This is a genomic window from Gemmatimonadota bacterium, assembly GCA_026706345.1.
Classification (GTDB): domain Bacteria; phylum JAAXHH01; class JAAXHH01; order JAAXHH01; family JAAXHH01; genus JAAXHH01.
In genome coordinates, this window is sequence record JAPOYX010000237.1 from 1 (window position 1) to 57,671 (window position 57,671).

Genomic DNA, 57,671 nt, shown 5'->3' on the forward strand with positions numbered 1-57,671 from the left:
TAAAAGGTCCATGTGAGAAAGACTCCATACCTAACAGTGGGTCATCCAAGTTTATAAGCCTCTCCCTTACCATAAGAAATATCCCATGGCTTCTGCCTAAACCGCTGGATTTTGAAATATCAACTAGTGAATCCTCATAAAGCTCGAAATACCCGTGAACCCCTTTCAAATTTGGGAAATCAACATAACATCTGCCATCTACTTCACGGCTAGTAGCTTCGTCCAAGTGATCTTCTGCAGTCTCATCATCTTGTCCAATGATCCATTTCTTCTTAATTGGTCGATCAATCTTGGACGATTCTAATTCAGAGCCGTTGTAATAAAGTTGAAATCCTGGATTGAGAGGTAGGGCTGTTCGAAGCACCCATTTTAGCCTACCCTCCTTTATTTCCATTGCTTTGGGTTTTAGTTCGGTCATTATGGAAAACGTCCAGGTGTCAGGGGCTTGATCCCCCCACAAATCAAACCTCATCATATCAATTTGATTTCGCTCGAGAAATGGAGCGATTACCGTATAAGCTTCATCTTCTGTTAATTCGCGTTCATCAAGCGAGAATGGATTATCATCCTCCGGGATCTTTGAATAATCCATTGTGACGGCAAGGTATCGGCTAGAGTGTTTGCAAACATAAGTTAGTTTGTTTGCTAGTACATAGGTCGAGAGTTTACCAATACCGAACCTGCCAATCTGCAATCGCCTTTTGTCCCTTTCCAAATCGCTTCGTTTGAAAGACTCACCAATACGCCACAGATCTTTAAGCCCGGCCTGATCCATACTTTCTCCATCATCACATACCCAGATATGAGAATCCTGTGTTGTTAAGTCGGACGGCACATGGACGCACACCATTTGGGCAAAGGCATCATATGAATTACAGATCAGTTCCTCGAAAGCTTTGTTGGGACTGGAGTATAAGCCGGCTGAGAAAAGCTCAATAATCTTGTAACTTATCCTGACATCGATTGTGTCAATAACTGTCCCAGTAGATTCTAATGTCATTTATCGTCTCCCGATTACTATAAACTCTTCTGAATAAACCTTTCTGCCAGAGCTATCGCATGTGAAACGACCTCTTTCATCACGGTATGGCGTTAAGGTTTTCTTACTGATTTTACGTTTGGTGATACGAAGATCCTCAAAGCCAGAATCAATGAGTGATTCAACCAAATGGTGGGTATTATCTATCCGAATTCCTTTGTACTCGGTATTCCCAATCACAAATAGTGCCATGCAACCTTCTTTAAGCATTGATTTGCACTTATTCACAACTTTCTGCATATCAAGGTAGTATTTCGCTACTGAACGGGCTTTCGAGCCGTCTTTCGCAAGTAGGCGAAGTACAGTCTCTTTTCCTGAATTGTTCAGTTTCTCTAACCCACCTTCATAGTCGTATTTGTGATAAAGGCTGCCTATCGATCCTTTACGTAGTTCCCTGTAGTCTTTCGTGAATTTCAACCAAAGTGACGACAATTGGTGAAGATCCGCATACTCATACGATGTGACGTATGGTGGGCTGGTTATGATCATGTCAACATTGGGACAGGTTTTTCCAGATGACAGGAAGTCTCCTGTAACGATTTCGGTCGTTAAAACACCACTGAAGTCAATTTCGTTGTTAGCAGTTTTCATAAAGTCGTACTGATTCAAGAACGCACTCCATACTTCAGTTGGACGCTTGTGCGGGTCGATTTGTGGTTTGATCGATTTTGTCAGCCACCGAGAAGTTGTTTTAAGAATGTTTGAAAATGCACACAGAAAGAAAAGTCGGTATGGGCTTTGTTTAGGTGTACATGTTTCTATCGCGTCTCTAAGACGGACTAGGTCGCAATACTGTCTCTCTGTGTACCAGTATTTAAGACGCTCTGGTGCATTTACATATCGTGGAGGTGGTTTTCTACCTGATTGAAACAATGACTCTATTTCAGTATAGTATTTGCTTAAACGCGCATCTTGATACTTGTGACTTTTTACTTTTGCGATAAGTGTAGCGACTGGATTGAGATCACATCCCCAAAATCCTATGTAATTTCGCTTAGCTTCAAGTGCGACAGTGCCACAACCACAGAACACATCAGCTATTCGGTTTACGGTCAATCCTTGTTGAGCAGCATATGAAAGGGCCTTTGTAGTTATAAACGCTGGGAACTTAGCGGGATAGCCATGAATCCTGTGCATTTTCAACTCTCTTTCCTCACCCGTGTTCCAAAATGAATCTACAGGTATTTCCGAAGAGTTGAATGTAACAAAATCCTCGACGAGTTTCATGTCATTACCTCAAACAATAAGGACTGAATGTACAGTTACAAATACAGGACATTTAACGTGCTTTAGGTTTCATGGTGGGAATACGTCGAACGATGTTCATGTGCCATTTTTGTTAGTTCGCTGACCCCTGATACACTCACCATCACCCTTAAGCCACATGAGATAACTGTGTTGTTTGTTAATGTAAATCTCGCGCTTGATTTGTAGACTGATACAAAAAGGGCGGGAAACTCCTTCTCCCGCCCTTCGCGTCTTCACTTCAGAAACGCTTCCCAGTTCCGCCTCTACCCGAGCCTACCCGCCGTTTTCCGCCAGGGCCTGCTGGACCCGGGGCGGGGACATGGGCAGGTCCCGCAGCCTCACGCCCGTGGCGTCGTAGATGGCGTTGGCAAGGGCGGCCGGCGGCGGTACGATCGGCACTTCGCCGACGCCCCGAACGCCGTAGGGATGGGATTCGTTGGGCACTTCCACGATAATGGTCTCGATCATGGGCAGGTCGAGGGTCGTGGGCATGCGGTAATCCAGGAAACTCGCATTGGTCATGGAACCGGCGTCGTTGTAAATGTACTCCTCGTTGAGTCCCCAGCCGATCCCCTGGACCACGCCGCCCTGCATCTGGCCTTCCACGTAGCTCGGGTGAATGGCCGTGCCGGCGTCCTGGACCGCGGTGTACCGGAGTATATCCACCTTGCCGGTTTCCCTGTCGACCTCTACGTCGACGACGTGGGTGGCGAAGGCGCCGCCCCCGCTGCCGTCGGGATTCGTGCTCACCTGAGCGACCACGGGACCGCCGGCATCGCCGGCCTGGCTGGCCAGTTCCTTGAAGGTGCCCCGTTTCTCCGCGTCATCCCGGTAGGAGAACACCCCGTCGGCGAAGTCGATGGCGTCGGCGGGCACGTCCCAGAGCTTGGACGCCCGTTCCTTCATCTCCCGGATGAGGGCCTGGCCCGTGGCGTGGGCGGCATAACCCGTTCCGAAAGTCGTTCGGCTGCCGCCGGTCACGTCGGTATAGCCGATCGAGTCCGTGTCCACCACGTAGGGCTTGATGTCTGTGGCCTCGAGGCCAATCGTCTCGGCCAGCTGCATGGCGATGGAAGCCCGCGACCCGCCGATATCCGTGGACCCTTCGAGCATGTTGATGGTGCCGTCGGGATTGATGCTGACGGATATGGCCGACCGGCCGCCGTTGAAGTTGAACCAGTAACCGGAAGCAACGCCCCGGCCGCGGACCTTGCCGTTCGCCGATTTTTCGAGGGACGACCGGTAGTGTTCGCTGTCGAGCGCGGCTTCCGTGGTCTCGATACAGCCGATGACCGGATGCACGGGACCGTCGGCCCGGCGGGTGCCTTCCTTCGCTCCGTTCTTGATCCGGAACTCGAGTGGATCAACGCCGAGCTTCTCGCAGATTTCGTCCACGACGGTTTCGGTGGCGTAGGCCGCGTTGGTGGCGCCCGGCGCCCGGTAGGCGTTCGTCTTGGGCTTGTTCACGCACACGTCGTACCCGTCGATCTGGACGTTGGGTATGTCGTAGGGCGTGAAGATGCAGCCCGCGCCCGCGCCGACCGGCGAGCCGGGGTAGGCACCGGCCTCGTACGCCATGTAGGCCGTGGCGGCCGTGAGCCGGCCGTCGCTGGTGGCGCCCATCTTGACCTTGAGGTAGGAACCCGGCGTGGGGCCCGTTCCCTCGAAGACCTCGTCGCGCGTCATCGTCATCTTCACGGGATGCCCGGTCTTCTTCGACAACAGTGCGGCGACCGGGTCCAGGTAGACGGAAATCTTGCCGCCGAATCCGCCGCCGATCTCCAGGGGCACGATCTTGACCTTCGAGATAGGCATCTGGAGGATTTCGGCCATCTGGTCCCGCACCGAGAAGGCGCCCTGCGTGCTCGTCCAGATGGTGAGCTGGCCTTCTTCGTTCCAGAGGGCCGTGGCGTTATGGGTCTCGATGTAGCCCTGGTGGACGGTCTGGGTCGTGAACTCCCGCTCGATCACCACGTCGGCTTCCGCGAAACCGCCGTCCGGTTCGCCCATCTTGTGCTGGAAGTGGTTGGCGATATTGCTGACCTTGTCCGTCTCCTCGCCCATGGACGTGGTTTTCATGTCCTCGTGCAGGATCGGGGCGCCGTCCTCCATGGCCTCCAGCACGCCCGTCACGTGGGGCAGCACTTCGTATTCCACGTCGATCAGCTCCACCGCTTCCTGGGCCACGTGAAGATTTACCGCGGCCACGCCGGCAACGGCATGGCCCTTATAAAGCACCTTGCCATAGGCCAGCACGTTGTTGCTGGCGTCGCGCAGGTTGACGATCGCCTCGCCCAGGTCGGCGAGCTTGTCCGCGATCTGCGGCAGGTCCTGGGCGGTGACGACCGCACGCACGCCCGGATGGGCCTCCGCTCTGCTCGTATCGATACTCTTGATGCGCGCGTGGGGATGGGGACTGCGCTTGATCGCGCCGTAGAGCAGTCCCGTAAGCTGGATATCGGCGCCGTAGATCGCCCGGCCGGTGACCTTGTCCACCCCGTCGTGGCGAATCGGACGGGTTCCGATGACCTTATGTCCGTTTTGTGACACGTCTCTTACCTCCGTTAAGTCATTTCCTTCTGATCATTTCAGATCGTGATCATTTCAAGTCGCGCAAGATCGTTTCTTGTCGCGTTCCGGCATCCTGTTCAAGAACCGCCCGGTCAGGCACCGTTCCTGGCGTCAAGGACCGCGCGGACGATCTTGTCGTATCCCGTGCAGCGGCACAGGTTGCCGGCCAGCCAGTAGCGCACCTCGTCTTCCGTGGGGTTCGGGTTCTCGTCCAGCAGCGCCTTGGCGGAAACGATGAATCCGGGCGTGCAGATTCCGCACTGCAGGGCCGCGTGTTCAAGGAACTTCTGCTGCAGCGGATGCAGGTTGGCGGCGGCCCCGATGCCTTCGATGGTCGTGATCTCGCATCCGTCGGCTTCGACGCCCAGCACGCAGCAGGAGTTGACTAGCCTGCCGTCCATGATCACGTTGCACGCCCCGCAGTTGCCGTTGTTGCACCCTTCCTTGGCGCCGGTGAGATCCAGGTCGTCGCGGAGCACTTCGAGCAGGCTGTTGCGCGGTTCACAGAGGAAATCGACTGCTTCTCCGTTTATGGTGGTCTGTACATGTACTTTTTTCGACATCGACGGCTACTCCTTGGCTCGTTGAACTGCGCCTTCCACAACCCGGCGCGTCAATACGCTGGTCAGATGCTTACGATACTCGGCGGTGCCCCGCATGTCGCTGATGGGCCGGGCCGCGTCGCGGGCGATGTCGGCCGCCCGCCGGATCGCTTCGTCGGACACGGGCTGTCCGGCCAAGGCCTCGCCGGCCTCCCGCACGAAGAGCGGCGTAGGGGCCACGGCGCCGACGGCGATGCGCGCCGACACGAATGAGGACTGGTCCCCGCTGAGCACGACGGACGCACCGACGCCGACCACGGCGATGTCCATCTCGTTGCGGGGGATGAACCGCCGGTAGAAGGCACCTGAGTTCGGTACCGGCGCGGGGAAATGGAGCGACACCAGGAACTCGCCGTCCTCAAGCACGGTGCGGCCGGGCGCCGTGCAGAAGTCTTCCACGGCCACTTTCCGCGTTCCGTTGGGACCGGCGATCTCCGCCTCGCCGCCCAGGACGATCATGGGGGGGATCGTATCGCCTGCCGGGGATGCGTTGCATAGGTTCCCGCCCAGGCTGGCCCTGCCCTGGATCCCCGTGCCGCCCACCAGTCTGGCCGCGTCCATGAGTCCCGGGTAGGCCGCGTCGATTTCCGCGTCTCCGTAGATCCGGTAGCAGGGCACGGCCGCCCCGATCGTGAGGCCCGTCGCGGCGTCGTAGGACAATGCGTTCAGTTCCGCGATCTTCTTGACGTCCACCACGAGGTCGGTACGCCTGCGGTTCTCCCGGAGCTGCACGATCAGGTCCGTGCCGCCCGCGAGCACACAGGCGTTTTTCCCGTGATCGCTGAGCATCACCACCGCATCGGCCACACTTTCAGGCGTGGCGTAGTCGAATGCGTGCAAGACACACTCCTTTGCTGTTAACCTTGAAATGTTGACTGCGAAATAGAAATAGCCGTAAAACCGGACACCCGGATAAACGCGGGCTCAGCCGGCGAAAATCCAAAACACGATCTACATACATTAGGTCGTGCAAAATAACGTGTCAAGCGGGAAAGAAACACGGTTCCCAAAATATCGCGGCGGGTGCGAATCTATGCCATTTCGCCCGGATTGAGCCTACCCTGAATCTAGGACAATTCGCCCAGTTTGAGGCGTCCCTCGAGATCGTCCACGAACTGCCGCGCCACCCTGCCGGAACGCCCGCTGGCGCGCTGAAGCCACCGGAGGGATTCCCGTCTCAGCAATTCCGCGTCCATGTCGAGGCCGCGCTGATCGACGAGATGGCGGACGATCCGGAAATAGGTGTCCTGGGTAATCCGGTAGAAACCGATGGACAGGCCGAAACGGTCGCTCAGCGACACCTTCTCCTCCACGGTTTCCTGGGGATGGATTTCATCGTCGTCCGGGCTGAACCGCAACGTGTTGTCGGCAAGCTTTTCAGGCATCAGGTGCCTGCGGTTCGACGTGGCGTAGACGAGCACGTTGTCGGGCCGGGCGGAAAGGCTGCCTTCGAGGAGCGCCTTGAGCTCGAGATAGACGGATTCGTCTTCCATAAAAGACAGATCGTCGCAGAACAGGACGAAACGCTCGGGGCGGTCCCACAGGAGTTCGACGATTTCAGGCAGATCCGTCAGATCCTGCCTGCGGACCTCGATCATGCGCAGGCCCTCGCCGGCGAACCGGGCCAGCAGGCCTTTGACCACCGAAGACTTGCCGGTTCCGCGCTCGCCCCAGATCAGCGCGTTGTTCGCGGGCATCCCCCGGACGAACTGACGGGTATTCCGGTCCAGGACCCCGATTTCGCGTTCCAGGCCGAAGAGATCGCCCAGGTCCGCCAGGTCGGGATGTACGATCGGTTCCAGATAACCCCTACCGCCTTTTTTACGCCATCGGAACGCGATGGACTCGGAGTATACGTCGCCGGACGCATGCTCTCGCTGTCCCGTATAGGCGGAAAGAAACGCTTCGAAGCGGTCCATCAGCCTTTCGAGGCGGGGCAGCAGATCGGACAGGGTTCTTACGGTATGATTGGGCATGATGACGTTTTCGTTATGGTGTTATGCGTGCGGGTTCCAAACTTAGGAATCCAGGGTATAGGGCGCCAGTCCCAACTAGGGATCCAAGGTATAGGGCGCCAGTCCCAGCGGCAGGGGAGCCGGTCTGGTACAGGAACTTGCCAGCGTGACGTGCTCGCCCGACTCCGACGATTCCTCGATGGACAGCATCACGTCCAGCACGTGGCAGGTGAGTTCGCCGCTAGCCCGGTGCGGACGGCCCGAGCGCAAAGCGCTGACCATATCCGCCACGCCCACCCCGCGGCTTTGCTCCTCGTATCCGTGGCTCAGGGGCATCTCGGTCCAGGATTCCGCGCCGGCGCGGCGCAGCTTTACGGGTCCGCCGAATGAATTGGGATCGGGCACGCTCAGGGACCCCTCCGAGCCGTATATCTCGATGCGGGGCAATTCGTGATGCCATACGTCGAAACTGGTCACGATCGTCCCGATGGGGCCGGTCTCGAACTCGAGCAGACCGGCCAGGTGCGTCGGCACCTCGACCTCGATTTTCTCACCGTACAGGGGCTCGCTCGTTATGGTGCGTTCAGGATGGGTGATTCGCGTAGCGCCGGTGAGCCGGGCGACCGGCCCGAGCAGATTGACCAGCGCCGTGACGTAGTACGGACCCATATCCAGCATGGGCCCTGCGCCGGGCCGGTAGAAGAAGCCGGGATCGGGATGCCACCGCTCGTGTCCCGGGCTCAACATGAAGGCCGTCGCCGCCACGGGCTCGCCGATCCAGCCGTCGTCGATGAGCTTCCGGCAGGTCTGGATACCCGCCCCCATGAAGGTGTCCGGCGCCCCGCCCACCAGTTTTCCCTTTTCCCCGGCCAGGTCGAGCAACGCGCGGCCATCCTCCTTCCGGATCGCCATGGGCTTTTCCGAGTACACCGATTTGCCGTGTTCCAGGGCGGCCCGGGCGATCTCCGCGTGGGCGCCGGGTATCGTGAGGTTGATGACGATCTCTATCGCGGGATCGTCCAGCAGGGCTTCCACCGTCCGCGCTTCCACGCCTTCGTATTCGGCGGCCTTGGCCTGTGCACGCTCCGGGATCATGTCGGCGCAGGCGGCCACGTCGAATGCCGCGAACTTCCGGCCCGCCTCGAAGTATACTCCGCTGATGTTGCCGCATCCTATGATGCCTGCCTTGAGCGCCGACATGGGGCTGTTGCCTCTCCCGTCCTGGTGCCTTGCGAGGGTCGGATTTCGGAAACCGGTCACTGAATACGAACCGCGTCTTTTTGTCTGAAACGAGAGCCGGCCGCCGCGAAACCGGTACCGCGCGGCAGTGCGAATCCCACCGGTCAAAATCCCATCACTTCTAATCTGCCGGGCGCCAAACGTCAAGCGAAATATACCCTTTGGCAGACCCGTAATCGCTTGACGTCCATAAGGGGCTTGCCTATAATCTCAAGCGTTCCCGGCCCTGCGTACCCGGTCGCTCGGAATCGGTCCGGATCGCCGCCGGAACGCATCGTGCATTGCGCGACGCCGCGGTCAACCGCCGGAGAAAGCCTTGATCAAGCAGATCCTAACTTACGGTGTGCTCTTCAGCGCGTTGATGGCGGGATGCAGCGAGGATATTGTCGGGCCAGGCCATATCGCCCGGCCTCTCGTCGGGAACTACGATCTCGAAAGCCGTACGATCCATACCACGACACAGACGGATACCGGCAGCGTGGAGGAACGGCTCATGCTGGTTCCCCCACAGGTGGGTGGACTCCTCCGCCTCAGCGCCGACGGCCGGTACGGACAGGTGGATACGACTGTCATATCGGATTCCACGACCGTCCGTGTCCAAAACGGACGCTGGAACGTTCTGGACAACGTGTTTTTCTTCGTAACCGACAACGACCGGCAATTCGAGGATCGTTTCACTTTCGACGGTTCGAGGCTGGTTCGCACCTCCGAGAACTTCCGCCACTCCTCCGGGCGGTTGATCAGTTTCACGGACGTCTGGTTCAAGCGGCAAGCCGGCACGTCCTCCGCGGATGAGTAACCCCACCCCAAGAGCCAGGGCATGACCCTCGTCAAGGACGACCTGCCAGCCTCCGCCTTTTCCGGCCATCCCCAGGTCTACGAGGAAGGGTTCAACGTAAAGACGGTCATCGGCATCGTCTTCCTCGGGCTGTTCATGATCCCGGGTTCGATCTACCTGAACCTGATCGCCGGCCAGAGCCTGGGCCCCGCGGCGGAATGGACCACGATCATCCTGTTCATCGAAGTCGCGCGCCGGTCCTTTACCACGCTCAGCCGCCAGGAAATCTACATGCTGTACTACGTGGCGGCCAGCCTCACCGCCGGCGTGGGACTGGCGCTTTCCGGCGGCCCCTTCGCCCAGCTGATCTGGTACCAGTACTTCGTCCAGTCTCCCGGCGCCAGGGCATTCGGCATCGACGACCAGATCCCCTCCTGGATCTCTCCCGGCGCGGATTCCGAAGCCATCGTACTGCGCACGCTGCTGCACGGGGAGTGGCTGGTGCCGATCCTGCTCATCGCCGTGCTCCACATCTTCAACCGGGCGAGCGCCTTCACGCTGGGTTACGGACTCTTCCGCGTGACGGCCGACGTGGAACGGCTTCCGTTTCCCCTGGCCCCGATCCAGGCGGAGGGGGCCACGGCCCTGGCGGAGAGTTCCGCGGGACAGGAATCGTGGCGCTGGCGCGCCTTCAGCATCGGGGCTATGCTGGGCCTCGTTTTCGGCGCATTCTACATCGGCATACCGGCGGTCACGGGCGCACTGCTTGCAGAGCCGATCACGCTGATTCCCATTCCCTTCGCGGACCTGACGCGCAACACGGAGAACATCCTGCCGGCCGCGGCCATGGCGGTCGAGCTGGGCCTGGGCCCCGTGCTGACCGGGTTCGTGCTGCCCTTCTGGATCGTGGTCGGTTCCGCCGTCGGCGCCCTGCTGACCGTAGTCCTCAACCCGCTGCTCTACGATCTGAACATCCTGCGTACCTGGTCGCCGGGCATGGACGCCATCCAGACCACGCTCGTCAACGATATCGATTTCTGGATGAGCGTCCGCATCGGCACGGGCCTCGCCGTCGCGCTCATCGGCGGATGGAGCATTCTGTCGGGGCTCAGGAAGCGGACGGGCGGCGCAAGGCGCGGCGGACCGGACGGCGCCTCGCCTGCCGGAAACACCACGCCTCCCGGCAGAGGGGACTTTCCGTTGTCCGTGATTTTCGGCGCCTTCCTGCTCCTGACGGTGGGCTACGTCGTCCTGAGCTGGCGCCTCGTGCCCGGATTTCCCATCCTCTTCTTCGTCTTCTACGGGTTCATCTATACCCCGCTGAGTTCGTACGCGAGCGCCCGCCTGCGCGCCATCACGGGCGCCGACCTGCAATTCCCCCTCATCAAGGAGGCCACGTTCATCCTGAGCGGCTACAAGGGAGTGGACATCTGGTTCGCGCCCATACCGATTTTCAACTACGGAGGACAGGCCCAGGCCTTTCGCGAAGTCGAACTGACCGGCACCCGGTTCACGAGCGTGCTCAAGGCCGAACTGGTCATGATTCCCGTGCTGCTCGTCTGCAGCCTGCTTTTCTGGCATTTCGTATGGGGACTCGCGCCCATACCGTCGCAGGCTTATCCCTATGCGCAGAAATTCTGGCAGCAGCAGGCCACGATGCAGGCGCTGTGGTACTCCAGCACGGCAGGATCGGGATTCGAGTCAAGCTACCTGATCGAGGCGCTGAAGGTCCCGTACATGGTAGGCGGCGCGGCCTTCGGCGTGTTGGCCTACGCCGTCCTGGCGGCCTTCAACCTTCCCGTCATGCTGATCTTCGGCGTGATCGCCAGCGTGGGCACGGTGCCCCACGCCTTCATTCCCCAGTTTCTGGGCGCGTTGCTGGGAAGGTTTTACATGGAAAGGAAATTCGGCAGGCGAAAATGGATGCGGTACACGCCGGTCCTGGCCGCCGGATACGCCTGCGGCACGGGGCTGGTGGGCATGGCCACGGTAGCCGTGGCGCTGATCTCGAAGACTGTGGCGCCCCTGGTCTACTGATCGCCGTCTTTTCGGGTATACCGCTTCAATTCCTCAATGACGTCCGGCATGATGTCCAGCAATTTGCCCATGGGACTGCTGGGGGAATCCATGTGCAGCAGCTGCGCACGGTCCTGCTGGATGACCAGAAACGCAACCGGTTCGACCGATACGCCGCCCCCGGCCCCCTTCTTCTGATCTGCCTCGCCGCCGAATCCGCCGGCGCCGAATCCCAGCGACAGCCTGGAAACCGGAACCACCCAGGAATCACCGATTTGCATCGGTTTGCCCACGTGCACCTCGGTATCGGCGATCTGGCGCAGTTCCTCCAGCATGGTCTGGATCATTTCATTGACGGGCATGGCGATCTCCTGTTTCCCTGGCCGCGAACGCTCGATTCAATATAAACCGGCCGCCGGTCCATGCATATGTATTTTTGACGCCGCCCCGGGGGAATGAGTCGTGCCCGAACTTGAGGGGAGCCCGAAACGTGTGGAAGTTTTTTCTTGACGACTAACCGTATGTTGTGTACATTCTCCGGTATTCGGTCATATTCCATTAGAAAGAAAATGGTAAAACCTCTGCTTGAAGCTCCGTGAGCTCAGGGAGTTCAACCTTATGAAGGCGTTAACGGCCAAGCAGCAGAACGTATACGAGTACATACGCAAGAAAGTCGGCCGGATAGGGTATCCGCCCAGTGTCAGAGAGATCGCGCAACAGTTCGGAATCAGTACCCGCGCGGCCTACGATCACCTGCGGGCGATCGAGAAGAAAGGCCATATCCGCCGCGATCCCATGAAGCCCCGCGCAATAGAAATCATGGGTTCAAGAAATATCTCCGCGCCGGGTACCGGCGATGTCGTTCAGGTCCCTGTCCTCGGCCGCGTAGCCGCCGGGCTGCCGATTCTCGCCGAAGAGAACATCGAGGAGTACATGACTTTTCCGGTGAGCATGGTGAAGCAGGGCGGGAATATCTTCGCCCTCGAGGTACACGGGGACAGCATGGTCGAAGACGGCATCATGGACGGTGATTACGTCCTGGTCCGCGAGCAGCCCGGGGCCGAGCCGGGCGAGACGGTGGTCGCGATGCTCGACGACGAAGCTACGGTCAAGAAGTTCTATCGCCGCAACAACCGGTTCGAGCTCGTGCCCGCCCATCCGACCATGAAACCGATCATCGCCGACGAGGTATCCATCGTGGGCAAGGTGGTCGGGGTTTTCCGCAGAATGGGTTGAACCGGGGCATTTCGGTCGAATCCGTCTACGATACGGTGATCAGGGAATGCCCCAGTTCCCCGGATTCAGCAGGTAGGTATCGTCGAGCGCCATATCCTCCAGCTTGACGAGGATTTCCTCGCTTAACCCTTCGCCATCCGACGTGGAGACCGCTTCCTCCAGGTAGGCTATTCGGTCCGCGCCCACGATGATCGTGGAGATATCCGGTATCGACAACACGAAGCGCAGGGCCATTTCCGGCAGGCTGTAACGGGTCGCGGACTGTATATCGACCAGACGCTCGACGTGATCTATGAGGGGCTTCAGCCTTTCGGGCATGAGTCTGTTCTTATCGGTAAGCGCCCCTTTCAGCAAGGCGGAACGGACGATAATGCCGACTCCGCGCTTGCGCGCCTCGGGGATGACGCGCTTCAGGTAACGGCGGTCCAGGATGTTGCAGGCAATCTGCAGCGTGTCCCACCGGCCATCCTCGATCGCCGCCAGGGCGGCATCTTCGCTGTAGGACGAATAACCTGTAAACCGGATCTTGCCCGCCTTCCGGGCTTTTTCAAGCTCCTCCATCACTGCGCCGTCCCGGATCATCCGCTCCTCCAGCTCGAGCATGTCCCTGCCGTGCACCTGGAGCAGGTCGATGTAATCCGTCCGGAGTCTCGAAAGACTCTGGTCGATCGATTCGGATATGCTCCGTCGCGACGCCGCGTAATCGAGTCCTTCATCCAGCCGGTGCATGCACTTGGTGGCGAGCACGTATTCGGACCGGCGGTCTTCGAGCGCCCGGCCGATAATCTCCTCGCTGTTGCCGTACTGCGCCGCGGTATCAATGAAGTTCACGCCCGAATCGATGGCCCGGTTCAGCAGGTTCCTGGCGTCGGTCTCCGCCGGAACACGGGATTCGTTTTCTTCCTTCAGCCCGTACTCCATGCCCAGTTCAACCGTACCCAGGGATACCTCGGAAACGCTTAAGCCGGTCCGGGCCAGCACTCTGTACCGCACAGCTCGATCTCCCAAATGCTTTCGCTGGTTTTCATCACGAGACCATCATGCCCACGTGCTCCACAACGCAGCGCCCCAGCGCCTCCAGGTCATAGCCGCCTTCGAGCATGGATACCACGCGGCCGCCGCAGGCGTCATCCACGAAGTCCAGCAGGATCCGCGACATGGTCCGGAATCCCGTGTCGGTGACCAGGGTGCCGGAAAGCGGATCGTCCATGTGGGCGTCGAAGCCAGCCGACAGGATGAAGAGGTCCGGCCGGTAATCCTTCATGACCGGAATGATCCGGCTTTTCAGTACGTCGATGTAGACTTCGTCGCCTGAACCCGCGGAAACGGGGACGTTCAGCGTGAACCCCGCACCTTTTCCCGTTCCCTTTTCCCGTTCCGCACCGGTAAAGGGATACAGGGGCGCCTGGTGGACGCTGACATAGTACACCGACGGGTCGTCCTCGAAGATCTCCTGGGTCCCATTGCCGTGGTGGACGTCCCAGTCCAGGATGGCCACCCGTTCCACTCCGAAACGCGACTGGGCATGCCTCGCCGCGACGCCCGCGTTGTTGTAGATGCAAAAGCCCATCCCCCGATTGGATTCCGCGTGGTGGCCGGGAGGGCGGGAGGCGCAAAAGACCCTGTCCGCTTCCTTCGTCAACACGGCGTCCACGGCCCTTACGCCCGCGCCGGCGGCCAATCGGGCGACGGCCTCGGACTCCGGGCAGACGGTCGTGTCGCCCGTGGGCAGACTCCGGTATCCCCGCTCGCACCAGCCCGCGACGGCCTCGACGTACGCCGCATCGTGTACGGCCGTGATCGAGGCGTCATCGGCGGCCGGCGGGGACAGGCACCGCAGCCCATCCGGCGCCGCGGCAGCGGGATCGTCCCCATCCAGGCCGAGCCCGGAAAGGATGGATGTTATGCGTTCGGGCCTTTCGGGATGGAAGGGCCCGGTATCGTGCAGAAGGAAATCGGGATGGGTGATCAACGCGGTGGGCATGTTTTCAAAACGCGGGCGACACCGCGGCCCCGGGGAAAGGGGCCTTGGGCCGCAGCCTTTCAGTTGCGGTCCCTGTTTTTGGAGAGCTGCTCGAAATAATCGTTCACCAGGTCCCGGTATCCCGGCGGCACTTCCTCCTCCCGCGCCAGGTACAGGCGCTCCCCGCGTCGCATGTCCCTGACCTCGGCGCGCAATCCTTCGTAGTAGTCCCGCAGGCTCCGAGCCAGATTGTTATGGAGCTCGTTCCATTTCCCTCGGTCGATCTTCCAGGGCTCGTTGCCCAGGGCGAGCGCCCGGTCCAGGTCATCCTGCAGCTGCCCGGTCTCCCGGGACATCTGGGGCATCTGCCCTGAAAGATCCCGCAGGCGTTGGAGCTGTCGCTGGTAATCCCGGGAAATTTCGTCGAGGGACTGGGGATCGGGTATCCCGCGGTTCAGCCGGTACAACCGCCGCTGAAGGTTCTGCCATTCGGCCATGGCGTCTCGTGTGCTTTCCTGCGCCCTTGCCAGGTGGTCCATGTCCCGGGTGATCAGCCTGTCCCGGGCGGTACGGACCTGGTCCGCCAGTCTGCCCAGCGCGGCGGAGATTTCTTCCTCCGTACGGACCGACTGATCCAGGGTATCCCGTCTCAAGAGGCGCTTTGAACGTTCGATCCGCTCATTCAGCCCGTTTTCATCGATCATGTCGAGGGCCTCGGTCGCCGCTTCCGCCGTCTCGGGCTGCTCCCGGGAGGAATTCCTGACGAGGTAATCCAGATCCTGTCCGAGGCGTTCGAGATCCGTCCGAATCTCTTCCTTTGCTACTTCCACCCTCCGCAACCGTTCGCGTACGAACCGGTCCAGACGCTGCTCCCTCACCGCTTCATCCAGGCCGCCGCGCCGGGTTTCGATCGCATCCAGCCGGTTCCTTATCCCCTCGAACCCGCCATCCTTCTCGACCTTCAATTCGCCGACGTTCCGCGCGAGCTGTTCCTGTTGGGCAGCCAGTTGGTCCGCCAGGCGCACGGCTTCCCGCGCCAAGCGCTCGAGCGACGCGCCCTGCGCCCGCTGCAGCTGCCGGGATGCGTCGGTCAACCCCCGGGCGGCCTGGGAACCGTCCTCCGCGGCCTGCTGGAGGCGGTCGCGCCGCAGCTGCTCGATTGTTTCGCCCATGGCCTCGGAACTCTCACGCAACTCCCTTTCCGCCTGGTCCAGCATGGGGTCGGCCGAGCCCGGACGCGAGCCCCGTGTGCGTGGATCGTTCTCGGACCCCGAGAGCGTTCGGGCGATCTCTTCCGTCTCCTCCCTGAGCTCCCGCTGCGACCTGGTGAGCCGGTCCAGTTCCCTGCGGCGCCCGGCTTCCTGCCGTTCTTCCGCTTCCGCCTCCGCCAGCTGCCGCATGCGGTCGTTCAACTGCTGCTGGCGCCTGGCCAAGTCGCGGATGCGTTGATGGTTCTCGTCGATACGCCGCTCCCGCTGGCGGTCCATGGCCGGCTGATCGGGACGTTCGTACCTGTTCTTTTCGTCCTCCAGCTCGAGTTCCGAGGTGTCGGACATATCCAGCGGGGCCCTGCCCGCCATCCCGCGGCCCCGGTTCACCGTGTAATCCCGCATCTGGGCATCGAGCCTCGTCAGGTACATGAGCGCTTCTCGCTCGTGTACCAGGGCATCGTCGATCGAACCGGAGCGGAGCGCGTCGGAAGCGGCTCCCATCGGTCCGAGAGCCATTTCCAGCGTTTCGGCCATTTTCATGGCTTCCCTGGAGAATCCGACCAGGAACCGCATGAAGGCGAGCGCTTCGTCCGCCTGGCCGCGCAGATCGTCCTGTACCGCGGCAATCGCCTTGAGGTCTTCTTCCATCCGGATCCCGGGATTTCCGGCGAGGGTTCTCTTGACCCGCCACGTGGCCGAGATGATTTCCTTCTGCTTGCGGGAGAGCTGCCTCGTCTGCATCACATCGTTCCCGCCTCCTCCTCCGCCGCTTCCGCTCTCGCCCTGCCGGTAGGTTTCGTCAAACGGCTTCACTTCGATAAAGTACATGTCTGTCGCGGTCGTTCCCGCTTCTCCTCTGCGATCGCCCGCCGCCGCGTAGTAGGCGACGAAATCGCCCGGCTGGACCGACAGGTTTTCGAGGTAGACCACGTGTTCGCCTTCCCAGACCGTGCGGCCGGATCCGTCCTGCTGCGCGCCCAGGTCCACTATCTGTTCCTCTCCGCCATTCACCGCGTAATTGAGGGAGAAGGACGAAAGGCCGAAATCGTCCACGGCCTCGGCGCGGATCATGACTTCGTCAACGGGGGAAGCCCGTGTGTCTCTCTTCGGCTCCAGGATGGTCACCTGGGGCGCCCGGTCCGGCAGCGCCCGGACGTAGTATTCCACCGGATCGTCGTTTTCGGCGTCGTTCGAGTCCACCAGGTGGACGACATAGGACAGGTCCTCCCGCACCACGAAGGATCCCTCCTGGTTCCTCCCCGCCGCTTCGAGCTGCACCGACCGGCCGTTGCTGAAGCGCAACTCGGCCGATTCGACCATCTTGCTGGCGGTAACAGTCAGGGTAACCCGCGTGGCTACGGGCGCCGTGATGTCCCCGCGGTCTTCCTCTGTCTTCGCGGCCAGCCCCGTATACGCGGGGAAGTCGTACCTGACGTCTATGCGCTCGACATAGGGAGGATCGAAGGCGGTAATGCGAAACTCCCGCGACCGGGTCTCGGCCACGGCGACGTAGTAACGCGCGTCCTCGCTGATTCCGGGGATGCTTGCGGTGAAGGTACGCTCGTCATCCGTCGCATACAGCTCCAGCATCGACCAGTCTGCGTCCTGCCCGAACCGAACGAACAGGCTCGGGTCCGCAGTCAGGCCGCTGCCCAGCCGGGCGGTTACGGCCTGACTTTCACCGCGCCTGACCCGCGCGTCGCCGGGGTCCACCGCGATCTCGCCCGGCCCCCCGGGTACCACGACGGACCAGGAAACCAGGCGCAGGGCGGAACGGCCGAAATAGCCGGGGTCCAGGAAGACCATGACGAGGAGCAGGAGCGCGGCGAAGCCCGCGGCCGCATGCAGGCGAAGGTGCCGTCTGCGATCCACGATCCTTTTGAAGTCGATCTGTTCGGAGTATTCGGCGACATGCTCCAGGAGTTGGTCCAGGAGGGCCCGCTGCGGACCCCTGAGCCGGGCGTCGCCGTATTCCACGGCGCTGACGAAGGCATCGTTGAGTTCCGGATGCCGTTCTTCGATGTATCGCGCGACCTGCAGGTCCGAAGGTGTCCGGCGAAGCGGAACCGCGAGATACCTGAAGGCGAGATATCCGAGGGTGGCCAGGGCAACGGCCGGGAGCAGGACACTGAACGATCTGCCCGGATCGAAGACCTGAACCGCCGATACGCAAAGGAGGAGAAGGACTACCCCGGCGATGGCAAGCACGGACAGGCCCCGGAGGATCAGCATGAGACGCCAGCGATTGAGGACCCTGCGCAGGTAAGCGTGCATCGTGGATCTTCCGGATACCATGGGTCACCTGTGCGTCCGGTTCGCCAGGAAGGTTTCCCCGAGAACCAGGGCGATGAGCGTGAATCCCAGAAACCACCAGAGCCGTTGGCGGCGTTCCACTTCGGCGTCACGGGCATGCATGGCCAGCGATTCCGTTTCCCGTGATTCGGGGCTCTTCGTCACGGGATTGACCACGGCCGACGCGAAGGCCTCCGGATCCAGCCCGGCGAAGTCGGACTCCCTGGTATCGAGGTTGACCGCGAAGGTCTGCGGGCTTCCTTCCGTCTGAACCCGGTACAACCCGGGCCGCCGCGTTCGCGTGAACAGCTTCGTTCCCGTCCGGGACGCTTCTACCGGGACTTGCTCACCGGAGGGGAGCATTACCTGGCGGGCCTGGACAGGTAGCCGGACCGCCTCCCCGGTCAAGTGGTATGCGCGCGCCGCCCGCTCGTACATCGAACCGCGGGAAGCCAGGTAGTCGATACACTCGTAAAGAAACGGAACGAATACCTCTCGAATGGCGAAATCGTTCCACGAAAGATCGAAGGTGGACAGAAACAGGAGCGTCCGACCGTTTCCCAGGGGCTTTTCCGCCAAAGCCGCGCCGCCGTCATCGAACCGGCCCGGGACCGAGGCCGACGAATCGGGCTCGAGTCGGGCCGTCCCGTAGAACCGCACCGTGCCGAAATCCCCGTGGCGGGGACCGGAAAAGGGTTGAAAAACCGGGTGCTGGTAGTTCACGTCGGTCAGCAGCCGGTACCGGTCCCTCGGTGTGTCCGGGAATGAAACCGACTCGATGCGTCCGGGCAGCAGTTCGCCGAAGGACGAATTAAATATATCGGAAGAAACGGCTGGATTCAAGCCGATAATGAGGCTGCCGCCCGATCGCACGTAGCCGGTCAGCCTGTTCTTCGCGGACCGCGGCAAGGCGGACAGATTGGCTGAAACGACCACATCGTACCCCGCGGGATCGACCGCGGACAACGCGCTTGCCGATCGCACTTCCACGGTGACGGGCGGGTCCTGGCGCAGCGACAGCGCCTCGGACAGGTAGTAGGCGGCATCGGATGGGCGGTCCGGCCGGATGCGTTCCTCCACGCACAGCACGCGCACGGGAGAAGGCGCGTTCACGGTGAAGTAGAATCGATTGTCCACCGGAAGCCCGTCTTCCCCGAAAGTCACGACACCCGTGTTCATGTCTGCTTCAAAGGATTGCCTGAAGATCTCCACGTGACCGGTCCGCGGGGGAATATCGACGCGACGCGTCGCGGTCGCGCTGCCGTTGACCTGGAGCGTGAGATCGTCCTGAAAGGGTGTCTGGCCATAGTTGCGAATCCGTACGGCCACGTCGCGGTTCCGATCGTCCCCGGAAAGCGCGGCGGGTATTTCCACGCCGGTAACGGCGACGTTGTCATCCTGTTCGTCCCGGACATCGATCATCCTGAGCTGGATGCCCGGACTGAGTTTCCAGCCGGCCGACCGGGGATTCCAGCCGGACTGCTGAAAATCGGAAATGAGGTAGAGGGTGCGCCGGTCGAAGTCGGCCCCGTTCAGCTGATCGTCGGCCGCGCGGAGCGCTTCCAGGTAATTCGTTCCGTCGAAGGTCGCGTCGATCCGGGTCTCGAGCATACCGGGCAGAACGGAGAGGTCGGGGCCGAGTTCCCGCACCACCGCGGCCTGGGCGGCGAAGGTCAGCAGGGCGACCTGGTCGCCAGTCTGAAGCCCGTCCAGGACTTCGGCGGCCCGGCGCCTGGCCAGGGCGAGGCGGTTCCCATACCCCATGCTGTAGGAGGTGTCGACCAATATCGCCACGGCTTCCGGCTGCGTGCCCGTGAAGATACTTTCTCCTTCGTCGCGGACGAAGGGCCGTGCGAAAATCACGGCCAGAAGCGCGCAGGCCGCCATGCGCAGCAGCAGGAGCAGGAGGCGCCGGAGTCTCTGCTGACGGACGACGGCCCGCTGGGAGGAGGCGAGAAACCGGACCATGCTGAAAACGTGGATCCCGGCCCGCTGTCTTCTGACCAGGTGCAGGATCAGCGGGATCGCCGCGCCCAGGGCGCCGAAGAGAAACGTGACGTTCAGGAAGGCCAGGTCCATGATTTAACCCATTGTGCCGGCGGGCCTTATCGTTTCACCATGCGCCTGCTCAGATAGGAGAACAGCGCGAAATCCAGCGGCCTTTCGGTTTCCATGCGCTCATAGTCGACCTGGATCTTCGCGCATCCCGTCCTGATCGATTCCATGAAGTCCCCGACGGCTTCCAGGTATTCGTCGCGAATAGCCGAAGGCGTAACCGTGATCCGCTCACCGGTCTCGGGATCGTCGAACCTGGCCGTCTCGGTAAAGGGAAAGGTGAGTTCCTCCCGGTCGACAATGTGAAACACCAGCACTTCGTGCCCCTTGAAGCGGAAGTGCATCAGGGCGTTCATTATCTGTTCGACGTCGTCGATCAGGTCGGAGATCAGGATGACCAGCCCCCGCCTGGGGGCCGATTCGGCGAGATCATGCAGCGGTTTGCCGATATCGGTTCCTTCGGCGGCGCTCAGATCTTCAAGCATGGAGTGTATGGCGTGCAGATGGGTATTCTTCGAACTGGGCGGGAGATAGTCGTGGACGACCCGGTCGAAGGTGACGAGTCCCACCCCGTCTCCCTGACGCATGATCAGGTATGCCAGGGAAGCCGCCAGATACGAGCCGTATTCGAGCTTGTCCAATCCGCTGGTCGGCCTGGTCGGACCGGCCGGCGTGGACGGCCTGTCGCGCCCGGAACGCCTGCCGCGCCCGGAACGCCTGGACCGCCCAGTAGGCCGGGCGCCGTATCCCATGGACGCGCTGCGGTCGAGCAGCAACACGCATTGCAGGTTGGTTTCGTCCTCGTATTCCTTGACGTAGTACCGGTCCGAGCGGCCCACGGCCTTCCAGTCCACGTGCCGGATGTCGTCGCCCGGCGTATACTGCCGGTACTCCACGAATTCCACGCCGAAGCCTCTGTACGGACTCTTGTGGAGACCGGAAACGAATCCCTCGACCACGATGCGCGCGCGCATTTCCATGGAGGAGAGACTGGAAAGGGTCTTCGGATCCAGGAACCGCGGGATTTCTGCCATGCTGGCGCCTTTGTGCCGGTGTGCGGATTACATGCCCGACTGCGGCGCCGGAACGGCCTCGAGCAGCCGGTCGACGATGTCTTCGGACGTGACCTTCTCCGCCTCGGCGTAGAAATTGGTCAGGATGCGGTGGCGCAGGACCGGATGGGCGAGGACGCGAATGTCGTCGCAGGAAACGTGTCCGCGGCCGTTGAGCAGCGCCCTGGCCTTGGCGCCCAGGATAAGGTACTGGGAGGCGCGCAGTCCCGCCCCCCAGGAAACCCAGTTCTTGACGAACTCCGGCGCTTCCGCGCTGGAGGGCCTGCTCATGGATGCCAGGCGCACGGCGTAGCGGGCAACCTGTTCGGAGACGAGGACTTCCCGGACAAGCCGCTGGTATTCCCGGACGACTTCGCCCGACAGGACCGTATCGACCGAGACCGTTTCCGCGGAGGTGGTCGTCCGGGCCACCGCCACTTCGTCGTCTTCCTCGAGATAATCAATGTGGATGTTGAACATGAACCGGTCGAGCTGGGCTTCGGGCAGGGGGTAGGTCCCCTCCAGTTCAATGGGATTCTGGGTCGCGAGGACGAAGAAGGGTTCATCCAGCTGAAAGGTCGTGCGCCCGGCGGTCACCCGGTGTTCCTGCATGGCCTCGAGCAGGGCGGCCTGTGTCTTGGGCGGCGTCCGGTTGATTTCGTCGGCAAGCACGATGTTGCCGAAGATCGGGCCCTTGATGAAGGTCAGCGAGCGTTGCCCCGTGGCCTTGTCCTCTTCCAGGATTTCCGTTCCGGTGATGTCGGCCGGCATGAGGTCCGGCGTGAACTGGATGCGACGGAATTCCAGGTCCAGCACCTGGGCGAAGGTCTTGATGAGCAGGGTCTTGGCGAGTCCGGGCACCCCCGTGACGAGACAGTGGCCTCCCGCGAACAGGGCGATCAGCACCTGTTCGAGGACCTCTTCCTGGCCGGTGATTACCTTGCGAACCTCCGCCAGGATCTTCTCTCGCCCCTCCTGGAATGCTTCGATGCGAACCTGCTGGGGTCCGTCTTCCGTACCGCGCTGCGCGGCGTCGGTCGTCGTCATCGGCCGGGTCCTTTCCGTGTGCCGCCGGGCTCAACTTTCCTCGCCGTGAGATTTGAAGTACGCGATGGTCTTCCTCATGCCCTCTTCGAGGGAGACCCTGGCTTCCCAGTCCAGTATTTCGCGCGCTCTCGTGGTGTCAGGGCGCCGAAGCTGGGGATCGTCCTGGGGAAGTGGCCTGAAGACGACCTCGCTATCGGAGCCGCACAACCGGATGATGGTGCGGGCGAGCTCGAGGACGGTGATCTCGTTTTCGTTGCCGATGTTCACCGGTTCGTGCTCGCCGGAATGCATGAGCCGCACGATGCCTTCGATGAGGTCTTCGCAGTAGCAGAAACTGCGGGTCTGTATTCCCTCGCCGAAGATCGTCAGCGGTTCGCCTCTGAGCGCCTTGGTGATGAAGGAAGGCGCGACGCGGCCGTCCGCGGGTCTCATCCGGGGTCCGTAGGTGTTGAAAATCCGTACGATACGCGTGTCGATCCCGTGTTTTCGGTGGTAGGCCATGGTCAGGGCTTCCGCGAAGCGCTTCGCCTCGTCGTAGACGCCCCTGACGCCGATGGGATTGACGTTTCCCCAGTAGCTCTCCGGCTGCGGGTTGACCGCCGGGTCGCCATAGACCTCCGACGTGGACGCGAGGAAGAACCCGGCCCCCTTGGCTTTGGCCAGGCCGAGCGCGTTGTGGGTGCCCAGGGCGCCCACTTTCAGGATCTGGATCGGCACGCGCTCGAAGTCGACGGGACTCGCTGGACTGGCGAAGTGCATGATGAAGTCCACGTCGCCATCGATATCCAGGTATTCCGACACGTCCTGCTGGAGGTAGGTGAATCCTTCCCGGTCCAGGTTGTGGGCGATGTTTACAGTCCGGCCGGTGATCAGGTTGTCGACGGCGACGACCTGGTGTCCATCGGCCAGCAGCCGGTCGCAAAGATGGGATCCCAGGAAACCCGCACCGCCGGTTACGACAACGCGCACAGACTTTTCCTTTCGAGGTCCGCGGAGGTCGTGGAAATCAACGGGATAAAGGGGGAAAATACGCGGCTTTCGCTCAGGGTGTCAAGCGCTCTTTTGACCGGGATATACCTGTTGACAGTCCCCGGATACCCACCTATAATTTCAGCAGGAACCTACCATTTCGGATCTCTGATCATCCAATCGAAAAGCGGGTAATCTCAGGAGACGGCTATGTTCGCAGACCTGCGGGATCAGGCAACGGTGCGCAGTGGCGATGACCTCGTGCGTCATCTCAGGAACTTTCCTCTCGAACTGAAGATCTCCGCCGGCGTCTGGTTCTTCTCGCCGTCCCAGATCCGGTTTCACGAAGCCTACATGGAGCCCTATTCCATCGAGGAGCGTCTGGCCATCGCCGGCGAACTGGCGGAATACGGCCTGTGCGGCATCGAGGCCCACTATCCGAACGAGATCAACGAGGACAACGCCCATCTCTACCAGCAACTGGAGCGGGACACGGGCGTGCGGCTGATCACGGTGATCCCCAACCTCTTCTGGGATGCCCAGTTCGAATTCGGGTCCCTGTCGTCCCCCGTGCCCGAAGCGCGCCGCGCCGCCATCGACCGGGTGATCGAGACGCTGCGGATGAACCGGGAACTGGACACGGACTTCATGGTCGTTTGGCCCGGCGGCGATGGCTATGAACTGAACTTCGGAACCGATTTCTACGCCATGTGGGACCTCTTCGAGTCGGGCCTGGCCGAAGCGCTGGACGCCGTTCCGGGGATTCGCACGGCCATCGAACCCAAACCCTACGAGCCCCGGGGCAACAACATCTACCGGAACACCACCGACGGCATCCTGATGGCCCAGAACGTGGATGAACGGCTCCAGGCCCCCGAAAACCGGGCGCTGATTGAAGCGGGCCACGCCATCGTCGGCCTGAATCCGGAACTCGGCCACGTCCTCATGGGCTTCGAGGATTTCCCCTATGCCCTGAGCCGTATACTCCGGCAGGGCAGACTGGCCCATACGCACTGGAACAGCCAGCCCCTGGGCAACTACGACCAGGACCTGCAGGTCGGCATCGTTTCGCCGGAGCAGATCTTCGCCGGCATGTACGCGCTGAAGATGTACGGCTACCAGGGTTACATGGGCATCGATATCTTCCCGGAGCGCATCCCCATCCGACAGGCCCTGATCAATTCCATCGACCGCATGAAGGCAATCGCCGAAATGACGGAACGGGTGGACCACGAACTGGTCGTGGCCTGCATGGAGCGGCCCGATCTCAACCGGGGCGTCATCGAAGCCCACCTGACCCGGCTTTTCCATCCTTCCTCGACTGGACTAAGCGCCATGCCGGCGTATCGAAAAGGTTAGAAAAGGGAATCTATGCCCGGGCTTCCGTAGCCGTTGCGCCGCCTGGGATGCCGGACCGACTGATCCGCTGCGCCGCCTGGCACGCCGGGCCGCACCAGGTCCTGGCCGTCCCGGGGTGCCCGCCACGCGACGGCATGCAGCCGCTGCCGGCAACTACTGCCGCCCGAAGGCGTATAATCCCGTATTATACCTTGTTCCCATATCAGACCTTTTCCATAGACAGGGGGATCTATGCGAGACACCATACGGATCGCCGGCGCGCAGATGGACTTGAAACTCGCCGAGGCCGAGCAGAACCTGACCAAGGTATTCGACGCCATGCAGACCGCCTCCCGGGAAGGCGCGGACCTGGTCGTGTTTCCGGAGTGCGCGTTGACCGGCTACTGTTTTTACGACCTGGACGAAGCCCGGGCGTGCGCACAACCCGTTCCCGGCCCTTTCACGGAACGCCTCGAACGCCAGTGCCGGGAACTCGACATCCATGTCATCATCGGCCTGCTGGAGGCCGATGGGTCAAGTATATATAATTCGGCGGCCTTCATCGCCCCCAACGGACTGATCGGGCACTACCGCAAGATCCACCTCCCCTATCTCGGCATCGACCGTTTCCTGTCCCCCGGCGACCGCCCCTTTCGCGTGTACGACTCCGAGGTCGGCCAGATCGGGTTGAACATCTGTTACGACGCGGCGTTTCCCGAGAGCTCCCGGGTGATGATGCTCCATGACGCGGAGCTGATCGCCCTGCCCACCAACTGGCCGGTCGGCGCCGACTGCAACACGGAATTCGTCATAAACACCCGCGCCTTCGAGAACCGCGTCAACTATATCGCCGTGAACCGCGTCGGCCGGGAAAGGGGAACCAATTTCATCGGCCAGAGCAAAATCGTCGATTTCACCGGACGAACCCTGGCGGAAGGCGACCGGTCCCGGGAGGAAATCATCTATGCCGACGTGGACCTCGCGGGCGCCCGGGAGAAGCACATCGTAAACGTGCCCAGGGCCTATGAACTCGACCGCCTGGAAGACCGCCGTGTGGAGTTCTATGGTCCCATTGTCGAGGGAGAAAGTCCTTGACACGACAGCCCCCCGAACCATAGTTTCTGCGGGGTATGAGGCCTGTGTGTATACGAGGTCGCCGTGTATGAGGAGGGCAGGTGCTGCCTTGCTGGGTTGTCCGGGCCGGCACGATGGAATACGGCGTGGCGCTGTCTCTTCAGCGGAGTCTGCTTGCGGCGCGTCGTTCCGGCCTGATCGACAATGTGCTCCTGATTCTCGAACACCCCCCCACGTACACGATCGGTCGTAGACTGAGGGCAAGTGATCACCTGCTCTACGGGCAGGAAACGCTTGAAGCCCGCGGCATCCGGGTCTACGAAACGGATCGCGGAGGAGACATCACCTGCCACGGTCCCGGCCAGTTGGTGGGCTATACCATCTTTGATATCGCGGCGTGGTACCAGGATGTTTACCGGTACCTCCGCGATCTTGAAGCCGTGATGATCGGGCTCCTGGGCGATTTCGGTATCGCCGCCGACCGCCTGGAGGGGATAACCGGCGTCTGGGTGGAAGACAGGAAGGTCGCCGCGCTGGGCATACGGGTCAGCCGGTGGATCGCCATGCACGGGTTTTCCCTGAACGTGCATCCCGACCTCACCCTGTACGAGGGAATCGTCCCCTGCGGCATCGCCGACCGAGAGGTCACTTCGATCGAGCGGATTCTCGGCCGGCCGGTTGCTATGGAAGAAGTGGAGACGGGCCTTCTCCATCACCTGGGCGAAGTGTTTGAAATGTCCTTCGAGGAGATGACCCTGGCCGAGTTGCAACAGCGCATATGACGAATATGACACCAGCATGCCACACCGCACCCAGGAGGCGCCATGAACGTTGAGACCGCCCCCGCCCTGTCAGACCCCGACCTTAACGAGTCCGACCTCGACGATCTCGGCCTCGGCCGGGACGACTACCGGATCCTGTATCATACCATGCGTCTTCAGCGAGAGTTCGAAGAGCGCGTGTACCGCCTATTTCGCCAGGGCAGACTCGTCGGCGCGGCCTACGCGGGCGCGGGCCACGAGGCCATCGCCGCGGGAAGCGCTTACGCGCTGGGGGACGCGGACATCCTCGTCCCCATGCACCGGGTGATCGGCGCCCATTTCCTCCGGGGCCATACCGCGCGCGACATGATGTGCCAGTACCTCGGCCGGGCCAACGGACCGACGGCCGGCAAAGACGGCAACATGCACTGCGGCAACTGGGACCACCATATCGTCGGGATGATCAGCCACCTCGGCGCGAACATTCCGGTGGCGGCGGGCGTAGCCCTGGCCGGCAAGATCCGCGGCAACGGAGCGGTCTCCCTGACCTACATCGGAGAGGGCGGCTCAAGCATCGGCGATTTTCACGAAGGACTCAACTTCGCGGCCGTGCACAAGCTGCCCATGGTGCTGATCGTGGAGAACAACAAGTTCGCCTACTCCACGCCGACCCGGTTCGAGTACGCCTGCGAAAACATCGTGGACCGGGCGCAGGGTTACGGCATAGCGGGGGCTTTGATCGACGGCACGGACGTGCGCGCCGTTTACAAGGCGACGCGGGACGCCGTGGATCTGGCCCGGGAAGGCGGCGGTCCGACGCTGATCGAAGCGCGCTGTACCCGGCTGCTGGGACACGCCCAGCACGACGATGCCTTCTACGTCCCGAAGGAGATCATGGAGGACGGGTGGAACAACGATCCGGTCGTGAAGAGTGAAAGCCTGCTGCAGGAGCGGAAGTACTTCACCCGCGACGAGCTCGACGAGATCAAGGAAGAGGTCAAGGGCATTGTGGACGACGCGGTGGATTACGCGGAACAGAGCCCCCTGCCCGAACCCGAAGAAGCGCTTGAAGGCGTCTACGCGGACTGAAGCCCCCAACCGGGACGGACCCATGCCACCCGTAACCTATCTGGAAGCCATATCGGCGGGACTCCGAGAAGAAATGGAACGGGATGAGAGCGTCTTCTGTCTCGGCGAGGACATCGGGGTCTACGGCGGAGCGTTCAAAATCACGAAGGGATTCCTGGACGACTTCGGAGAAGATCGGGTGATCGACGCGCCCGTGGCGGAATCCGTGATCATCGGCGCGGCGATGGGCGCGGCGCTGATGGGCATGCGGCCGGTGGCCGAAATGCAGTTCGCCGATTTCATCACCTGCGGGTTCAATCAACTGGTGAACAACGTGGCCAAGACCCACTACCGCTGGGGCGCCGCCGTGCCGCTGGTGGTGAGATGTCCCTCCGGGGCCATCGGCAACGCAGGCCCGTTCCACTCGCAGAATCCGGAGGCCTGGTTCTGCAAGGTGCCGGGTCTCAAGGTCGTGACGCCGGCCACGACCTACGACGCGAAAGGCTTGCTCAAGTCGTCCATCCGGGACAACAACCCGGTGCTGTTCTTCGAACACAAGGGCCTGTACCGGTTTCCCCGGATCCGGGAAGAGATCCCCGAAGAAGATTACACCGTGCCCATCGGCGAGGCGGCAATCCGGCGGGAGGGCAGTGACGCGACGATTGTCACTTACGGCAAGATGGTCTTTCACAGCCTGGACGCCGCGGAAACCCTGGCCGGAGAAGGGATCGAGACGGAGGTACTCGACCTGAGGTCGCTGCTGCCTTATGACAAGCAGGCCGTTCTCGAATCCGTCCGGAAGACGAACCGGCTCCTGGTCGTGCACGAAGATACGCTGACCGGCGGATTCGGTGGCGAAATAGCCGCGGTGGTGGCCGACGAAGCCTTCGAGCATCTCGACGCGCCCGTGCGCAGGCTGGCGGCCATCGACACGCCCGTGCCCTTCAGTCCGCCGCTGGAGAGCTACTTCCTGCCGAACACGGAAAAGGTCACCGGCGCCCTCCGGGAGCTCGTGGCCTACTGAACGGACAGCACGAACGAGCAGCAGTACACAGCACGAACGAGCAGCAGTACAAAGAGGATACCCCAAGTGAACATCGTCATGCCCAGGCTCGGCGAGAGCGTCGAGGAAGGAACGGTCATCCGCTGGTTGAAGCAGGTCGGCGATCCCATCGAGCGGGACGAGTCCGTGGTGGAGATCACCACCGACAAGATCGACACGGACATTCCGGCCATCGCGGGCGGCGTGCTGAGCGAGATACGCGTGGCCGAGGGGACGACGGTGGCCATCGGGGAGGTCATCGGCGTCATCGATACCGGAGATGATGCGGACGCCGAATCGTCCGGGGCCGAGGCGGATGAACAGTTGGAGGGCGCCGGCGAGGCGCCGGAGACGATCGAAGCCGACGAGCTGACCCCGGCCGCCGCGGATGGAGGCGGTGGCGGTCCGGTGAGACGGGCGCGCTCCGACCGCTTTTACTCACCCCTCGTACTGCGCATCGCCCGGGAAGAGCGTATCGACATGGCTACGCTCGAATCCCTGGAAGGGACCGGCAAGGGCGGCCGGGTAACCCGGGACGATCTGCTCACCTACCTGGAACGGCGGGCATCCCGGATTCCCGAACCGGCCGCGGAGCAGGAAGGAGAATCGGAATATATATCGGTCTCCCGTCCGGCAGGCACCGAAGAAGCCCGCGTCGTGACCATGGACACCCTGCGCAAGACCATCGCGAAGCACATGGTCCACAGCAAGCAGGTGTCGCCTCACGTAACCTCCGTGTCGGAAGTCGACATGACCCACGTCGTGCGCTTTCGGGACGAGGCCAGGGAACGGTTCCAGCAGAAGACCGGCATCAGGCTGACGCTGACCCCGTTCTTTATCACCGCCATCGTCGACGCGCTTCGAGCGAACCCCATGCTGAACGCCACCATGGACGGCGACCGCATCCTGCAGTGGAAGCAAGTGAACATGGGCCTGGCGGTCGGACTGGAAAAGGGGGTCGTGGTGCCGGTGATCCGCCACGCGGACGAGATGGACTTCGCCGAGATAGCCGAGGCGGCCCATGATCTCGCCAAGCGCGTCCATGACCGCAAGCTAACTCCCGACGACCTGAAGGGCAGCACGTTCACGCTGACGAACCCGGGCATGTGGGACACGCTGTTCGGCACGCCGATCATCAATCAGCCCGAGGCGGGCATCATCGCCACGGGAAGCGTCAAGAAGCAGGTCGTCGTGCAGGCGGATGATTCCCTGGCCATCCGCTCCATGATGTTCCTGAGCCTTTCCTTCGATCACCGGTTCATCGACGGACTCAACGCCGCCCGGTTCATAAGGGACATCACGCGCGGCCTGGAGTCCTTCGACACCGACCGGGTCGGGGCCTGACCCTGTCGCGATGCGGTTGGCGCGCCCGTACCGGTGAGTCCAGACGGGCCCAGGCGATTCCGCGAGTCCGGGCGAGTCCAGGCGTCCAGGTGAATCCGGGCGAGTCCAGGCGAGTCCAGGCGAGTCCGAGGGTCCGCGAGGAGCGGAAATGACCGTGGAGCCCGGTTCACTGCGTATCGGCACGATGGGATGGACCTACCGGGACTGGTCGGGCACCTTCTACGCCCGCGACGCCGACCGGAAAGAGCTCCTGCGGTGCTACGCCCGGGTTTTCGACGCCCTCGAAATAGACAGCACCTTTCATTTCATCCCCAAACCGGAAGTGGTGACCGCCTGGCGCGACCGTACCCCCGATACGTTCCGGTTTACGGCCAAACTCCCCGGTAAAATCACCCACGAACGCGGATTGGTGGAAACGGAGGATCTGCTGGTCCCGTTCCTGGCCAGCATGGCCCTGCTGGGCGACCGGCTCGGCTGCCTGCTCGTTCAGCTCCCGCCCGGATTTCAATATAACCCGGGGACCTGCTCCCGTGTGGAGGCATTCCTGAAACTGCTGCCTGCCAGGGACTTCCGCTTCGCCTTCGAATTCCGCCACGCGTCCTGGATCAAGCCGGAAGTATTCGAACTCCTTCGCACGCACGGCGCGGCATGGACCATACAGGATCATCCCAAAATCATGCCGATCGTGCCCGAGATTACTGCGGACTTCACCTACATCCGCTGGATGGGCGATACGGAAGACCCGCGCATCGGCCACTTCAGGGAATCCGTCGTCGACCGCACCCAGGACCTCATCAAGTGGGCGGAACGGGTGAAACGGGACATGCTCCCCAGGGTCGACGCGCTGTACGGGTTCTTCAACAACTACTATTCCGGGCACTCGCCCAGCGACTGCAACCGGATGAAACGGCTGCTCGGCCTGGATACCGTCGCCCCCGATTTCGACCGCCAGTTGAGTCTGTTCTGAAACCAGTTGAGTCTGTGCTGAAATGGGTTGCGCCATGGGCAAATTCATCGCGATCGGATCGATTCTGCTCGGACTGTGCGCCTGCTCCGCGGAGGCTCCGCCGGACGAAGACGGGATCCGGCTTACGCTCTGGACCCAGGACTACTGGGTCGGCGTCACCGGCCACGAACTGGACGGCGTCCCGCTGGATGATCCGCGCCGGGCGCAGTACACCGTCAAGGACTGGTACAACAAGGTCGCTCGCGATTTCAAGGCGCTGTATCCGGACCGCAAGATCCGCATCGACATCGAAACGCTCGACTGGACCAACGGATTCCAGAAGATCGACATCGCCGTGGCGTCCGGACGTCCGCCCGACGTCCTGATCAGCACGTCGGGCATCGCGTTGAAATACGCCCGGTTCGGGCTCCTGGAAGCCTTCGACGACGATCTCTCCGAGGAAGACATCAGGGATTTCGGCCCCTTCTACGATTTCAGCGAATACCAGGGCAGGCACTACTTCCTGCCCTTCATCGGCGGCAACCGGTACATGATGGCGAACCTGGAGATCTTCCGGGAACGGGACGCCGTGCATCTGCTGCCGAGCGAGGGCGACCGGCTCTGGACCTGCGGTCAGTTCCTCGCCGCCGCCCGCGCGACGACCTTCGACCGCGACGGAGACGGCAAGGTCGACGTATACGGCTTCGCCATGCCTTTCCAGCGGAACTCTCCGCAGCAGGACCAGATGCCTTTTTTCTGGGGACACGGCGCCCGTCAGTTCAACGAAAGCGGCGACAGCCTGGTGATCAACAGCGAGGAGGGTGTACGGGCCCTGCAGTTCCTGGTGGACCTGGAGCACGTACACCGCGTGGTGCCGGCGGGCTCCGCCGGGTTGCGCAACAACGACGTAACCGATCTGTGGAACGCGGGCCGGCTCGCCATGCGACAGGCCTACCACGGCACCCGGCGTGCCCACGAGCGCGCGCTGGCGACCGGCGTGATCGAAGAGGAGGTCATCGAACTCTACCCCATGATGTATCCTTCTCTGCCCGGGATCGATCCCGGCGCTTTCGTCGTGGCCGACTCTCCTTGCGTGTTCAGGCAGGAGGACGAGGAAAAACGGGCACTCTCCATCGCCCTGGCGAAGTTCCTGACCAACACCCGGCACGAACGGGAAGCCGCCTACGCCCTGTCCACCCTGCCGACCAGGTATTCCGCACTGGACGTCTGGGCCGACGATCCCTTCCAGCAATACGTCCTGCGCGTGGCGCGATACGGCACGAAAGACGCCATACAGGGGTACGGCATCCCCCTGGTAAACATGACGCTGAGCGCGTTCCAGGCCGCCATGTCCCGGCAGGCCACGCCCAGGAAGGCGCTCGACGACCTGGCCAGGCGGGGCAACCGGTTCATACGCAGAGACATCGAACGCCGCCTGCGCGCGGGGGCGGGGTAAGCGCCGGAGGGTCCTATCGTCTTGCGCCTCATACGAACTGTTTACAAGGAACGCTGGGCCTATCTGTTCCTCCTCCTGCCCCTCCTGCTTTTCGCGGTCTTCAACATGCTGCCCATGGCCGCGACGATCCTCCTCGGTTTCGCCGATTACTTTCCAGGAGGACAACCGGTCTGGACCGGCCTGGAGAACTACGCCTACGCGCTGTCGGACGACCTCTTCTGGAAGGCGCTGGGCATCACGACCCTGTACACCTGCGGGGTGGTGCCCGCCAGCCTGCTGATCTCGCTGTTCCTGGCCTACGTCATCTTCCGACTGAAATACGCCTGGGCCCAGGTCATCTTCAAATCGGCGTTCTACCTCCCGGTGGTGACGTCCGGGGCGATCCTCTCCCTGGTCTGGCTCTGGCTGTTCAACCCGGCCCGGGGCTGCTCAACTACGTGCTGTCCTTCGCGGGGCTGGGGCCCTATCTGTGGACCAGCGATCCCCAGATGGCCCTGCCCTCCCTGATGTTCATGGCGATCATGGGCGGGCACGGCGCCGCCATCGTGCTGCTGACCGCCGCCATGGGCGGCATCCCGTCCAGCTACTACGAGGCGGCGCGTCTGGACGGGGCCGGCCCGTGGCGGCAGTACTGGAAGATCACCCTGCCCCTGCTCCGCCCGACGCTGCTCTACCTGCTCGTCACCAGCACGATCGCCTCCTTCCAGGTGTTTACCCAGGTGCTCATGATGACGGGAGGCGGCCCGGACTACGCGACGACCACGCTGGTGTATCTGATCTATACCGACGCCTTCGAGTACTTCGACTTCGGGAAGGCCTCCGCCGAGGCGACCCTGCTTTCCCTCAGCCTGGCCGGCATCGCCGTACTGCAGTACAAGTGGCTGGCCAGCGACGTGGAATATTGATTCGAGTCGCCAAAACCCCGCACAATGCTAAAACAGGACAGCCATGTTTCCATACGTTTTCCGGGTCCTGCTCGCGCTCTTCGCCGTACTGACGCTGATGCCGCTGTACTGGATCGTCGTTACCGCGTTCCAGACGCCGTCGGTAGTCCTCGCCTTTCCGCCGAGCCTAGTGCCGTCGCCGGCGTCGTGGATCAACTTCGCCCGCCTGTTCAATGGTTCCGAGATCCTCGCCTGGATGTCCAATTCCCTCATCGTGACGGGCACGGTGACGGTATCCAACGTGCTCCTCGGCACCCTCGCCGGGTACACGCTGGCCAAGAAGATCTTTCCGGGACGCCAGACGATCTTCTGGACGGTGATCAGCCTCATGTTCGTCCCGAGCCAGTTGACGATCATCCCGCTCTACGCGCTGATCGTCAAACTGGACTGGATCAATACCTACAAGGCACTGATCGTCCCGGCGCTGATCATGCCCTTTTCAATTTTCCTGATGAAACAGTTCCTGCAGACGCTGCCCACGGAACTCATCGAGGCCGCGCGCATGGATGGATGCGGCGAGTGGGGGGTGTTTCAACGGGTGATCCTGCCGCTGGCGAAGCCAGGGATGGGCGTCCTGGCCATCTTCACCTTCATGGGCGTGTGGAACGAGTTCCTGTGGCCGTTGATCGTGATCAACAGGAGTTCGATGATGACGCTGCAGATCGGGCTCAACTCCCTGCAGAACCAGTACTATACCGACTACGGCCTGCTCATGGCCGGGGCCGCGGTCTCAGCCCTGCCCATGATCGCCTTCTTCCTCGTCTTCCAGCCCTATTTCGTGCGGAGTATCACCATCGGCGCGGTGAAGGGGTAAGACGCCGGGTTTCCGGCAGGTGGAGGTCCCGCCGGAAGCTGCTATTCTGCGTCTGCGGTGCGATTCGGCCTGGCTCCGGTACTAGTCCAGCGCCGGGAAGTCTTCCTGGTCCCGCAGGGTGTAGGACAGGAGGGCCAGGTCGTGCAGGCTGCCCTCGATGTCGCGGACCTGGGCGGGCAGGATGGCCCGCTGCACGAAACCGACCAGTTGCAGCAGCAGGATGGCGCCCCGCTGGACGTCCACCATGCACTCGGCGTTGAGCTGCTCGATCGACCCCGTATGGAGCGCTACGGAGATCAATTCGTTGATCATTTCGACGGCCAGTCCCTGCCGCCGGAAATCGGGGTGTACGACGAGGCGGAGCTTGCCGATATGGCTCTTCCAGCCGCGGCGCTCGCGGTGCAGCGACACCTCGGCGACGATTTCGCCGTCCACGATGGCCACGATGGGAATGACGACGTCCCAGTCGATATTGCTGCACCATCCCTCGATGATGCTCTTATCCCGGATGTCGTCTTTCAGGAAGATCCGGTCCTTGCGCGGGATCGACTGAAAAAAGGCGTAAAGCGCTTCCACGTCGTCCGATTCGAGCGGGCGGATCGTAACCTTCGTGCCGTCCTTCAGCGTCTCCGTCTTCGGGTATTCCTGGGCCAGGATTTCTTCCAGCATGGAGGACTCCCTTCTGCTTTCGTGCCCCTCGCAGTGCCGAAAACAGCCGGCGGGCAGGCGCTTGTCTTCGCGTTATATCCACTGTTCGTCAATCTGGAAGTTAGGTCGAAGGGAAAGTATTGTCAAGCGGGGTCTGGTACATCCCGAACGGTCTTGTACAGGTTCCAATCAACCCGTTCAATGAAACGGAAACGGCCTTCATTATTGTAAAATTGAAATACTACCTGCAATTTGTCACAACGATGCAATGGCACCTCGTTCGGACCTCTGTACCAGGCTGTTCTTTCCCCCAAAAACCGCTTGACACGATAGCGCCTCACCCGTAGCCTTACAGCAGATCAATGCCACGAACGGAATTACCATTGTTTCGGGCCGCAACACGTTGAGCAGGGCTGCCTGCGTTGCGTCCTTCATTCTTGTGCTGTCATACCGATTAGCAGGTATACGGCCCGTGGCCGGGGAGGAGCCTATCCATGAAGCTTACATTCACCGATCTCAACGATATGATTCGTGAGTTGAAGGAGAAGAGTGTCCAGTCGATTCGAGTGAATGAAGTGATTCGTGATGTGCAGGTGATGATACCGGATGATTATCCGATGCCGGTAAAAGCCTTTTCGGTCTACGTAACCGCCAACATCGATGGAGAATGGAACGAGGATCTCGTGGCTGAGTACGTGGAGCACGTCGGCTGTGTCGACGAGCTCGCCGGGGAGGAGGTCCTTTCGGACCTGCATCGGCGCACGGGGAACAAGGTGGAGATCCTGCGCGAACTGCTGGCGGGCGAGTTCCTGACGGTAGGTTCGGGTCGGTTCGAAGAATGAATGGCGTTGCATCGCACGCCGGTCCCGTTGGGAATCCGCTGACCGGGACCGGCCTTGAAAACTCCAAAAAACAGAAGGGGTATTGACGTGAGCACCGATTCCGTCGGCTTCGGCGTGATAGGGCTTGGTATGGGCGCCGTACGCGCCCGTTTCATTCATGAGACGGAAGGCGCAAGACTCGTGGCGGTCGCCGAACTCGACGAAGAACGGGGCCGGAAAGCCGCGGATGAATACGGGATCGACTGGTACCGGGACTACCGGCGCCTCCTCGACCGGGACGATATCGACGTCATCACCGTGATGACGCCCAGCGGCACCCATGCGGACTTTGCCATCGCGGCATCGGAGGCGGGCAAGCATGTCATCACCACCAAGCCCGTGGAGGTCAATCTGGAACGGGCGGACCGGATGATCGACGCCTGCCGCGAGGCGGGCGTGATCCTGGCCGTCGATTTCGAGGCGCGGTACATGGCCGACAACGTCCGCGTCAAGCAGGCCGTGGACGAAGGCCGCCTGGGCAGGATGATCCTGGGCGAAGTGCGTCTGAAGTGGTTCCGGAACGACGCCTACTACGAAGGCTGGCACGGCACTTGGGCACTGGACGGCGGCGGATCGCTGATCAACCAGTCCGTGCACCAGATAGATCTCCTGGTCTGGTTCATGGGTGCGCCGGAATCTGTCCAGGGCCAGATCGGGGTGTTCAACCACCACATCGAATCCGAAGACCTCGGCATGGCCATGATCAAATTCGGGAGCGGTGCGGTGGGAACCATTCTCGGGACGACGACCTGCCCCGTCACCATCCCCGCCGGCGTGGAACTCCACGGCACGGAAGGTCTGGTCATTACGGCCGGGAACAAGGTCGCTACCTGGCATATCCCGGAAGAATCGATCGATGACCCCTTCGAGTACGAGGGCCCCCGCAACGTGATCGAGGACATGGTCCGGCTGGTCCGCCACGGCGGAACTCCCCGCATAACGGGCGAGGAAGCCAAGAAGTCCCTCGCGCTGATCCTGGCCGTCTACGAATCGTCGAAGACGGGAAAGTCCGTAACCCCGTAACCCGGAAGATGGAAGAGCACAGCATGTCCAGCGCATTCGAAGTGTTGAGGGAACGGGGGTTCGTCTCCCAGGTCACGGACGAAGAGGCGGTCGCCCGCGCCTTCGACGAAGAGACCGTGACCTGTTACATCGGCTTTGACCCGACGGCGAGCAGCCTGCACGTCGGCCACCTCGTCCAGATCATGGCATTGGCCCACGTCCAACGCGGCGGTCACCGGCCCATCGCCCTGGTGGGGGGCGGGACGGCCATGGTCAGCGATCCGAGCGGCAAGGACGAGCTCCGGCCCATGCTGGCTACGGAGGCCATCGATCAGAACATCACCCGGATCAAGACCCAGCTTGAACGTCATCTCGACTTCGATGGCGGAAGAGCGCTGATGGTCAACAACGCGGACTGGCTGCGGAGCCTGAACTATGTCTCTTTCCTGCGGGAAATCGGGGAGCATTTCAGCGTGAACCGCATGCTGACGGCCGAAGCCTACAAGCTGCGCATGGAGAAGGGATTGACTTTCCTGGAATTCAATTACCAGATTCTCCAGGCCTACGATTTCCTGATGCTCTTCCGAAACTACGGATGCACGATGCAGTTGGGTGGAGACGATCAGTGGGGCAACATCGTGGCCGGCGTCGACCTGATCCGGCGAAAGGAACGGGCCGCGGCCCAGGCGGTCACGACGCCCCTGCTGACGACGGCCGACGGAAGCAAGATGGGCAAGACCCTGGGCGGCGCCCTGTGGCTCGATCCCGCCCTGACCTCGCCCTACGACTACTATCAGTACTGGATCAACGTCGACGATCGGGACGTTGCGGGCCTCCTCGCCCGCTTTACCTTCCTGCCCATGGAGCAGATCCTGGAACTGTCCGCCCTGGAAGGCGAGAAAATCAGGGACGCCAAAACAGTGCTGGCCTACGAGGCAACAAAAATCACCCATGGCGAGGAGGAAGCGGCCCAGGCGGAGCGCGGCGCCCGGAGCGTGTTCGGCGGCGCGTGGGATGGCGGCGACCACGTACCCACCGTGGAAATAGGCCGTGATCGCCTGGAAGCCGGCATCAACGTCGTCGATCTGTTCCTGGAAGCCGAACTGGGCAAGAGCAAGAGCGAAGTGCGCCGGTTGATTCAGCAGGGCGGCGCATCCGTCAACGGCGAAAAGGTGTCCGCGATCGAGCGTGTACTCGATACCGGAGATCTCGACGACGAAGGCGTCCTGCTGCTGAGAGCCGGCAAGAAGCGTTTTCAGCGCGTCAAGACCGGATGAGACCTGACGCGGACGATCGCGTACGCGGCACCGCACCTGCTGTCATTCCTTGATCTTTTTCGCTCATCCCCGCCACGCGCGGGTTTTTCTTTTTTCTTATGTTCAAGAACCTGAATCCCGGCATGATCGGCATCAGCGCTTCTCTGCCCGAGGCGCTGGATATGGCCGCGCAACACGGGTTCGGCGGGGTCGATCTCAACATGCCGGACGTGGCCGAACTGGTCGGGCGGACGTCTCTCGAGGAGGTCAGCGGTTTTTTCGCGAGAACCGGCCGGCGTACCGGGAACTGGGGACTGCCTGTCGAATGGCATGGCAGCAGGGAGAAGTGGAAGGAAGAACTGGCCCTGTTGCGAAGCTACGCCGCCCTGGCGCGGGATATCGGCGCCCTGAGGACGACTACTGTTGTGCTGCCTTATTCGAATGAACGGACTTTCGACGAAAACTACGCCTTTCACGTGGAGCGGCTGAGGCCGGTCGCCGAAATCCTCGGGAAATACGGCTGCCGGTTCGGCCTGGAGTTCATCGGTCCGAAAACGCTGAGAGTGGGAAAGAAGCACGAATTCATCTGCACCATGGACGGCATGCTGGCGCTCTGCCGCGACCTGGGCCCGCACGTGGGGCTTTTGCTGGACCTGTGGCACTGGTATACGTCCCACGGCACCTGGGAAGATCTCTCGAAACTGGGCAACGACGACATCGTCAACGTGCACGTCAACGACGCGCCGGCCGGGATTCCGGTCGACGAGCAGATCGACAACCAACGGTGCCTGCCCGGCGAAACCGGCGTCCTCGATATAGCCCGGTTCCTCGGCGTGCTGGACGCCATGGGCTACGACGGGCCCGTCACGGCGGAGCCCTTCAGCGCCCGGGTGAACGGACTGGCACCGCATAATGCGCTCAGCGAAACGGCCGAAGCCATGCACAGGGCATGGACTTCCGCCGGAATCGCGTAGTCCCGGCGGAATCGCATAGTCCCTGCGGGATCGCATAGTGCAGCGCGAGTTATCGATGCAGTCGAAGAAAGGTAAAGGATGACGACATCCCCGGAACGCGTTTCCGTCCACGGCGGCCACAGCGGACAGTTCTGCGGTCACGCGGAGGATCAGTTGGAGGACATCGTCCGAGCCTATATCGCCCACGGGTACGCCTGGGTGGGCATCACCGAGCACATGCCGCCGGAGAAGGATGAGCTGAGCTACCCCGATGAGCTGGACGCCGGCCTGAGCGCCGTCGATCAACAGGCCCGTTTTGCCGAGTACATGTCGACCTGCCGGCGGCTCCGGGACAAATACGCCTCGGAGATCCGGATCCTGGTGGCCTTCGAGGCGGAGGCGTACACGGGCTATGAAAGCTGGGTGCCCGCCGTGCGGAAGGAGTTCGAGCCCGATTACATCGTGGGCTCCTTGCACCAGATCAATGACGAGTTGTTCGATGGGTCGCCGGAGTGGTACCGGGCGGCGGCAGAAACAGCAGGAGGTGTGGACGAGTTGTACTGTGCCTACTTCGACCGCCAGTACGAGGTGATCACGACGCTTTCACCCGAGGTGATCGGGCACTTCGACCTGGTCCGAATCTTCGATCCGGATTACAGGGCGCGCCTGGTCAAACCCTTCGTGTGGAAACGAGTCGTGCGTAACCTGGAAGCGATCCGGGACCTGGGGTCGATCATGGACTTCAACCTGGCCGCGCTAAAAAAGGGCCAGCCAGAGCCCTATATTGCCCGCCCGGTGCTCGAGCAGGCCCGGAAGATGGGCATCGCCGTGGTGCCCGGGGACGACTCCCACGGCGTGGGCAACATCGACCAGTTCTGGGACGAGGGCGTGCGCATACTGCGGGCTGCGGGATTCGACTTGAAATGGAAATGCCCCGCGTGAAGTGGAACGACATCCCAAACGCTCACAGCCAGTTAAGGAATCTTCTACAAAACGGCTTTTTTACTCGAGAAATTCATAACAGCATCGACTAACGGTAATGTATCGATGCTAAGAAGAAGATGTTTCGGTTGATGGATATGTAGACGGGGCCAGTCCGGGATTGGATGAGAGAGGTGTCTAAATGAGTGACTTTGAAAACCCATCGTCGCCTTCTCCTGGCACACCGATCGTCCTTCAGAATGAATGGCTGATGACGCAGCTCATTGACATTAAGAAGGAAATGGGCGAGATACGTGCCGAAATCGAAAAATCAAGAACCGAAATCGAAAAATCAAGAACCGAAGCGGCGGACAGGGAAAACAGAATACTGAAATGGGCAATTGCCCTGGTGCCTGTAACTGCCCTCGCGTTACTGAAAATCTGGGATCTCTTACCAATAAACTGAAGGAAAACGAAGAACGCTCAATTCGGTACCTAGTACATTCTGTCCCAGGGACCGACCGGCACCTCGATGAGTGTCGGAGTATCCGCCGAAACGGCTTCGCTTACGGCCGCTTCCAACTGTGATGCGTCCTCGGCCAGAACTCCCCTTGCGCCATAGGCTTCGGCCAGCTTGACGAAATCGGGGTTGTGGAGTTCGGTGCCGACGACGTGGCCGTCGAATTCCTCCATCTGGGCACGCCAGACGTTGCCGTAGGCGTTGTCGTTGAACACGACTGTCACCACGTTAACGCCATACTTCACGGCCGTGGCGAGCTCCTGGAGGTTGTAGAGGATGCCTCCGTCGCCGGAGACCACGACGACCGCCCGGTCGGGCCGGCCGATCTTCAGGCCGATGCCCACGGGGAACACGCTGCCGAGGGTGCCGTGGTGCGAGGAAGTCTGGTATCCCCTCGGGGAATTGGAATGGTAGTAGTTCCGGCTGTAGTATCCCATCTGGTTCATCCCGCCCACGAAGATCCCGTCGTCCGGTATCGCCGCCCGCATGGCGTCCATGAAAGCGCCTTGCGGTTGGAGTTGCTCGCCGGACCCGAAGCGATGGGCATTGATCGCCTGGATATCTTCGGTGACGTTGGGCCTGGGATCCGTCCGGGCGGACACGCGATCGAACAGGACTTCGAGGCTCAGTGCGGCGTCACCGAGAATGCCGTGGGTATGGGCGCCATCCTGGCTGATCTGGGAGAGATCGTCGTCGATTCGTATTACCGTCTGGGATGCCAGACGGCTGCCCAGGTCGGTGGACGTACCCACCGCCAGGATCACGTCGCACGCATCCACTCGGTCCTTCAGCGGTTTGAATCGCGTCTCGCACATACCAAGCGAGAGGGGATGGCGGGCCGGAAGGATGCCCTTTCCGCTGCGGCTGCTGACGACCGGGCTGCCCAGATGTTCGGCGAGCTTGCGAACCAGCGGCGCACCTTCCGATGCCCCGACACCAACCCAGATCAGCGGCCGTTTCGCCTGGACCAGTAGTTCCGCCGCGTGATCCAGATGGGCCTCGTCGCCCGCCGCGGGTGCATAGGATTCGGCGGCCAGCAGTTCAACCTCTTCCGCGGATCTGAATATATCGGGGCCTACCTCCAGGATGACGGGACGCTTCCGTGGGGTATTGAGCTGGCGAAACGCTTCACGCACCAGGCCAGGTATATCCGCCGGCGATTCGGCCCGGCCCGCCCATTTCGAAAAGGCGCCATATTCGCCCAGACTGTCGTGTTTCGGCTGGCCGGGCTCGTGCACTCCGTGGTGGTCTCCCGTGATTAGCAGCACGGGCGACGACTGTGCGAAGGCCGTAGCCAGTCCGGCCGTGGTGTTGAAGAAACCGGGGCCCTCCACAGCCAGGCCGACCCCCGGCTTGCCGCTCACGCGGGCGTAGCCGTCGGCGATGTAGCTGATTGCCTGCTCGTTGCGGGTGGTGATGTAGCGCATGCCCTCCTGTTGGTAAATGCCGTCTATGGCTTCGTACTGACCCGCTCCCGGCAGGCCGAAGACGACGCGCACGCCGTTATTGTACAGGGACCGGCTCAGTGCTTCGCCGCCATTCATTCTGGGCATCTGCTTCTCCTCTAATCCTTGATCTGAACTCCATGCCTTGGCCTGAAGTTTAATTCCTGGCCTTGAATCTATTCACCGGCCACCTGCCTGCGGAACCACAGCAGGTAAACCGGCACGCCGAGGAGCAGCACGATAATCCCCGGCAGCGCCTCGCTGAAACTGAAAACGACCGTCGATACGATGTATCCGAGCGACACGACGATAAAGAAGAGCGGCGTGACGGGATAACCCCACACCTTGAATGGACGGGGCGCGTCGGGATACTTGCGGCGAAGGATGAATACGGCGACTACGCTCAACACGTAAAACACGAAGAGCACGTACATCACCGCCAGGACGATCTCCATGAAGTTGCCGACGAGGCTCCAGGCCATGCCCAGGATGGTCAGGGTCGTAATCGTCCGCGAAGGCGTTCGGAACCTGGGATGCACTCGGGTGAACCAGCTGAAAAAGAGGCGCTCGCGGGCCATGCCGTAGGCGATACGCGGCATGTAGATGATGTTGGCGTTGAGGGTTCCGAAGGTGGCCACGACAACCGCCAGGGAGGTCAGCGATCCGCCGACCGGACCGATCAGCCTTTCCGCTACCTCGGCCGCAATTTGATTCGACCGGGCGATTTCGTCGATATTCATGACGTAAAGGTATGCCCAGTTTACCGCCAGGTAGACCAGCATGCACAGGCTCAGTCCGATGATGATGGCCAGGGGCAGCACCCGCCTGGGATCCTTCACCTCGCCCGCGACGTTGTTCGTGTTATACCAGCCGTTGTACGAAAACAGGATGCCGACCATGGCCGTTCCCAGCGCGCCGAAGAGGCTCATTTCCCTGCCCGTGGCGGACGGCGTGGAGAAATGGTCCGCGGATCCGCCGACGATCAGGGCGAGGAATACCAGCCCCAGCAGGGCCGCGACCTTGGCGAAGGTGGACACGTTGGATATGATCCCTCCGAATCGCACACCCGCATAGTTGACGGCGCCAAGCAGCGCCAGGACAGCGAAGATCGCCAGGTGCTGGGTCGAGACCATCAGCGGTCCGGCCTGAATCAGCACATTTTCCAGCGAGATCTCCGGTACGAAGTACCCGATGTACGAGGTGCAGATCATGGCGACGGCGGCCAGCGCGCCGGGACAGATCACCGCGGTTTCCGTCCACCCGTAGAGAAAGGGCACGAAGGGCGGATAGGATTCCCGGAGATACACGATGATGCCGCCCGTGCGGGGCATCATGGCACCCAGTTCGGCGAAGCACAGGGCACCCGAGAAGCAAAGCATCCCGCCGATCACCCAGACCAGCAGGAACAGTTCGGGAGAACCCAGCACGGCCGCGATACCCGCGGGGGCGCCGAATATGCCGGACCCTATGATGCCGCCGACGATGATCGTCGTGGCCGCGACCAGGCCGAGATCCCGGGCCAGTTCGGTTTCGAGCTGAAACCGGTTCCCGACGCGCTCCGGTTCCGGTACTTGTTCAGCCATGCTGTTCCTCCGGTGTCGTCATGAACAGCGATTGCGTGCCTTTGAAAACAGGAAAGAAACTTAAAAAAAATTGGAAGCGGGGTGATCGTCAAGGACAATATACCCCGCGCACATCCCGTTTGACAGGGCGGCGCCGGATCAGTATATTCGGCCCGAATCCCGTCATCGACCGGGGGCAGGGCCCACGCCCGAGATCCCCGGTTCCGAACCTGTTTCCACCACCATCCAGACCTGAAATGCACCTCATCGTCGCCATCGTTGGCATGACCGGATCGGGCAAGTCGACGGCCGCCGAATGCCTGGTCGCCCGGGGCTGGCGCCACATTCGTTTCGGCCAGGTGACCATCGACCGGCTCAGGGAAGAAGGACGGGAAGTAAACCCGGAGAACGAGAAGGAGATGCGCGAGCAGTTACGGCGCGACCACGGGATGGGGGCTTTCGCGCTGCTTTCGCTTCCCGCCATCGCGGAAGGCCTGAAACACGGCCACGTCGTGATCGACGGGCTGTACTCCTGGTCGGAGCACAAGATCCTGAAGGAAGCCTACGGCGAGCGCATCCACGTGGTGGCCGTCGTCTCCTCGCCGAAGACCCGGTACGGGCGTCTGGAGAACCGGGTGCACGACGCGCGGCGCGACCCCCAGTACCGTATGCGGCCTCTCACGGCGGACGAGGCCCGGAAGCGGGATCATGCGGAGATCGAGAATATCGAGAAGGGGGGTCCCATCGCCATGGCGGATTTCACCGTGGTAAACGAGTCGACCCCGCAAGACATGATCGACGCGGTCCTGGCCTACGTGGGCCGCGTCACTTCCTCGTAACAAGCCGGCCCAGCTTCTTAACCCGCGGGTCCCGTTTCCTACAGGGGCAGGGAAATGGCCTTGCCTTCGGCCATGCTGCGGTTCACGGCCTCGGTGAACTCCATGTACTTGATCCCGACGTCGAAAGGCGTATGGGACACTTTTTCCAACCCTCGGATGGCGTTGACAAACTCCTCTTCCACCCGCCATTCTCCGTGGTCCTCGGGCCGGATCTCGATTTCGGACAGGGCGTCGTCGCCCCGGCGGGCTCCGTAAAGCTTGCTGTCGCCCATGCGGATCGTGCCCTCGCTTCCATAGATCGTGGCTTCGCTTTCGTTGGCCAGGCCCTGGACGGTCGAAATCTTGATATAGGCCGACGCGCCGCAGATCATGTCCATCACGATGTCGACGTGCTCCGGCACCCGTATGGCGCGCATCACGCCTGTATCGGCGTCTCTGCGCATTCTCGTGAAGGTCTTGCCCTGGGCGAAAACCGAAAGCGGATCCCCGACCCAGCGTCGCATGGCCTCGTACCAGATGCCCATGGTCATGATGTTCATCCCGCTGTAGTCTGTGTTCTGCCGCCAGTGCATGGGGCCGTCGCGGTCGATGAAGTCGCTGCCGGAGGAGCGGAGTTCTACGCTGAGTATGTCGCCCACGAATCCTTCTGCGATCAGCCGCTGAATGGTCTTGTCGGCCCACAGCGTCATGGGCGACGGAACGATCTGGGCGACGAGGTCGGGATTGCCCTGCGCGGCGTCGTGCATGAGCAGGGCCTCTTCGTGGTTCATGGCCATGCGCGCCTCGCACAGGATGTGCTTGCCGTTCGCCAGGGCCGCCAAGCTCGTGGCGCAGTGGAGGTAGGGCCAGGTGCCGACTACGATGGCGTCGGTGTCGTCCGCTTCGATCAGCTCGGTCCACGTCTCGTATATGGTCGGGATGCCGAACTGTTTCGCCACGCGCTCCGAGGACGCGCGGCTGCGGTTGCACACGCTGACGATCTCCACTCCTTCGATGGCCTGGAGCTTCGGTATGTGCATGGTAACGGTATTGGCGCCGGCGCCGACTACGCCTACGCGTATGGTTTCCATTGAGTTCCCCTTTTCGTTCTGGTTGTTGAGTCCATCTTCGTTGCTCACGCTCTCCGTACGGCTATTTCCGTCGGGCGCGAATGATGTCCGCGAGGTTCCGCGCCATCTCTTCGAATCCCCCCGGCGCCGGGTGCACCAGGTCCACGGTCAGTCCGTTGTTGGACCGGAGCATGGCGTCTCCCGGAATGTGTACAAGTTTCGGACGGTTCAACTGACTGACGCGTTCGGCCACGATGGACCGGAAAGTCTTGCACTTCTCGACGCCCATAAAATCATAGAGGCACGGGAAGATGTCAATGCAGAAGATCCAGTCGTCGGGATGGGCGTCGGCAATGGCCGTTACGAAGTACTCCACGCGCCGGTGAAACTCGTCCACGTCGAAGGACTGCACCACGTTGATGCCCATCTCGAGCGTCGCGATGTCCCAGTCGTCCCGGCCGGCGATGTAGTCCGCCATGCCCGCTTCCATGTGGGCGCCACCGCCGAATCCCAGGTTGAAGAGATCGGTGCCCAGGATCTCGGCGGTCCGGGCCGGATACGTGCCCGTGGGCCGGACGGCCGTGCTGCCGTGGGTGATCGAGGAACCGTAGGCCAGGTAACGCGTTTTCGGGGCCTGGTCCGGTCTCGGGAGCGAAGTCTCCCCCTCGATGGAGATCAGCCGGACCGAGGGTCGCCACGGCAGGACGACCCGGCTGAGGCCGGTATCGAACCGCGCGTCGGAAGGGGCGACCCGGCGCATGACCGGCTCGGTATCGGGGCGTTCCACGACAATCCGCGTTGGAGCCGCGTCGACGATGTGCAGCGCGCTGAAGTAATCGCCCTGGTATACTTCCGCGAGCGTCGGTCCTTCGGGACTCTGGAGCGTGATGACCGCCCGCTGGCCCTCCAGATTGAACCGGATTTCGCATCCCGACGCCTGCAGCGCGTTGTTCTTCGCCGATTCGTTCAGCGTCACGCGCAGGTCGTTCGGCACGCGACAGCAGATGCTGCCCGTTCCTCCCGGGTCGTCCAGCAGTTCGTGTACGTTGTGCAGTTCAGCTTGACCGAGAATCACGCAAACCTCCAGAGTCGAGGGTGATCAGCTATTATTGAAAGCGTGTCATCGAAACGCATTCGGATCGCCTGGTCCGCCTGGATCGCCTGGGTCGCCTGGATCGCCTGGGTTGTCTGGGCCACCCGGGCCGCCTATATGCCCAGCAGCCGGGCCGCGTTCTCACCCAGGGCCATGCGTTTCGCTTCGTCGGATATCCGGGCGGTGATGATCTTGCCGATCTGCGGCCTGGGATCCATCAGGGGCATGTCCGATCCGTACAGCACGCGGTCAGCCCCGCCCTTTTCCACCAGTTCTTCGATTACGCCGGGCGTCCGGTACGTCGAGCAGGTCTCCAGGTAGACGTTCGGGTACTTCTGCGCGGCGGCGATGGCTTCGGCGCGAGCCTCCGGCACGTTGCCGCAGTGGGCGGAGACGAAATTCACCCGCGGGTAGGCGGGCGCAAGGTCTTCGAAGTAACGGGGCCGGCTGTTGATGAAGTGATCCGTGTGGAAAATGATGGCCAGTCCCCGGTCCTGGGCGAATTCGTAGATCGGATGCCAGGGTTCCTCGTTGAAGGGCCACGGAGTATAGGGCGGGTAGAGCTTGATGGCCGGGAACCCCAGTTTGTCGATCGCCCGTTCCAGTTCGGGCACCATGCGGTCGGGCATGGTCGGCGAGACATAGGCAAAACCCACGAAGCGGTCCGGGTTCCGGGCGACGAATTTCGCGGTCAGATCGTTGCCCGTGGTCCCGTCCGGGTGAAATATGTGGAAGAGGCACGCGACATCGATACCGACGGCGTCCATGGCCCCCATCAGGAGTTCCGGGTCGTCCACCATGCCGTAACGTTCCCACCGGCCCACGTGACCGTGGTAGTCGATTACCCTCGTACCGTCAATCATGACCCCTCCGTGAGTCCGAGCAGCCGCTCGGCGTTTCCGGCACAGACCCGCGCGAGTTCCTCTTCGCTCATGCGCGTGTGGTGCAGGTAGAACAGGATCGGACCCATGGCGTATCGGGGATACCAGGAACCGTAGATGAACCGGTCCGCGCCGAACTGTTCGACGAGCGCCTCCACTTCGCCGATGGGTTCGTACCGGCTGAGTTCCAGCACGGCATGGGGACTCGCTTCCAGCAGGCCGCGAACGACCAGCGCGTGGGTATAGTGGGCCCCGACGAGCACCGCGTGCAGGTCGGGATAGGCCTTGAGTGTCGTGACCACGTGGTCCGCTTCCACGTCCATCAGCGGGATCCACAGCGGAATCCGGGCATCCGAGAGGTAGGACAGCAGGTTGTCGTAACCCCACGGGAGAAAAGGAAGGCCGGCGGACTGGCAGTCGTGCAGGCGGACGGACATCACCCGCCCCCGGCTGTGCAGATCCGCGATCTGCCTGATGGAGATCTCCACGGGCGCGACGGTCCACTGAGGGATCAGCCTGCCTGCCGCGTCGAGCCAGTCCTCCAGATACACATTCCCGTCCGTGGGGCTGATCTGCTCACCCTGCGCATGGTAGATCAGGGCGCGCTGGACGCCGTGAAAACCCATTTCGTCGAGAAGCTGAGCGGGGCTTTGACAGGGCGATGGACCGGTATGGTGATTCCCCACGCATACATTCGCGTCGATGACGGGTACACGGGGCGAAAAAGACAGTGAGGGCATGTGGTGTCGGTCCCTTGGGAGGCTGGTTTCAGGATTCAGTAGCGTATCAGTTTGGCATTTACCATCCGGTGTTCGAACGAAGGCAATAGACTGATTCCAATCTACTAAGGTTCTACGGTCACATTGTTCCAGTTTGTTGGGAATGGTTGGTAATTTTCGTAAGGATATTCTGTATCTGACAATAAAGCCCGGGCACGAGGGGGTTCCCCATTCGTGTTGATCCTTGCAGTTGACGCCAAACTCTCGAGATGGTCGACTAAACGCCAGACTTCATCAACACGAACTCCAAATCCAATGTTTCCGGTTGGAACCCGTTCTGGCCGTCCAGTATTAACATCAAACACGAGCTTCTCTGTTCCGGAGTTATTCACAGCAATGATCCACCCTGAATGATCGAAAATGGGGCTTCCGCTGGTTCCCCCCGAAAGATCGAGATTGTGCTGTACGAAACTGGTGTTGAAAGGTGTCGGATTAATTCCTATTTGAAATGGTCGTAATGCACTAATCGTTCCGTCCTTGAAGGTGGCAATCGGAACAATCGAAAAAATATCAGCAATTTCGTCCGGAAATCCAAGCGTTGCTATGGGCTGTCCTACACGTAGGTTTGTTGCATGTTCCCGAGGCAGTAATCGAGGGACCAGTTCTGTCGATTCCACCACAATCACGGCAACATCTGGCGACAAGGCAGTTCCATCGTAGTTAGGATGTTCGAAGTATGTAGTCGGAAAGTATGTATCAGAACCTCCAATGCGTGTTCCTGACTTGGTGGCGAAAACCCGCCAGTTTGTTGTGGTCGGGGAGTTGATAAAATCGTTGATTCCTCTGATTACATGCGCGTTTGTCCAGATTGCGTCCGAATAGTGAGCACGGAATCCTGTGCCGATAACATAGTTGGAGCCATAAACCTGCAGTCCCAAAGCAAAGATGTAGTCGTTAATAGGCACTTCATCGAGAACATCTGCCCAATTTAGCGGAGACCCGGACCCACCATCGCCAGTGGAACCTGCTGGCCCGGCTGGCCCGGCTGGCCCGGCTGGCCCTGGTTGACCATCTGATCCGGCTGGTCCCTGTGGTCCGGCTGGTCCGGCTGGCCCAGTTGACCCAGCTGGCCCGGCCGGACCCTTACTACCTTCACATGCTACGACTACCGAGAACAAAAAGAATGACGTTAAAAACGACCTAATTATGGTAGAAACAGTCACTGGTAGTTCCTTTCTTCGCTGAGACGTTACGGCTGCTTCTTTAAAGGTAAGAACAGTAATATCTGTTCTCTTTAACTACGGTGACTTACCCTATCCCTGCGTTGACATCATGTCAACGAAGTTTAAACTAAATAAACAATGTAGATTTCAATCTAATACACTACCCAGGATTCAACGGGTTTTCAGGTTGCCTCTTGTCGCTGAAAACTTGCAAGAAGATACGTAAACGGATCTTTGTAGGTGCCTATGCAGGCGTCACGGCTGCTCCGCATCCATGCCCGGCCGGATGCCGATTTCCTGCCCGAGCTTCTCCCACAGATCGGGTGGAATGGTATCGGTGGCGGCCTCGTACGCATCGTGTACGTGCCGGATACTCGCCGGTCCGAACATGACTACGCTTTCAACCGGCGCCGCCAGGCAGAACTGAATGGCGAGATGCCGGATGTTGACGCTGTTTTTGCGGCACCAGGTCCAGACCCTGTGCGCGCGCGGCTCGGAGCCGGGATGCATGCCCCGCTCCCGTTCCGGATCGGGCTCCAATCCCGTGAGGAGCCCCATGCCCTGCACGCTGGCGAGAATGATCCCGGTGCGTTGTTTCTTTGCCGCCGGAAAGATCGTGGCGGCGGCCGACTGGTTGATCAGCGTATAGTCCAGGAAGGTCAGGGACACATCGCTGATGCCTTCGTCAATCAGCCGGACGTGCCAGTCGTGTGACCGGGCGCCGAGCCCGATGTTCCTGACCACCCCCTGCGACTTCAGCTCGCGCAGCACGTCGAAAACCGCGCCTTCGCGTAACAACTCGTCCATGTCGGACGGATCGTGTACGAGTACGGAATCGAGGTAGTCCGTCTTCAGGGATCGCAGACTGCGGTCCAGGCTCCACCGGGCGCCCCCCCCGGTGAAGTCCTTCCTGCGTTCGGGATGGGTGCCGATCTTGGCCTGCAGATAGTAGGAGGACCGGGGTACGCCGGACAGCGCCTCACCCCATTTTTCCTCGTGATGGCCCGGGTAAGTATCGAAGTAGTTAATACCCAGCGACAGGGCGGTCTGGATCGCTTCGACCGCCTCGGGGCTTTCGTGCAGAAAAGCGGCTCCCATGGCCAGGGCCGCCGGACGCATGCCGGTTCGCCCGAACGATCGGGCGGGTAGGTTGTTCACGTACGCTTTCGATTACCGTCTGTCCGTATCAGGGGAATCATCGACTTCCTCTCCTGTATCGTCCTCCACGGCGGGTTCATCTTCGTCTTCGATATCGAAGTCCGTATCGTCGTCCTCCAGGTCGATATCATCGTCGTCCTCGGCTTCGTCGCCGTCGTCAACTGTTTGTGCCGACGCTGTCTCGTCCTCTTCTGCTTCTTCTTCGACTTCGTCAGCGTAGTCCACGTCTACTTCGGACGTTTCCTCTTCGAACGCAGCCTCCGCATCCTCACCTTTTTCTACTTCCGTTTCGTCATCAGCGGCTGCCTCGGTGTCTCCTGCTCCGCCCTCCTCCCCATCCTCGGCGCTGGCTTCCTCCGCAACATCGATTTCCTCTTCGGTTTCTTCTGCTTCGTCCGCTTCCTCGGCCTCCGTCGCTTCGATGTCCTCACCGTCTAATTCGTCGGCGACGGCGTCATCGTCATCTCCCGATCCATCCGCATCCGCTGCTTCTTCCCCTTTATACTCTTCGGCCTCGACCTCTTCCTCACCATCATCGATCTCATCGACAGCCGCGTCCTCGATCTCGTCTTCGGCTTCCACCGGTTCGGCGTCATCCCAGTCGACTTCCGCCACCACGGCTGCCGCGACGGCCTCTTCGACGCCATACTCCTCGTCCGCTTCCTCGGAATCCGCGTCCTCATCTGATTCCTGCGGCATCTCGACTTCACCCACTTCGACCGCGAACGTGACGTATTCGAACCAGCCTTCGCCCTGGTTGGCGAAACGATGCGCGACGCCCGGGAGCACATGGGCCGCGGATCCATCGGTGACCAGTTGCCGGTTTCCGTCAGCTTCCTCGATGGTACCATAGCCGCTGAGCACGTAATGGACGAGTTCGATCCCGTCCAACTGCTGCCAGTCGGTGCCCTGCCGTCCCTGGACGGCATAGCGGGTCACACCGTGCACGCGCTGGAGCACGCCACCTTCGCTGGCCGGGACTTCCTCCTCGCGCAGCAGCAGCGGCCAGGACACAGTGCCGCCTTCCAGCACCACGGGATGGACGTCGCGCCAGTCGCGGACCGCGGGGGTGCCCTCCCGGATCTCGTCCAGCGGGCAGCTGACGATGAGATGCTCCATCCATCCATCCCCGTCGTTGAACGCCTGGTGAGGCACGTTGACGGGCATGTAGACGGCCGTGCCGTCCCGGACGTCCACCTTGTCGTCCCCGATGGTCAGTTGGCCTCGCCCCCGAAGGATGAAATACAGCTGCTCGATGCTGTCGTGCTGGTGGTGGTCCGAATGCTGATGGCCCTGCAGCCCGTGCTTGACGAAGCTGTTGATCCCATGCAGCCGGTTCACTTCCGGCGGAGATGTTTCATCCTTGTCATGGGACTGGTACAGCGTCCATACCAGCGCGCTGATATGCCCCACGTAAGGTGCCTGGTCGCGCCAGTTTCGCACGCGGATACTCATGATATCTCCTTTGGGGTTCGGCTACTTCTCCCCGAAACGGGATTCGTGTACAGCACCCTGTCGAATCAATCGTTCGATCTCATCCTCTGCGTAGCCGCATTCCGCAAGCACTGCGCGCGTGTGTTCGCCCCGGACGGGCGGCGGGAGCGGCGCATCGGCGTCCGGCGCGTCCGTACGATACGGCGCTTTCACCTGCCGGCTCTCCGATCGGTCGGACGCCACGAGGCTGTAAAACGGATTTCGATACTGTATATAAGGATCGCGCGGTAGCTCGTCAAGGTTGTAAATGGCCGCACAGGGCACGTCGGCTTCCCCCAGTCGCCGGTCCCATTCCCGGCAGGTCGCCGTGGCAAAAACGGTGCGGAGTTTTTCCTGTATCTCGGCCGCCCTGCTCAACCGCATCACGGAAGACCAGTCCCGCCATTCGTTCAGTCCCAGGACATCGCAGAGGCGGGTCCAGAAATGGTCCTCGTGGATGATCCCCAGGCTGATGTGACGGCCGTCCGAAGTCTCGAAAACGCCGTAGTGCGGAATGTTTCCGAGAAACTGTTCCTGCGCCGCGTCCGGGTCCTGTGCCTCGGCGGCGATATCGAGGGCCATCCAGGAAAGGATGCAGTCGGTCATGGACAGGTCGATGAAACGCCCCTCCCCGGTGGCCGTACGGTGCATCAGCGCGGCGGAGACGGCCAGCGCGGCGTACAGGCCGGAGGACAGGTCCGAAATCAGCACAGGAGGGACCGCGGGCGGATCGCCGCGTCCCAGCAGGCCGCCGATCGCGAGATAGTTGATGTCATGGCCCGTGCGGTTCCGGTACGGACCCTCCTGTCCGAACCCCGATATCGCGCAGTAGACGATGGCGGGATTCAGGTGTCTTGCCGATGGGTAATCCACGCCGAGTCGTTCAGCCACGCCGGGCCGGAATCCTTCCAGCACGACGTCGGCCCGGGTGATCAGGCGGCTCATGACCTCCCGCCCCGCATCGTTCTTCAGATCGATCACGATGTCCCGCTTGCCGCGGTTCACGCTCGCGAAGGCCGGGGGAAAGCCGCGCAGGGGATCGCCGCCGGGCGGTTCCACCTTGATCACCCGGGCGCCCAGGTCGGCAAGCAGCATGGAACAGTACGGACCCGGCAATTGCGTGGTGAGATCCACTACCAGGTAGTCGGTCAGTGCGGGAATCATGAGGGGTCGGACACGTCTTGCACCGCGACGGCCAGCCCGTCGCGCCACGCGTCGAGCTGCGCGAGGCCGTAGCTTTCGTCACCGTGACAGTGCGTTGTCCCGGTAGCCGATGTTCCCCTGTCGTACACGACGATGCAGGGGTCTGTTCCCCGGGTATCGGCCGCCTTGAACCCGGCCGGAGCGAGGGAGACGCGGCGGTCGTAGTCCACCCAGCCTTCCCGTTCCCAGCCTACGGACAGCCAGTGGACGACCCGGGTGCAGTCGTCCCGGAAAGGATTGACCAGGTCCGCCACAATATCGGTCGTGATCACCAGCGATGATCGGGACTGGATGATATGATCCTTCAGAACCTGCGCCGGGGACGCGTCCTGGCTAAGGACGGCTACGGCGCCGGCCCGCATGCATCCCAGGACGGATTCCCACCAGGCAACGCATGCCGGAAGCAGGATGAATACCCGGTGGTCCGGACGCACGCCGTGACGGTACAGCACGTGGGCGACCTTCTCCGAACGGATCTTCAGGTCCAGGAAGGTCACGTCCGTCGCCACGCCGTCGGGCTTTTGCCATTGCAGGGCGACTTTGCCCGGGTCCTCCGCGCACCGATCGACGATATCCACCGCGAAATTGGAAACGGCTTCTGTCATGATATGCAATATTCCGTCTTCACGCGCGCCGGTCGACGATATCCACCGCGAAATTGGAAACGGCTTCCGTCATGATATGCACAATCCTGTCCTTGTAAGCACTATTCCGTCCTCAAGCTCGACGGGCGGACGGTATGCACGATCCCGCCTCCCTGCGTGCGCCTCACCCTGCGTGCGCCGGCCGGGCCGGTCAATCCATCAACAGGCCACCGTTGACGTCCAGGATCTCGCCGGTGATATGGCGCGACCGGTCCGATGCCAGGAACAGCGCCGCCTCGGCCACGTCCCGCGGTTCCCCCTTGCCTCCCAGGGGGATCGCATCCACAAACGATTGATCGTGGTTAGCGGTCAGGGCGGTATCTATGATCCCGGGCGCAATGGCGTTGACCCGTACGCCGCAGGGCGCCAGTTCCCGGGCCAGCGACTTGGTCAGGCACTCGATTCCGGCCTTCGATACCGAGTACGGCGCGCCCGACACCACGCCGCCGGTCTTTCCCGCCACCGAGGCCAGATTGATTACCGCGCCGGACTGCTGCGCCTTCATCGTGGGCAGCAGGGCTTTCGCCAGCAGAAAAGGTCCCTTGAGATTAACGGCCATCACACGGTCCCATTCTTCCTCCGTGCACTGTTCCACCGACCTGAATACGGCCAGGCCCGCGTTGTTCACGAGTATATCCACGCGGCCGGAATCCGCGAGGACGCCGTCCACCAGGGCCTCGATCTCCGCGCCCGACGAGACGTCGGCGCGTACCGCCTTCGCCGCATGGCCTTCCCGATTCAGTTGATGGGCCGTCTCGCCGGCCCGGGCTTCGTCGATATCCACAGCCACGACCGAAGCGCCTTCTTCCGCGAAGATCCCGCATATCGCCCGGCCGATACCCTGTCCGCCGCCGGTGACGATTGCCGTGCGTCCCTGCAGTATCATGAGAGCACCCTTTCCTCGAACATTCTGGTGAATTCCTGTACGTCCAGCGCGGTGCACACCCTGGCGTTGGGTTCGCCCCACCTTGCCGAACGTAGATCGGCGACCGTCATCCCCGTGGTGAGATCACCGGCGGTTTCCACGTCCACCCGCGCGGGCACCAGTGTGACGAGATCTTCCCGAATGGCGACGGCCACGGCCAGGGGATCGTGGAGGAAGCAGCCGTTGACGCCCCGGTTGCGCCGGTGGAACGCGACGTAACGGGCGGTGCAGTCGCGAACGAAAGTCGCCCTGGCGCCTCCCTCCTGCGCATGGCGGTCTATCATTTCGGCGTCCAGGAGCGCCTGCCTGGTCACATCGAGGGGAACGAAGACCAGGGGGATCCCGGAATCGCAGACGATCTGCGCGGCGTGGGGGTCGGCGTGGATGTTGAACTCCGCCACGGGGGACACGTTGCCCCCGGTCTCGAAGGCGCCGCCCATGATGATGATTTGCCGGAGACCCCGCATTCGATCCGGATCCCGCATTATGGCCCGCGCGACGTTGGTGAGCGGGCCCACGGCGACCAGGCTCAGTTCATCCGGGTACCGGCCTGCCCGTTCCAGGATCATATCGACGGCGTGCACGGGACTCACCCGTTGCACCGGATCCGGGTATATGCGGACTCCCTTCGCGTCCTTCAGGCGGGTCACGTCGCCCAGCCCGTCGGTTCCGTGGATATCCCCGGCGAAGGCAAGCTCGCGGACGAGCGGCCGGTCCTCCCCCCTGGCCACTTCCGGCGCGGAAGGGGCATTGAGTACGCCCAACGTGATGTGTATGTTGCGCATGCAGTGGTCGAGGGGCGTGTTGCCGCATACCCCGGTAATGGCCTCGACGTGCAGTTCGGGGGACCGCATGGCCAGCATAATGGCCAGGGCGTCGTCGACCCCTGTGTCGGTGTCCAGGATGATACGGACGGGCATGCGGGCTCCGTCGTGTGAGGGTTCAGGGCCGCTGCCGGTCCTTCAGGGCTGCTGCCGGTCCGCCGGCTCGCGCAGTATGGGATAGTAAGTCGCGTCCTCGAGCACATCATCCATAAGGGCCCACGCGACCAGGCCGTCGTCGGACCGGGGTTCCAGCAGGTAGAAGACCAGCCTGCCCAGTTGCTGGTCTACCGGCACGACCAGCGTGCCGGCTTCCAGCGTCCGGACCACGGGCTCGTACGCGCCGGAAAGAGTCCGCTCGTGTCTTCCTTGGAAGGGCCGCTCGGCCGCCCGCGTCGAATCGATTCTGAATCGCTCCAGCGCCATCTCACGCGGACCGGAGAGTTCCTCGAACCAGACTCCATGGGCCCCGAGCCGTTCGATCACGACGGCCAGGGAGGGTGGCACGAAATAGGTCCTGGGGGCGCGCTCTGTCTCCACCGCGGCGAATTGTCCATACTCGTACATCGAAGTCGGAATCAGCGTTTCTTCCCTGAGATACATGACCTCGCCGGTGTACGGGTTACGGGTTTCCGAGACTTCACCCAGCAGGATGTCGACCGGTTTCGCGGACCGGGCGAACTCGGAACGGACGGCCATATCCCGACCCACGACCGTTTCCAGGTCGACCGTTTCGAGGGTCTGGCGGATCAGGGCCGCGTGCCGGTGGGCGTAGTGCAGGTTCTCCTTCACGAACGCCAGGGTGGCCAGGATGCGCTCTTCAAACGTCGCGTAGGAATAGGCTTCGCTCAGTATGGCGATACGGTTTCGGAGCCCCACGTAGTTGTTGTTGAACCGGGGTCGATGATCGAAGGTATACCAGCCCGGTTCACGGGTCGATCCGGCCCTCGGCACGTTTCCGTAATAGTAGAATTCCCATCCGTAGGTCTCCCGGATGGCGTCGCGCACTTCGGGCAGCCACCGCTCCCGCAACAGGTCGATGATGGGATCGGCGGTATTCGGGTTGAGCGGCGGCGAGTAGGTCAGGTGATAGCCGTGCACGGTGCCGTTGGTCGTGTGGAGATCGATGAGCACGTGGGGATCGTATTCGTTCATGAGCCGCACGAGGGACCGCGCCTCGGGGGCGTCCAGCTTCATGTGGTCGCGATTGAGGTCGAAACCCTGGGCGTTGGGGCGCTGTCCCATGCCCCCTACGGGTCCATGTTGACGGGGCCGGTTGTACAGGCTGATCCGCTCGTTGCCGTCGGCGTTGTAGATGGGTGCCATAAGTACCACCAGCGAATCGGCCCAGTCGGCGTATGCGCCGGAAGCCAGTTCCCGGATCAGCATCAGCAGGGCTTCCTTGCCGCAGACCTCTCCCGCGTGGATGTTCGCCTGGACGAATACCCGCGTTCTGCCGGTCCCGGCAACCTCCCCGGGGGTCGCATCCCAGACGTCGCCATAGACGAGCAGGGGCAATTTCCGGCCTTCGGTCGTGTAACCGAATTCAGTCAGATGGAGCCGGTCGGAGGCAAGCACGGCGGCCCGAAGGAACGACATGACCTCTTCGTACCGCGTCGTCTCGTCGAAATAGGAGAACTCGGCGCGGGTCTGGAGTTCGGAAACATCGTAGTCCTGGGCGGTAGCCGTGTTAACGGCCGCCAGGACCAGCGCCAATGCAGTGAGAAATCGATACATGGGATCGTACCTTGCCCGCAAAGGAGTTTATGGGCATTCATAAACCAGGACGAGTCGGTTTCAGTGCTGCGCTTCTGCGGCGGCGGGTCAATGCACCTGGAAGAACTCGATCACCTCGCCGCTGGGGCCTTTGAAGAAGGCGATGGTCACATCCAGTCCCCCGAGATTCAGGTCTTTCGGCTCGACTGTCACTTCATATCCATGGGCCCGGACATGTTCGATCGCGGCCCGCGTATCCGTCGTGGCCAGGGCGATATGCGTGACCGGGTCGTTGGGCGCTTCGCCTCCCGGCGACGGGGTCTCGCCTGTGGGCTGGAATAACTCGATGTGGCTGCCGTCCCCGGCGTCGAGGAGCATGATCCTGCGCTCCTCCGGTCCGAATTCCGCCACGAATTTCATCCCGAGGACATCCCGGTACAATTGCAGCGACGCGTCCCAGTCCCTTGACTGGATGGCCACGTGATGCGTACCGCAGCCGGGAATCGCCTGGTTCTTCGTTCCCACTGGCATGGGCGTAATCTCCCGTTGTCTTGCCTACCTTGCTATTGCGTCTGGCTGGATGATTTAAGTGCCCTGGCGCTGACGCCCAACACGCCGAGAAACCCCTCGGAATCCTTGTGGTCGAAGTCTCCCACGCCCTCCATGGACGCCGTCGTCT

At 61.5% G+C, this 57,671-nt stretch carries 54 protein-coding genes (1 of these 54 running past the window's edge); 21 read left to right on the top strand and 33 right to left on the bottom strand.

The window, feature by feature from the left end; genetic code table 11:
- From OXG98_16790 to OXG98_16820, 7 genes are all read right to left on the bottom strand, one after another.
- Window positions 1–1,000: ATP-binding protein (locus OXG98_16790; GenBank protein ID MCY3773665.1), on the bottom strand; the 1,000-nt coding region annotated here is incomplete at its 3' end.
- Entirely contained in the window at window positions 1,001–2,266 is a 1,266-nt protein-coding gene (locus OXG98_16795; GenBank protein MCY3773666.1) for a class I SAM-dependent methyltransferase, read from the bottom strand. It abuts the gene before it with no gap.
- 294 nt (window positions 2,267–2,560) lie between these two features.
- Entirely contained in the window at window positions 2,561–4,837 is a 2,277-nt protein-coding gene (locus OXG98_16800) for a xanthine dehydrogenase family protein molybdopterin-binding subunit (protein MCY3773667.1), read from the bottom strand.
- Between the two features lie 113 nt (window positions 4,838–4,950).
- Window positions 4,951–5,421 carry a (2Fe-2S)-binding protein gene (locus OXG98_16805; protein ID MCY3773668.1) on the bottom strand — a complete coding sequence of 157 codons (471 nt, stop codon included), beginning with the start codon at window positions 5,419–5,421 and terminating at the stop codon, window positions 4,951–4,953.
- Between the two features lie 6 nt (window positions 5,422–5,427).
- Window positions 5,428–6,300, bottom strand: coding sequence for a xanthine dehydrogenase family protein subunit M (locus OXG98_16810; GenBank protein MCY3773669.1), 873 nt, complete (start codon window positions 6,298–6,300; stop codon window positions 5,428–5,430).
- A gap of 227 nt (window positions 6,301–6,527) precedes the next feature.
- Window positions 6,528–7,436: an ATP-binding protein gene (locus tag OXG98_16815; protein ID MCY3773670.1), complete on the bottom strand. Its 909-nt coding sequence runs from the start codon at window positions 7,434–7,436 to the stop codon at window positions 6,528–6,530.
- Window positions 7,437–7,511: 75 nt separating this feature from the next.
- Entirely contained in the window at window positions 7,512–8,615 is a 1,104-nt protein-coding gene (locus OXG98_16820; protein MCY3773671.1) for a Gfo/Idh/MocA family oxidoreductase, read from the bottom strand.
- A 355-nt stretch (window positions 8,616–8,970) separates the two neighbouring features.
- Here OXG98_16820 and OXG98_16825 point away from each other — a divergent pair, with 355 nt between their 5' ends.
- Together OXG98_16825 and OXG98_16830 are read left to right on the top strand one after the other, a co-directional pair.
- Entirely contained in the window at window positions 8,971–9,453 is a 483-nt protein-coding gene (locus OXG98_16825; GenBank protein ID MCY3773672.1) for a hypothetical protein, read from the top strand.
- A 21-nt stretch (window positions 9,454–9,474) separates the two neighbouring features.
- Complete coding sequence (locus OXG98_16830) at window positions 9,475–11,469, top strand: peptide transporter (GenBank protein ID MCY3773673.1); 1,995 nt, start codon at window positions 9,475–9,477, stop codon at window positions 11,467–11,469.
- On the opposite strand, the gene OXG98_16835 is transcribed toward OXG98_16830, so the two are convergent.
- Entirely contained in the window at window positions 11,463–11,810 is a 348-nt protein-coding gene (locus OXG98_16835; protein ID MCY3773674.1) for a spore germination protein GerW family protein, read from the bottom strand. The two genes, OXG98_16830 and OXG98_16835, sit on opposite strands and share 7 nt — an antisense overlap.
- A 256-nt stretch (window positions 11,811–12,066) precedes the next feature.
- Between OXG98_16835 and lexA the strand changes: the two genes are divergently transcribed.
- On the top strand, window positions 12,067–12,684 hold the full coding sequence (gene lexA / locus OXG98_16840; GenBank protein MCY3773675.1) for a transcriptional repressor LexA: 618 nt from the start codon (window positions 12,067–12,069) through the stop codon (window positions 12,682–12,684).
- A gap of 39 nt (window positions 12,685–12,723) precedes the next feature.
- Here the strand turns inward: lexA and OXG98_16845 are convergent, their stop codons facing one another.
- Genes OXG98_16845 through OXG98_16875 form a run of 7 tightly spaced genes read right to left on the bottom strand, consistent with a single transcriptional unit; the run spans window position 12,724 to window position 23,273 of the window.
- A complete protein-coding gene (locus OXG98_16845) occupies window positions 12,724–13,677 on the bottom strand; it encodes an aldo/keto reductase (protein MCY3773676.1) in 954 nt (317 codons plus the stop codon).
- Between the two features lie 34 nt (window positions 13,678–13,711).
- Entirely contained in the window at window positions 13,712–14,668 is a 957-nt protein-coding gene (locus OXG98_16850) for a histone deacetylase (protein MCY3773677.1), read from the bottom strand.
- A gap of 59 nt (window positions 14,669–14,727) precedes the next feature.
- A complete protein-coding gene (locus tag OXG98_16855) occupies window positions 14,728–18,132 on the bottom strand; it encodes a hypothetical protein (GenBank protein ID MCY3773678.1) in 3,405 nt (1,134 codons plus the stop codon).
- 24 nt (window positions 18,133–18,156) lie between these two features.
- Window positions 18,157–20,229, bottom strand: a complete 2,073-nt coding sequence (locus tag OXG98_16860) for a BatA domain-containing protein (GenBank protein ID MCY3773679.1) — start codon at window positions 20,227–20,229, stop codon at window positions 18,157–18,159.
- Between the two features lie 26 nt (window positions 20,230–20,255).
- Window positions 20,256–21,239, bottom strand: a complete 984-nt coding sequence (locus tag OXG98_16865; protein ID MCY3773680.1) for a DUF58 domain-containing protein — start codon at window positions 21,237–21,239, stop codon at window positions 20,256–20,258.
- Window positions 21,240–21,266: 27 nt separating this feature from the next.
- Complete coding sequence (locus OXG98_16870) at window positions 21,267–22,304, bottom strand: MoxR family ATPase (protein ID MCY3773681.1); 1,038 nt, start codon at window positions 22,302–22,304, stop codon at window positions 21,267–21,269.
- A 30-nt stretch (window positions 22,305–22,334) separates the two neighbouring features.
- Window positions 22,335–23,273, bottom strand: a complete 939-nt coding sequence (locus tag OXG98_16875; protein MCY3773682.1) for an SDR family oxidoreductase — start codon at window positions 23,271–23,273, stop codon at window positions 22,335–22,337.
- A 210-nt stretch (window positions 23,274–23,483) separates the two neighbouring features.
- Between OXG98_16875 and OXG98_16880 the strand changes: the two genes are divergently transcribed.
- The 11 genes from OXG98_16880 to OXG98_16930 all read left to right on the top strand — a co-directional run bounded on the left by OXG98_16880 (window position 23,484) and on the right by OXG98_16930 (window position 34,060).
- Entirely contained in the window at window positions 23,484–24,632 is a 1,149-nt protein-coding gene (locus OXG98_16880; protein ID MCY3773683.1) for a TIM barrel protein, read from the top strand.
- Between the two features lie 231 nt (window positions 24,633–24,863).
- Window positions 24,864–25,706 (top strand): carbon-nitrogen hydrolase family protein, encoded by an 843-nt coding sequence (locus OXG98_16885; GenBank protein ID MCY3773684.1) that lies wholly within the window; start codon window positions 24,864–24,866, stop codon window positions 25,704–25,706.
- Between the two features lie 80 nt (window positions 25,707–25,786).
- Window positions 25,787–26,467, top strand: coding sequence for a lipoyl(octanoyl) transferase LipB (gene lipB / locus OXG98_16890; protein ID MCY3773685.1), 681 nt, complete (start codon window positions 25,787–25,789; stop codon window positions 26,465–26,467).
- Between the two features lie 42 nt (window positions 26,468–26,509).
- Window positions 26,510–27,535 carry a thiamine pyrophosphate-dependent dehydrogenase E1 component subunit alpha gene (locus tag OXG98_16895; protein MCY3773686.1) on the top strand — a complete coding sequence of 342 codons (1,026 nt, stop codon included), beginning with the start codon at window positions 26,510–26,512 and terminating at the stop codon, window positions 27,533–27,535.
- A 22-nt stretch (window positions 27,536–27,557) separates the two neighbouring features.
- The gene (locus OXG98_16900) at window positions 27,558–28,538 is read left to right on the top strand and encodes an alpha-ketoacid dehydrogenase subunit beta (GenBank protein ID MCY3773687.1); all 981 of its coding nucleotides are present in this window, start codon (window positions 27,558–27,560) and stop codon (window positions 28,536–28,538) included.
- Window positions 28,539–28,604: 66 nt separating this feature from the next.
- A complete protein-coding gene (locus OXG98_16905; protein ID MCY3773688.1) occupies window positions 28,605–29,900 on the top strand; it encodes a dihydrolipoamide acetyltransferase family protein in 1,296 nt (431 codons plus the stop codon).
- A gap of 148 nt (window positions 29,901–30,048) precedes the next feature.
- A complete protein-coding gene (locus OXG98_16910) occupies window positions 30,049–30,867 on the top strand; it encodes a DUF72 domain-containing protein (protein MCY3773689.1) in 819 nt (272 codons plus the stop codon).
- Between the two features lie 34 nt (window positions 30,868–30,901).
- Window positions 30,902–32,302, top strand: coding sequence for an extracellular solute-binding protein (locus OXG98_16915; GenBank protein ID MCY3773690.1), 1,401 nt, complete (start codon window positions 30,902–30,904; stop codon window positions 32,300–32,302).
- Window positions 32,303–32,323: 21 nt separating this feature from the next.
- On the top strand, window positions 32,324–32,809 hold the full coding sequence (locus OXG98_16920; GenBank protein ID MCY3773691.1) for a hypothetical protein: 486 nt from the start codon (window positions 32,324–32,326) through the stop codon (window positions 32,807–32,809).
- On the top strand, window positions 32,791–33,207 hold the full coding sequence (locus tag OXG98_16925; GenBank protein ID MCY3773692.1) for a sugar ABC transporter permease: 417 nt from the start codon (window positions 32,791–32,793) through the stop codon (window positions 33,205–33,207). The genes OXG98_16920 and OXG98_16925 overlap by 19 nt, the downstream gene beginning before the upstream one ends.
- A 43-nt stretch (window positions 33,208–33,250) precedes the next feature.
- Window positions 33,251–34,060 (top strand): carbohydrate ABC transporter permease, encoded by an 810-nt coding sequence (locus OXG98_16930; GenBank protein MCY3773693.1) that lies wholly within the window; start codon window positions 33,251–33,253, stop codon window positions 34,058–34,060.
- A gap of 81 nt (window positions 34,061–34,141) precedes the next feature.
- On the opposite strand, the gene OXG98_16935 is transcribed toward OXG98_16930, so the two are convergent.
- Entirely contained in the window at window positions 34,142–34,729 is a 588-nt protein-coding gene (locus OXG98_16935) for a GNAT family protein (protein ID MCY3773694.1), read from the bottom strand.
- A gap of 473 nt (window positions 34,730–35,202) precedes the next feature.
- On the opposite strand from OXG98_16935, the gene OXG98_16940 reads away from it, so the two are divergent.
- From OXG98_16940 to OXG98_16965, 6 genes are all read left to right on the top strand, one after another.
- A complete protein-coding gene (locus tag OXG98_16940; GenBank protein MCY3773695.1) occupies window positions 35,203–35,550 on the top strand; it encodes a hypothetical protein in 348 nt (115 codons plus the stop codon).
- 87 nt (window positions 35,551–35,637) lie between these two features.
- Window positions 35,638–36,612, top strand: coding sequence for a Gfo/Idh/MocA family oxidoreductase (locus OXG98_16945; GenBank protein MCY3773696.1), 975 nt, complete (start codon window positions 35,638–35,640; stop codon window positions 36,610–36,612).
- Window positions 36,613–36,635: 23 nt separating this feature from the next.
- Entirely contained in the window at window positions 36,636–37,868 is a 1,233-nt protein-coding gene (gene tyrS / locus OXG98_16950; GenBank protein ID MCY3773697.1) for a tyrosine--tRNA ligase, read from the top strand.
- A gap of 98 nt (window positions 37,869–37,966) precedes the next feature.
- Window positions 37,967–38,821, top strand: a complete 855-nt coding sequence (locus OXG98_16955; protein ID MCY3773698.1) for a sugar phosphate isomerase/epimerase — start codon at window positions 37,967–37,969, stop codon at window positions 38,819–38,821.
- A gap of 78 nt (window positions 38,822–38,899) precedes the next feature.
- Window positions 38,900–39,742 (top strand): histidinol-phosphatase, encoded by an 843-nt coding sequence (locus tag OXG98_16960; GenBank protein MCY3773699.1) that lies wholly within the window; start codon window positions 38,900–38,902, stop codon window positions 39,740–39,742.
- 181 nt (window positions 39,743–39,923) lie between these two features.
- A complete protein-coding gene (locus OXG98_16965) occupies window positions 39,924–40,187 on the top strand; it encodes a hypothetical protein (GenBank protein ID MCY3773700.1) in 264 nt (87 codons plus the stop codon).
- A gap of 29 nt (window positions 40,188–40,216) precedes the next feature.
- On the opposite strand, the gene OXG98_16970 is transcribed toward OXG98_16965, so the two are convergent.
- Both OXG98_16970 and OXG98_16975 read right to left on the bottom strand, forming a co-directional pair.
- Window positions 40,217–41,794, bottom strand: coding sequence for a thiamine pyrophosphate-binding protein (locus OXG98_16970; GenBank protein MCY3773701.1), 1,578 nt, complete (start codon window positions 41,792–41,794; stop codon window positions 40,217–40,219).
- 68 nt (window positions 41,795–41,862) lie between these two features.
- Complete coding sequence (locus tag OXG98_16975) at window positions 41,863–43,269, bottom strand: amino acid permease (protein MCY3773702.1); 1,407 nt, start codon at window positions 43,267–43,269, stop codon at window positions 41,863–41,865.
- 236 nt (window positions 43,270–43,505) lie between these two features.
- Here OXG98_16975 and OXG98_16980 point away from each other — a divergent pair, with 236 nt between their 5' ends.
- Complete coding sequence (locus tag OXG98_16980) at window positions 43,506–44,087, top strand: AAA family ATPase (GenBank protein MCY3773703.1); 582 nt, start codon at window positions 43,506–43,508, stop codon at window positions 44,085–44,087.
- A 38-nt stretch (window positions 44,088–44,125) separates the two neighbouring features.
- Here the strand turns inward: OXG98_16980 and OXG98_16985 are convergent, their stop codons facing one another.
- From OXG98_16985 to argG, 15 genes are all read right to left on the bottom strand, one after another.
- Complete coding sequence (locus tag OXG98_16985) at window positions 44,126–45,205, bottom strand: Gfo/Idh/MocA family oxidoreductase (protein ID MCY3773704.1); 1,080 nt, start codon at window positions 45,203–45,205, stop codon at window positions 44,126–44,128.
- 13 nt (window positions 45,206–45,218) lie between these two features.
- The gene (locus OXG98_16990) at window positions 45,219–46,211 is read right to left on the bottom strand and encodes a GDSL-type esterase/lipase family protein (GenBank protein MCY3773705.1); all 993 of its coding nucleotides are present in this window, start codon (window positions 46,209–46,211) and stop codon (window positions 45,219–45,221) included.
- 131 nt (window positions 46,212–46,342) lie between these two features.
- Window positions 46,343–47,092: an amidohydrolase family protein gene (locus OXG98_16995; protein MCY3773706.1), complete on the bottom strand. Its 750-nt coding sequence runs from the start codon at window positions 47,090–47,092 to the stop codon at window positions 46,343–46,345.
- Complete coding sequence (locus OXG98_17000) at window positions 47,089–47,850, bottom strand: amidohydrolase family protein (protein MCY3773707.1); 762 nt, start codon at window positions 47,848–47,850, stop codon at window positions 47,089–47,091. Before OXG98_17000 ends, OXG98_16995 begins: the two co-directional genes overlap by 4 nt.
- A 104-nt stretch (window positions 47,851–47,954) precedes the next feature.
- A complete protein-coding gene (locus tag OXG98_17005; GenBank protein ID MCY3773708.1) occupies window positions 47,955–48,794 on the bottom strand; it encodes a serine protease in 840 nt (279 codons plus the stop codon).
- A 23-nt stretch (window positions 48,795–48,817) separates the two neighbouring features.
- Window positions 48,818–48,985 (bottom strand): hypothetical protein, encoded by a 168-nt coding sequence (locus tag OXG98_17010; protein ID MCY3773709.1) that lies wholly within the window; start codon window positions 48,983–48,985, stop codon window positions 48,818–48,820.
- Between the two features lie 322 nt (window positions 48,986–49,307).
- Entirely contained in the window at window positions 49,308–50,210 is a 903-nt protein-coding gene (locus OXG98_17015; GenBank protein ID MCY3773710.1) for an aldo/keto reductase, read from the bottom strand.
- 12 nt (window positions 50,211–50,222) lie between these two features.
- The gene (locus tag OXG98_17020; GenBank protein ID MCY3773711.1) at window positions 50,223–51,665 is read right to left on the bottom strand and encodes a cupin domain-containing protein; all 1,443 of its coding nucleotides are present in this window, start codon (window positions 51,663–51,665) and stop codon (window positions 50,223–50,225) included.
- 21 nt (window positions 51,666–51,686) lie between these two features.
- A complete protein-coding gene (locus OXG98_17025; GenBank protein ID MCY3773712.1) occupies window positions 51,687–52,847 on the bottom strand; it encodes a CaiB/BaiF CoA-transferase family protein in 1,161 nt (386 codons plus the stop codon).
- Complete coding sequence (locus OXG98_17030; GenBank protein ID MCY3773713.1) at window positions 52,844–53,491, bottom strand: AMP-binding protein; 648 nt, start codon at window positions 53,489–53,491, stop codon at window positions 52,844–52,846. The genes OXG98_17025 and OXG98_17030 overlap by 4 nt, the downstream gene beginning before the upstream one ends.
- A 190-nt stretch (window positions 53,492–53,681) precedes the next feature.
- Window positions 53,682–54,416, bottom strand: a complete 735-nt coding sequence (locus OXG98_17035; protein MCY3773714.1) for an SDR family NAD(P)-dependent oxidoreductase — start codon at window positions 54,414–54,416, stop codon at window positions 53,682–53,684.
- Window positions 54,413–55,375 carry a nucleoside hydrolase gene (locus OXG98_17040; GenBank protein ID MCY3773715.1) on the bottom strand — a complete coding sequence of 321 codons (963 nt, stop codon included), beginning with the start codon at window positions 55,373–55,375 and terminating at the stop codon, window positions 54,413–54,415. Before OXG98_17040 ends, OXG98_17035 begins: the two co-directional genes overlap by 4 nt.
- A gap of 42 nt (window positions 55,376–55,417) precedes the next feature.
- Window positions 55,418–57,013, bottom strand: a complete 1,596-nt coding sequence (locus OXG98_17045) for a M14 family metallopeptidase (protein ID MCY3773716.1) — start codon at window positions 57,011–57,013, stop codon at window positions 55,418–55,420.
- 87 nt (window positions 57,014–57,100) lie between these two features.
- Entirely contained in the window at window positions 57,101–57,523 is a 423-nt protein-coding gene (locus OXG98_17050; GenBank protein ID MCY3773717.1) for a VOC family protein, read from the bottom strand.
- A gap of 32 nt (window positions 57,524–57,555) precedes the next feature.
- Window positions 57,556–57,671, bottom strand: partial view of an argininosuccinate synthase gene (gene argG / locus OXG98_17055; protein ID MCY3773718.1) — the end only. Its footprint extends 1,120 nt past the window's final position; the window shows 116 of its 1,236 coding nt (coding positions 1,121–1,236); the start codon falls outside the window, past its right edge; its stop codon occupies window positions 57,556–57,558.

What these genes read in the sequence shown, in the direction of transcription:
- OXG98_16795 (MCY3773666.1), bottom strand. Translation starts at nt 2,266, where the DNA reads ATGAAACTCGTCGAGGATTTTGTTACATTCAACTCTTCGGAAATACCT.
- OXG98_16805 (MCY3773668.1), bottom strand. Translation starts at nt 5,421, where the DNA reads ATGTCGAAAAAAGTACATGTACAGACCACCATAAACGGAGAAGCAGTC.
- OXG98_16815 (MCY3773670.1), bottom strand. Translation starts at nt 7,436, where the DNA reads ATGCCCAATCATACCGTAAGAACCCTGTCCGATCTGCTGCCCCGCCTC.
- OXG98_16820 (MCY3773671.1), bottom strand. Translation starts at nt 8,615, where the DNA reads ATGTCGGCGCTCAAGGCAGGCATCATAGGATGCGGCAACATCAGCGGA.
- OXG98_16830 (MCY3773673.1), top strand. Translation starts at nt 9,475, where the DNA reads ATGACCCTCGTCAAGGACGACCTGCCAGCCTCCGCCTTTTCCGGCCAT.
- OXG98_16835 (MCY3773674.1), bottom strand. Translation starts at nt 11,810, where the DNA reads ATGCCCGTCAATGAAATGATCCAGACCATGCTGGAGGAACTGCGCCAG.
- lexA (MCY3773675.1), top strand. Translation starts at nt 12,067, where the DNA reads ATGAAGGCGTTAACGGCCAAGCAGCAGAACGTATACGAGTACATACGC.
- OXG98_16850 (MCY3773677.1), bottom strand. Translation starts at nt 14,668, where the DNA reads ATGCCCACCGCGTTGATCACCCATCCCGATTTCCTTCTGCACGATACC.
- OXG98_16855 (MCY3773678.1), bottom strand. Translation starts at nt 18,132, where the DNA reads ATGCACGCTTACCTGCGCAGGGTCCTCAATCGCTGGCGTCTCATGCTG.
- OXG98_16860 (MCY3773679.1), bottom strand. Translation starts at nt 20,229, where the DNA reads ATGGACCTGGCCTTCCTGAACGTCACGTTTCTCTTCGGCGCCCTGGGC.
- OXG98_16865 (MCY3773680.1), bottom strand. Translation starts at nt 21,239, where the DNA reads ATGGCAGAAATCCCGCGGTTCCTGGATCCGAAGACCCTTTCCAGTCTC.
- OXG98_16870 (MCY3773681.1), bottom strand. Translation starts at nt 22,304, where the DNA reads ATGACGACGACCGACGCCGCGCAGCGCGGTACGGAAGACGGACCCCAG.
- OXG98_16880 (MCY3773683.1), top strand. Translation starts at nt 23,484, where the DNA reads ATGTTCGCAGACCTGCGGGATCAGGCAACGGTGCGCAGTGGCGATGAC.
- OXG98_16885 (MCY3773684.1), top strand. Translation starts at nt 24,864, where the DNA reads ATGCGAGACACCATACGGATCGCCGGCGCGCAGATGGACTTGAAACTC.
- OXG98_16895 (MCY3773686.1), top strand. Translation starts at nt 26,510, where the DNA reads ATGAACGTTGAGACCGCCCCCGCCCTGTCAGACCCCGACCTTAACGAG.
- OXG98_16900 (MCY3773687.1), top strand. Translation starts at nt 27,558, where the DNA reads ATGCCACCCGTAACCTATCTGGAAGCCATATCGGCGGGACTCCGAGAA.
- OXG98_16910 (MCY3773689.1), top strand. Translation starts at nt 30,049, where the DNA reads ATGACCGTGGAGCCCGGTTCACTGCGTATCGGCACGATGGGATGGACC.
- OXG98_16915 (MCY3773690.1), top strand. Translation starts at nt 30,902, where the DNA reads ATGGGCAAATTCATCGCGATCGGATCGATTCTGCTCGGACTGTGCGCC.
- OXG98_16925 (MCY3773692.1), top strand. Translation starts at nt 32,791, where the DNA reads ATGGCCCTGCCCTCCCTGATGTTCATGGCGATCATGGGCGGGCACGGC.
- OXG98_16930 (MCY3773693.1), top strand. Translation starts at nt 33,251, where the DNA reads ATGTTTCCATACGTTTTCCGGGTCCTGCTCGCGCTCTTCGCCGTACTG.
- OXG98_16935 (MCY3773694.1), bottom strand. Translation starts at nt 34,729, where the DNA reads ATGCTGGAAGAAATCCTGGCCCAGGAATACCCGAAGACGGAGACGCTG.
- OXG98_16940 (MCY3773695.1), top strand. Translation starts at nt 35,203, where the DNA reads ATGAAGCTTACATTCACCGATCTCAACGATATGATTCGTGAGTTGAAG.
- tyrS (MCY3773697.1), top strand. Translation starts at nt 36,636, where the DNA reads ATGTCCAGCGCATTCGAAGTGTTGAGGGAACGGGGGTTCGTCTCCCAG.
- OXG98_16955 (MCY3773698.1), top strand. Translation starts at nt 37,967, where the DNA reads ATGTTCAAGAACCTGAATCCCGGCATGATCGGCATCAGCGCTTCTCTG.
- OXG98_16960 (MCY3773699.1), top strand. Translation starts at nt 38,900, where the DNA reads ATGACGACATCCCCGGAACGCGTTTCCGTCCACGGCGGCCACAGCGGA.
- OXG98_16965 (MCY3773700.1), top strand. Translation starts at nt 39,924, where the DNA reads ATGAGTGACTTTGAAAACCCATCGTCGCCTTCTCCTGGCACACCGATC.
- OXG98_16970 (MCY3773701.1), bottom strand. Translation starts at nt 41,794, where the DNA reads ATGCCCAGAATGAATGGCGGCGAAGCACTGAGCCGGTCCCTGTACAAT.
- OXG98_16975 (MCY3773702.1), bottom strand. Translation starts at nt 43,269, where the DNA reads ATGGCTGAACAAGTACCGGAACCGGAGCGCGTCGGGAACCGGTTTCAG.
- OXG98_16980 (MCY3773703.1), top strand. Translation starts at nt 43,506, where the DNA reads ATGCACCTCATCGTCGCCATCGTTGGCATGACCGGATCGGGCAAGTCG.
- OXG98_16995 (MCY3773706.1), bottom strand. Translation starts at nt 47,092, where the DNA reads ATGATTGACGGTACGAGGGTAATCGACTACCACGGTCACGTGGGCCGG.
- OXG98_17000 (MCY3773707.1), bottom strand. Translation starts at nt 47,850, where the DNA reads ATGCCCTCACTGTCTTTTTCGCCCCGTGTACCCGTCATCGACGCGAAT.
- OXG98_17020 (MCY3773711.1), bottom strand. Translation starts at nt 51,665, where the DNA reads ATGAGTATCCGCGTGCGAAACTGGCGCGACCAGGCACCTTACGTGGGG.
- OXG98_17025 (MCY3773712.1), bottom strand. Translation starts at nt 52,847, where the DNA reads ATGATTCCCGCACTGACCGACTACCTGGTAGTGGATCTCACCACGCAA.
- OXG98_17030 (MCY3773713.1), bottom strand. Translation starts at nt 53,491, where the DNA reads ATGACAGAAGCCGTTTCCAATTTCGCGGTGGATATCGTCGATCGGTGC.
- OXG98_17035 (MCY3773714.1), bottom strand. Translation starts at nt 54,416, where the DNA reads ATGATACTGCAGGGACGCACGGCAATCGTCACCGGCGGCGGACAGGGT.
- OXG98_17040 (MCY3773715.1), bottom strand. Translation starts at nt 55,375, where the DNA reads ATGCCCGTCCGTATCATCCTGGACACCGACACAGGGGTCGACGACGCC.
- OXG98_17045 (MCY3773716.1), bottom strand. Translation starts at nt 57,013, where the DNA reads ATGTATCGATTTCTCACTGCATTGGCGCTGGTCCTGGCGGCCGTTAAC.
- OXG98_17050 (MCY3773717.1), bottom strand. Translation starts at nt 57,523, where the DNA reads ATGCCAGTGGGAACGAAGAACCAGGCGATTCCCGGCTGCGGTACGCAT.